This is a genomic window from Streptomyces sp. RB17 (genome assembly GCF_009604455.1).
Classification (GTDB): Bacteria; Actinomycetota; Actinomycetes; order Streptomycetales; family Streptomycetaceae; genus Streptomyces.
In genome coordinates this window covers 1,185,538-1,242,206 of the sequence record NZ_WEGL01000002.1, presented here as the reverse complement: position 1 = coordinate 1,242,206, position 56,669 = coordinate 1,185,538, and the positions used below count along the sequence as shown (strand labels likewise).

Annotated in this window: 49 protein-coding genes and 2 pseudogenes (2 of these 51 only partly in view); 24 read left to right on the top strand and 27 right to left on the bottom strand. The window is 70.9% G+C overall.

The window, feature by feature from the left end:
* Positions 1–380: the final stretch of an aromatic ring-hydroxylating oxygenase subunit alpha gene (locus tag SRB17_RS12635; protein WP_153537675.1), read on the top strand. Its footprint begins 655 nt before the window's first position; the window shows 380 of its 1,035 coding nt (coding positions 656–1,035); its start codon lies off the left edge, out of view; its stop codon occupies positions 378–380.
* Between the two features lie 83 nt (positions 381–463).
* Here the strand turns inward: SRB17_RS12635 and SRB17_RS12630 are convergent.
* The 8 genes and pseudogenes from SRB17_RS12630 to SRB17_RS12595 form a co-directional block, all read right to left on the bottom strand.
* Positions 464–1,019 (bottom strand): annotated as a pseudogene (locus SRB17_RS12630) (polyprenyl synthetase family protein); the annotation flags it as partial.
* A gap of 184 nt (positions 1,020–1,203) precedes the next feature.
* Positions 1,204–1,752: a MarR family winged helix-turn-helix transcriptional regulator gene (locus tag SRB17_RS12625; RefSeq protein WP_194293974.1), complete on the bottom strand. Its 549-nt coding sequence runs from the start codon at positions 1,750–1,752 to the stop codon at positions 1,204–1,206.
* Positions 1,753–2,334: 582 nt separating this feature from the next.
* Positions 2,335–3,582, bottom strand: a complete 1,248-nt coding sequence (locus SRB17_RS12620; protein ID WP_153537671.1) for an ATP-grasp domain-containing protein — start codon at positions 3,580–3,582, stop codon at positions 2,335–2,337.
* A 627-nt stretch (positions 3,583–4,209) separates the two neighbouring features.
* Positions 4,210–4,959 (bottom strand): SDR family oxidoreductase, encoded by a 750-nt coding sequence (locus SRB17_RS12615; RefSeq protein WP_153537669.1) that lies wholly within the window; start codon positions 4,957–4,959, stop codon positions 4,210–4,212.
* 2 nt (positions 4,960–4,961) lie between these two features.
* On the bottom strand, positions 4,962–5,606 hold the full coding sequence (locus SRB17_RS12610) for an isochorismatase family cysteine hydrolase (RefSeq protein ID WP_153537667.1): 645 nt from the start codon (positions 5,604–5,606) through the stop codon (positions 4,962–4,964).
* Between the two features lie 576 nt (positions 5,607–6,182).
* Positions 6,183–6,584, bottom strand: coding sequence for a cupin domain-containing protein (locus SRB17_RS12605; RefSeq protein ID WP_153537665.1), 402 nt, complete (start codon positions 6,582–6,584; stop codon positions 6,183–6,185).
* 32 nt (positions 6,585–6,616) lie between these two features.
* Entirely contained in the window at positions 6,617–6,946 is a 330-nt protein-coding gene (locus SRB17_RS12600; RefSeq protein ID WP_153537663.1) for a carboxymuconolactone decarboxylase family protein, read from the bottom strand.
* A 28-nt stretch (positions 6,947–6,974) separates the two neighbouring features.
* Positions 6,975–8,363 carry an MFS transporter gene (locus tag SRB17_RS12595; RefSeq protein ID WP_323375356.1) on the bottom strand — a complete coding sequence of 463 codons (1,389 nt, stop codon included), beginning with the start codon at positions 8,361–8,363 and terminating at the stop codon, positions 6,975–6,977.
* Positions 8,364–8,589: 226 nt separating this feature from the next.
* Between SRB17_RS12595 and SRB17_RS12590 the strand changes: the two genes are divergently transcribed.
* The 3 genes from SRB17_RS12590 (at position 8,590) to SRB17_RS12580 (ending at position 13,814) form a co-directional block, all read left to right on the top strand.
* Positions 8,590–9,489 (top strand): helix-turn-helix transcriptional regulator, encoded by a 900-nt coding sequence (locus SRB17_RS12590; RefSeq protein WP_323375354.1) that lies wholly within the window; start codon positions 8,590–8,592, stop codon positions 9,487–9,489.
* A gap of 354 nt (positions 9,490–9,843) precedes the next feature.
* Positions 9,844–11,199 (top strand): alpha/beta hydrolase family protein, encoded by a 1,356-nt coding sequence (locus tag SRB17_RS12585; protein ID WP_228395958.1) that lies wholly within the window; start codon positions 9,844–9,846, stop codon positions 11,197–11,199.
* Positions 11,200–11,912: 713 nt separating this feature from the next.
* Positions 11,913–13,814 (top strand): ArnT family glycosyltransferase, encoded by a 1,902-nt coding sequence (locus SRB17_RS12580; RefSeq protein ID WP_228395957.1) that lies wholly within the window; start codon positions 11,913–11,915, stop codon positions 13,812–13,814.
* 16 nt (positions 13,815–13,830) lie between these two features.
* Here the strand turns inward: SRB17_RS12580 and SRB17_RS46135 are convergent.
* Positions 13,831–13,959, bottom strand: a pseudogene (locus SRB17_RS46135) (SAM-dependent methyltransferase); the annotation flags it as partial.
* A 194-nt stretch (positions 13,960–14,153) separates the two neighbouring features.
* Here SRB17_RS46135 and SRB17_RS12570 point away from each other — a divergent pair.
* A complete protein-coding gene (locus SRB17_RS12570) occupies positions 14,154–14,576 on the top strand; it encodes a hypothetical protein (protein ID WP_153537659.1) in 423 nt (140 codons plus the stop codon).
* Between the two features lie 51 nt (positions 14,577–14,627).
* Here SRB17_RS12570 and SRB17_RS12565 read toward each other — a convergent pair whose 3' ends face one another.
* A complete protein-coding gene (locus SRB17_RS12565; RefSeq protein WP_228395956.1) occupies positions 14,628–15,713 on the bottom strand; it encodes an ATP-binding protein in 1,086 nt (361 codons plus the stop codon).
* A gap of 199 nt (positions 15,714–15,912) precedes the next feature.
* Here SRB17_RS12565 and SRB17_RS12560 point away from each other — a divergent pair, with 199 nt between their 5' ends.
* On the top strand, positions 15,913–17,103 hold the full coding sequence (locus tag SRB17_RS12560) for a permease (protein ID WP_153537657.1): 1,191 nt from the start codon (positions 15,913–15,915) through the stop codon (positions 17,101–17,103).
* A gap of 989 nt (positions 17,104–18,092) precedes the next feature.
* Here SRB17_RS12560 and SRB17_RS12550 read toward each other — a convergent pair.
* Positions 18,093–19,010 (bottom strand): aminoglycoside phosphotransferase family protein, encoded by a 918-nt coding sequence (locus SRB17_RS12550; protein WP_153537655.1) that lies wholly within the window; start codon positions 19,008–19,010, stop codon positions 18,093–18,095.
* A 270-nt stretch (positions 19,011–19,280) separates the two neighbouring features.
* Positions 19,281–19,823 (bottom strand): GNAT family N-acetyltransferase, encoded by a 543-nt coding sequence (locus SRB17_RS12545; RefSeq protein ID WP_153537653.1) that lies wholly within the window; start codon positions 19,821–19,823, stop codon positions 19,281–19,283.
* A 97-nt stretch (positions 19,824–19,920) separates the two neighbouring features.
* Between SRB17_RS12545 and SRB17_RS48460 the strand changes: the two genes are divergently transcribed.
* Positions 19,921–20,070 carry a hypothetical protein gene (locus SRB17_RS48460; protein ID WP_416237042.1) on the top strand — a complete coding sequence of 50 codons (150 nt, stop codon included), beginning with the start codon at positions 19,921–19,923 and terminating at the stop codon, positions 20,068–20,070.
* Between the two features lie 164 nt (positions 20,071–20,234).
* Here the strand turns inward: SRB17_RS48460 and SRB17_RS12535 are convergent, their stop codons facing one another.
* The 3 genes from SRB17_RS12535 to SRB17_RS12525 form a co-directional block, all read right to left on the bottom strand.
* Positions 20,235–20,435 carry a hypothetical protein gene (locus tag SRB17_RS12535; RefSeq protein WP_228395955.1) on the bottom strand — a complete coding sequence of 67 codons (201 nt, stop codon included), beginning with the start codon at positions 20,433–20,435 and terminating at the stop codon, positions 20,235–20,237.
* Between the two features lie 364 nt (positions 20,436–20,799).
* The gene (locus tag SRB17_RS12530) at positions 20,800–21,948 is read right to left on the bottom strand and encodes a carboxylate-amine ligase (RefSeq protein WP_194293973.1); all 1,149 of its coding nucleotides are present in this window, start codon (positions 21,946–21,948) and stop codon (positions 20,800–20,802) included.
* Positions 21,949–22,844: 896 nt separating this feature from the next.
* Positions 22,845–23,726, bottom strand: a complete 882-nt coding sequence (locus tag SRB17_RS12525) for an SDR family NAD(P)-dependent oxidoreductase (RefSeq protein WP_153537647.1) — start codon at positions 23,724–23,726, stop codon at positions 22,845–22,847.
* A 69-nt stretch (positions 23,727–23,795) separates the two neighbouring features.
* Here SRB17_RS12525 and SRB17_RS12520 point away from each other — a divergent pair, with 69 nt between their 5' ends.
* Both SRB17_RS12520 and SRB17_RS12515 read left to right on the top strand, forming a co-directional pair.
* The gene (locus SRB17_RS12520) at positions 23,796–24,494 is read left to right on the top strand and encodes a TetR/AcrR family transcriptional regulator (RefSeq protein WP_153537645.1); all 699 of its coding nucleotides are present in this window, start codon (positions 23,796–23,798) and stop codon (positions 24,492–24,494) included.
* Between the two features lie 447 nt (positions 24,495–24,941).
* Entirely contained in the window at positions 24,942–25,397 is a 456-nt protein-coding gene (locus SRB17_RS12515; RefSeq protein WP_153537643.1) for a DUF6884 domain-containing protein, read from the top strand.
* A 622-nt stretch (positions 25,398–26,019) separates the two neighbouring features.
* Here SRB17_RS12515 and SRB17_RS12510 read toward each other — a convergent pair.
* The gene (locus tag SRB17_RS12510; protein WP_153537641.1) at positions 26,020–26,457 is read right to left on the bottom strand and encodes a TIGR03618 family F420-dependent PPOX class oxidoreductase; all 438 of its coding nucleotides are present in this window, start codon (positions 26,455–26,457) and stop codon (positions 26,020–26,022) included.
* A 122-nt stretch (positions 26,458–26,579) separates the two neighbouring features.
* Here SRB17_RS12510 and SRB17_RS12505 point away from each other — a divergent pair, with 122 nt between their 5' ends.
* The 5 genes from SRB17_RS12505 (at position 26,580) to SRB17_RS12485 (ending at position 33,084) form a co-directional block, all read left to right on the top strand.
* A complete protein-coding gene (locus SRB17_RS12505; RefSeq protein ID WP_323375352.1) occupies positions 26,580–27,392 on the top strand; it encodes an amidohydrolase family protein in 813 nt (270 codons plus the stop codon).
* Positions 27,393–27,535: 143 nt separating this feature from the next.
* Positions 27,536–28,873, top strand: a complete 1,338-nt coding sequence (locus SRB17_RS12500; protein ID WP_323375351.1) for a gluconate:H+ symporter — start codon at positions 27,536–27,538, stop codon at positions 28,871–28,873.
* Between the two features lie 493 nt (positions 28,874–29,366).
* The gene (gene dnaK / locus SRB17_RS12495) at positions 29,367–31,223 is read left to right on the top strand and encodes a molecular chaperone DnaK (RefSeq protein WP_153537639.1); all 1,857 of its coding nucleotides are present in this window, start codon (positions 29,367–29,369) and stop codon (positions 31,221–31,223) included.
* 2 nt (positions 31,224–31,225) lie between these two features.
* A complete protein-coding gene (gene grpE, locus SRB17_RS12490) occupies positions 31,226–31,777 on the top strand; it encodes a nucleotide exchange factor GrpE (protein ID WP_153537637.1) in 552 nt (183 codons plus the stop codon).
* A 62-nt stretch (positions 31,778–31,839) separates the two neighbouring features.
* The gene (locus tag SRB17_RS12485) at positions 31,840–33,084 is read left to right on the top strand and encodes a DUF2993 domain-containing protein (RefSeq protein ID WP_228395954.1); all 1,245 of its coding nucleotides are present in this window, start codon (positions 31,840–31,842) and stop codon (positions 33,082–33,084) included.
* Between the two features lie 20 nt (positions 33,085–33,104).
* On the opposite strand, the gene SRB17_RS12480 is transcribed toward SRB17_RS12485, so the two are convergent.
* Positions 33,105–35,369: an ATP-binding SpoIIE family protein phosphatase gene (locus tag SRB17_RS12480; protein ID WP_323375350.1), complete on the bottom strand. Its 2,265-nt coding sequence runs from the start codon at positions 35,367–35,369 to the stop codon at positions 33,105–33,107.
* Between the two features lie 169 nt (positions 35,370–35,538).
* Here SRB17_RS12480 and SRB17_RS12475 point away from each other — a divergent pair, with 169 nt between their 5' ends.
* Complete coding sequence (locus SRB17_RS12475) at positions 35,539–36,825, top strand: ATP-binding protein (RefSeq protein ID WP_323375349.1); 1,287 nt, start codon at positions 35,539–35,541, stop codon at positions 36,823–36,825.
* Between the two features lie 4 nt (positions 36,826–36,829).
* On the opposite strand, the gene SRB17_RS12470 is transcribed toward SRB17_RS12475, so the two are convergent.
* The gene (locus tag SRB17_RS12470; protein WP_153537635.1) at positions 36,830–38,053 is read right to left on the bottom strand and encodes a saccharopine dehydrogenase family protein; all 1,224 of its coding nucleotides are present in this window, start codon (positions 38,051–38,053) and stop codon (positions 36,830–36,832) included.
* A gap of 137 nt (positions 38,054–38,190) precedes the next feature.
* Between SRB17_RS12470 and SRB17_RS12465 the strand changes: the two genes are divergently transcribed.
* Complete coding sequence (locus tag SRB17_RS12465; RefSeq protein ID WP_153537633.1) at positions 38,191–38,898, top strand: TetR/AcrR family transcriptional regulator; 708 nt, start codon at positions 38,191–38,193, stop codon at positions 38,896–38,898.
* Between the two features lie 54 nt (positions 38,899–38,952).
* On the opposite strand, the gene SRB17_RS12460 is transcribed toward SRB17_RS12465, so the two are convergent.
* Positions 38,953–39,636, bottom strand: a complete 684-nt coding sequence (locus tag SRB17_RS12460) for a response regulator (protein ID WP_153537631.1) — start codon at positions 39,634–39,636, stop codon at positions 38,953–38,955.
* 255 nt (positions 39,637–39,891) lie between these two features.
* Here SRB17_RS12460 and SRB17_RS12455 point away from each other — a divergent pair, with 255 nt between their 5' ends.
* Genes SRB17_RS12455 through SRB17_RS12435 form a run of 5 tightly spaced genes read left to right on the top strand, consistent with a single transcriptional unit; the run spans position 39,892 to position 46,209 of the window.
* Positions 39,892–41,820, top strand: coding sequence for a maleylacetate reductase and hydroxyquinol 1,2-dioxygenase domain-containing protein (locus tag SRB17_RS12455; protein ID WP_153537628.1), 1,929 nt, complete (start codon positions 39,892–39,894; stop codon positions 41,818–41,820).
* A gap of 17 nt (positions 41,821–41,837) precedes the next feature.
* Positions 41,838–43,610, top strand: coding sequence for an FAD-dependent oxidoreductase (locus tag SRB17_RS12450; RefSeq protein WP_153537626.1), 1,773 nt, complete (start codon positions 41,838–41,840; stop codon positions 43,608–43,610).
* Positions 43,611–43,622: 12 nt separating this feature from the next.
* The gene (locus SRB17_RS12445; protein ID WP_153537624.1) at positions 43,623–44,381 is read left to right on the top strand and encodes a CoA transferase subunit A; all 759 of its coding nucleotides are present in this window, start codon (positions 43,623–43,625) and stop codon (positions 44,379–44,381) included.
* On the top strand, positions 44,378–45,022 hold the full coding sequence (locus SRB17_RS12440) for a CoA transferase subunit B (protein WP_153537622.1): 645 nt from the start codon (positions 44,378–44,380) through the stop codon (positions 45,020–45,022). The genes SRB17_RS12445 and SRB17_RS12440 overlap by 4 nt, the downstream gene beginning before the upstream one ends.
* Positions 45,019–46,209, top strand: a complete 1,191-nt coding sequence (locus SRB17_RS12435) for a thiolase family protein (protein ID WP_153537621.1) — start codon at positions 45,019–45,021, stop codon at positions 46,207–46,209. Before SRB17_RS12440 ends, SRB17_RS12435 begins: the two co-directional genes overlap by 4 nt.
* A 234-nt stretch (positions 46,210–46,443) precedes the next feature.
* On the opposite strand, the gene SRB17_RS12430 is transcribed toward SRB17_RS12435, so the two are convergent.
* Entirely contained in the window at positions 46,444–47,313 is an 870-nt protein-coding gene (locus SRB17_RS12430; protein WP_153537619.1) for a helix-turn-helix domain-containing protein, read from the bottom strand.
* Between the two features lie 184 nt (positions 47,314–47,497).
* On the opposite strand from SRB17_RS12430, the gene lpdA reads away from it, so the two are divergent.
* Entirely contained in the window at positions 47,498–48,910 is a 1,413-nt protein-coding gene (gene lpdA, locus SRB17_RS12425) for a dihydrolipoyl dehydrogenase (protein ID WP_323375428.1), read from the top strand.
* Between the two features lie 21 nt (positions 48,911–48,931).
* Here the strand turns inward: lpdA and SRB17_RS12420 are convergent, their stop codons facing one another.
* The 3 genes from SRB17_RS12420 to SRB17_RS12410 form a co-directional block, all read right to left on the bottom strand.
* Positions 48,932–49,639, bottom strand: a complete 708-nt coding sequence (locus tag SRB17_RS12420; protein ID WP_153537614.1) for a B3/4 domain-containing protein — start codon at positions 49,637–49,639, stop codon at positions 48,932–48,934.
* Positions 49,640–49,698: 59 nt separating this feature from the next.
* Complete coding sequence (locus SRB17_RS12415) at positions 49,699–50,346, bottom strand: FMN-binding negative transcriptional regulator (protein WP_153537612.1); 648 nt, start codon at positions 50,344–50,346, stop codon at positions 49,699–49,701.
* A gap of 61 nt (positions 50,347–50,407) precedes the next feature.
* Entirely contained in the window at positions 50,408–51,244 is an 837-nt protein-coding gene (locus tag SRB17_RS12410) for an EamA family transporter (RefSeq protein ID WP_323375346.1), read from the bottom strand.
* Positions 51,245–51,367: 123 nt separating this feature from the next.
* Here SRB17_RS12410 and SRB17_RS12405 point away from each other — a divergent pair, with 123 nt between their 5' ends.
* On the top strand, positions 51,368–51,952 hold the full coding sequence (locus SRB17_RS12405; protein ID WP_323375345.1) for an XRE family transcriptional regulator: 585 nt from the start codon (positions 51,368–51,370) through the stop codon (positions 51,950–51,952).
* Positions 51,953–52,200: 248 nt separating this feature from the next.
* On the opposite strand, the gene SRB17_RS12400 is transcribed toward SRB17_RS12405, so the two are convergent.
* Both SRB17_RS12400 and SRB17_RS12395 read right to left on the bottom strand, forming a co-directional pair.
* Entirely contained in the window at positions 52,201–53,397 is a 1,197-nt protein-coding gene (locus tag SRB17_RS12400; protein WP_323375344.1) for an MFS transporter, read from the bottom strand.
* Positions 53,394–53,984, bottom strand: coding sequence for a helix-turn-helix domain-containing protein (locus tag SRB17_RS12395; protein ID WP_153537610.1), 591 nt, complete (start codon positions 53,982–53,984; stop codon positions 53,394–53,396). The genes SRB17_RS12400 and SRB17_RS12395 overlap by 4 nt, the downstream gene beginning before the upstream one ends.
* Here SRB17_RS12395 and SRB17_RS12390 point away from each other — a divergent pair.
* Positions 53,983–54,504: a GNAT family N-acetyltransferase gene (locus tag SRB17_RS12390; RefSeq protein WP_153537608.1), complete on the top strand. Its 522-nt coding sequence runs from the start codon at positions 53,983–53,985 to the stop codon at positions 54,502–54,504. The genes SRB17_RS12395 and SRB17_RS12390 overlap by 2 nt on opposite strands.
* Positions 54,505–54,739: 235 nt before the next feature.
* Here the strand turns inward: SRB17_RS12390 and SRB17_RS12385 are convergent, their stop codons facing one another.
* Together SRB17_RS12385 and SRB17_RS12380 are read right to left on the bottom strand one after the other, a co-directional pair.
* Positions 54,740–56,140 (bottom strand): GH1 family beta-glucosidase, encoded by a 1,401-nt coding sequence (locus SRB17_RS12385; protein WP_153537606.1) that lies wholly within the window; start codon positions 56,138–56,140, stop codon positions 54,740–54,742.
* Positions 56,141–56,171: 31 nt separating this feature from the next.
* Positions 56,172–56,669: the 3' portion of a carbohydrate ABC transporter permease gene (locus SRB17_RS12380; protein WP_323375342.1), read on the bottom strand. 330 nt of this gene lie beyond the right edge of the window; 498 of the gene's 828 nt are visible here — the last part of the coding sequence; the start codon falls outside the window, past its right edge; the stop codon is at positions 56,172–56,174.

Sequence of the window (56,669 nt, the reverse complement as noted above, 5' to 3'; positions counted from 1 at the left end):
AGCTGTGTCACACCGGCGTCGACTGGGTGGACCTGTCCATCCCCTATCCGCCGTCGGCGGGACCGGGCGGCCCCTTCGGCATCGTCGGCATGGCCTGCCCGGTGGACGCCGAGCGCACCGGCGTCTTCTTCTGGCGCTACCGCAGGGTGCGGGACTGGCAGCGCGCCACCTGGCGCTTCCTCTACAAGACCCTCATCGAGGCCCGCCACTGGCAGGTCCTGGAGCAGGACCGCGTCATCCTCGAGAGCCTCCCCTCGGACGCCGACCAGTACGAGAACCTCTACCAGCACGACCTCGGCGTGGTCCGTCTGCGCCGCCTGTACCAGGCGCAGGCCGGGCAGCAGTCGAAGGCGCAGCCGGTGGCCGGCGCCACCGGGTGAAGGCCTGCGTGCCGGTTCACTGATGATGTGGTGTGCCGTTCGGCTGCGCGCCGGGGTCCTTTCATGTCCTCGATAGGGTCGTGTGCCGTGGTGTCCGCGCCGGCGCCGGTACGCAGGATCTCCAGACACTCGCCGTTGACAGCCCGCGGGCCATCACTGACCACAGGGGCCGGGCCGGGCGAGGTGGGCGGCGGGCAGACCGCTGGTGGCGAACGGCTGCCCGGCCAGCGCCGTGGGCAGGTCTCCCGCCGGCATCGCCGGCGACCTCGCGGCGGCGGCAGCCGGACGGCACAGTACGGCACCGCGCAGGACGATGTGCGCGGTGGGACGCCCATGGCGGAGCACGCTGTCGTCGATGAGCTCGTCGTGCACCACCGCGGCAGCGTGCACCAGCTCCATGGAGGCCGCCGCCAGCAGCGCGTCGCTGTCCGGCTGTCCCACCGCGCGCCGGCCCCAGTAGCAGAGTTTGCGGTCCGCGACCGTCGCCTCCAGTTGTTCTGCCACCGGCGCGAGGAGCGGATCGACCGCCGCGAGCTGGCCGGCCTCCGCGGCGACGAGCCAGGGCGGCCTGAGCGAGGATCTCCAGGTGAGCCGGGGTACGGCCGCGTACCGGTCCAGCGCCGGGCGGCCACGCGCCATCAGCTCGTGCTCGGCCTCGGCCTCGGCCGTCGGCTCGGCGGTGTCCGAGCGGCGCAGCATTCCCCGCGCGGTGCCACGGTCGCCCCCGGCATACTCACTGCCAGGTCGGCCAGCCCGGCCAGCAGCAGCGCCTTGTCATCCACGCCCGCGTGCCGCCCCGCTCCTCACTTCAGCCGCGGCCAGGTCAGCTCGCCTCCGCACCCTCGTCCGCGGCGTCTTCGGACCCGACGATCGAATGCTCCAACTTGGAGAGCAGGCGGGCCAGTTGGCGGCGCTCGGCGGGTGAGAGCTCGCCGAGCATGCGGCGTTCGTTCTCCAGGTGTTCGGCGAACACCTCGTCCACCTTCTTCAGGCCGGCCTCGGTGAGGCGTGAGTACACCACCCGCCGGTCCTCGGCGTCCCGCTCGCGTACGAGCAGGCCGTCCTTCTCGAGCCGGTCGAGGCGCAGGGTCACCCCCGCGGAGGAGATCAGCCCGGAGGCGGCGAGCTGCCCGGCGGTCAGCCGGTACGGGGCGCCGGACCGACGCAGCGCGGTGAGCACGTCGAACCCGGCGACGGACAGCCCGTGCTCCTCGAGCCGCGCGGTCATCCGCGACTGGTACCGCAGATACGACCGGTGCAGCCGGGCGAGCACCTCCAGCGGTGAGGTGTCCAGCTCCGGCCGCTCACGCGCCCAATCCTCGACGATCCCCGCCACGGCATCCGGCCGCTTCGCCGCCCTGCGCTGCGCCATGTCTTCCCCTCGCGGCATGTATCTGGTGCGGAAATCTTAGCCCTAAGGGAAACCACTCCCTTGTTCTCCGTCCGGCCACGGACCTTTCCGGTCCCGGGCGCCCCGCACCACCATGTTGCGCGACCCCGGCTTCGCCCTCGGCCCCGTCGTCGTCGGCGCGGTCGCCCTCAGCGACGCGGGGTCGGCGTTCGCGGCTCCTGATGCCCTGGACAACGGCTTCACCACCGCGTTCCTGGTGTGCGGAGTGGCGGCAGGGCACCGGTCGCAACGGCCGGTGCCCTGCGTGCTCCGGCCCTATGGGTGCACTCGGTGGCACAAGCCTGTTCAGCGCCTCGCACCGCCGGTCGGGGGTGGGGCAGGGTGGAGGAGGGGTGCGTTGAGGTAGGCGCCGGGCTCCCGGTGGAGGCCGCGACGAAACGCCGATGTCGAGGTTCAGCAGGGACGATTCGCACCCGAACCAGAGACGCTCCTCGCCCGGCACGCAGGCCAGGGGAACCAGATCGCGGGCGGCGAGGCTGTCGATGGCGTGCGCGGCGACGAAGCGGCCTGCCCCGGTCAGGACGGACAGCCCGGCCCGGAGCCTCAGCCCGCGCCGGTCAGCACGCGGCGGATCTTTTCGAGCATGGGGGTGGGGACGAAGCCGGTCTGCGCGCACAGCGCGGCGAGTTCCTTCACCGTCCGCTGTTCGTCGCCCGGGTTCACGGTGAACGTGAGGATGCCTCCGCGGTTGTGGCCGTCGATGATCAGGTCGTGGCAGGTGACGAGGTCGACACGGGCGCGGAGTTCGGCGAGCAGCACCGGGGTGGGGTTCGCGGTGAGGCATTCGATCGCGAAGCGTTCGGCCGGAGCGTCGGGCCGGGTCGGCCAGGCACCGCCCAGGATGTCGAGCAGGGCGACAAAGGTGTTGAGTCCGCTCGCGGCGATGGACAGGGTGGTCGCGCCGCCGATCCGGGGGTTGATCTCCAGGACGTGATAGACACCGTCGGCGTAGATCATGTCGACGTTGACGGACCCTTCGACCCCGAGGTTCGTGCACAGGTCCACAAGGCGCTGCGCGGTGGGCCGGAAGTCGTCGTCCCGGGCGGGGTCGACGTAGCGCAGGTCTTCGAACGTGAAGGCGGGCGGGCCTCCCGCGGTGCCGGTCCAGATCAGAGGCATGACGCTGTAGTGGCCGGCGGCGCCGACGATGTCGACCGAGCAGAGCCGTCCGCTGACGCACTTCTCCAGGACCGCGTGCGCTGCGGGGCGTGCGGTCAGGTGACGATCGAGGGCGGCCGGGTCAGGGATGAACTCGATGCCCATGCTGGTGGAGTCCCACAACGGCTTTGCCATGAGGGGGTATCCGAGGTCCTGGGCAGCGAGGTGGACGGCGTCCGGGTATGCCGGGACGGGCAGCGCCCGGTCGTTGAGGAGGTCGCTGTCGACCAGGACGGCGGGCGGGGTGGTGATGCCGTGGGCCTGGAGGACCCGCTTGGTCTCCCACTTGTCGCACAGGATGCGCGTGGCGGCCAGGGGGGTCATGACCGTGCGGATGCCGAGGGCTTCGAGCTTGGTCTTGACGACGGCGTCGCGCAGGGCGTTCTCGTCCGGCAGGGAGATCGCCACGGCGGCGTCGGCTCCCCAGGCGCGCACGCGCGCGACGAACTCGTCCGGTGTCGCGGCGGGATCGAGTCGCTCGCTCGTCCCCGGGAACAGATCCGGGCCGCAGTCGCCGTGGGTGTGGAAGAGGCGGGCCTCGGCACCGAGCCGGGCCAGGGCGGGGGCGATGCCGTGGATGTACGGATCGGCGCGCTGGATGTCTACGGACCGGAGGAAGGCGATGCGCTGCATGTCAGCTCACTTCTACGCGGGTGTGGGCGAGTGCGCGGGCGGCGTCGGCGTTGACCTGTGCGGTCGCGGGGGCGGTGAAGACCAGGTGGCCGATGCGGGGCCGAGTGGCCGTGGGCAATGCCGGCGGCGGCGCCGGGCGGTGTGGTGACGCCTGTCGTGGGCGACCGGGCCGTCGTGGCGGCCGAGCACGGTCAACCCGTGGAAGGTGCCGGCGCGCGGCGGGGTGAGGAAACGGATCGCGCACGTCCCCTCCTCGGCGCCCCGAGGGCCCGTTCGACGGCCGCCGTACGGCACGGACGTCGTCGGGCGGCACGACGGCGGGCATGTGTCACCGGTCTCGGCCCGGTGGGCGCCGCCCGTGGCGTGCTTCGCGACTGGGGCAGGACAGGAGCCCGAGTTCGCGAGCGCTTCGATCAGCGGGATCTTCTCCACGCCGCGCAGTAGACCGCACCCGACGGGCCAGGGCCACGAACGTAACAACCAGAGCAGAAAGGCGATTTCACGCCCACGGTTGTAGCAAGCTCCAGCCGCCGGACGAGGCACGGGTCCCCGGAGTATGACTTTGCGGAAGCGATCTTTGTGCAGAACGCCCACCGCGGCTCGTGCATCAGATGGCCGATCGGGAAGTCAGTGGGCCACAAGCTGTTGGCCGCCGTCGATGTCGTAGGTGGCGCCGGTGAGGGCTTCGTTGGCCATGATGTGCAGCGCCAGAGCGGCGACGTCCGCCGGGCCGACCACCCGGCCGATGGGCAGCGTCTTCCTCAACTGCTCGCGTCGCTCCTCGAGTTGGTCCCCGAGGAGGCTGGCCGACAACGGCGTGTCCACGAACCCGGCCGCGATGAGGTTGACCCGGATCGGGGCGATTTCCAGTGCCAGGTTGGCGGTCAGCGCCGGCAGGGCCGCGGTGAGGGCGCCCATCACGGCCATCCCGACCGCGGGCCGCCGGCCGCCGGTCCCGCCGATGAACAGCAGCGTTCCTCCGGCCCTGACCTTCTGCCGGCTCGCCCGCGCCGTCGCCAGCACCATCGCGATGCGCCCGCCGAATTCACGTCCGGCGTGGGCCAGGTCGAGTTCGGCGAGGGGGGTGTACGACGGGCTGCCGGCCGTGACCAGCACATGGTCGACCTGCCCCGGCAGCGCCCGGAGGAAGCGCTCGAGGCGGTCGGTGTCCTGGGCGTCGAACGCGGCCGTGCTCAGCGGGTCCAGCTCGTCCGCCGCCCGCTGCAGACGTTCGGCGTTCCGTGCCGCGAGCACCACCTCGCCGCCGGCCGCACGCACCTGCCGCGCGGTTTCGAGCCCGATTCCCGCGCTGCCTCCCACCACCACGACCGTCTGCCCGGCCAGGCCTCCGGGCGCCGCACCGTCTTCGCCCCGCATGATCACCTCCGCGTCTCCTGCGCGCCACTCACCGTGTCGACGAACTCATCGGTCGTGAGGATGGCGTGGGCGTACAGAGGCGCGTTCAGCTCGAACGTCGCCGTCATCTCCTCCCAGCTGAAGGAGCCGATGGCATCGCGGATGAGGGTGACGTGGTAACCCAGTTCCTGGCCGAAGCGAGCGGTGGTGTCCACACAGGTGTTGGCCCGCATACCGATGAACAGGATCTTCCGGACGTGATGCTGCTTGAGCATGAAGTCGAGGTCGGTGTTCGCGAAGCCGCTCGAGGCCCAGTGCTGGCGCATGACGAGCTCGCCCTCGCGGGGCTCGAAGTCAGGGTGCCACTCGGCCCCCCAACTGCCCTTGGCGAAGGTCTGCTGGCTCACGATGTGCTGCTGAGTCGGTGACAGGTGGTCCCACGTGACGTAGTCGCTCGGCGTCGTCTGGTGATGGGGCACGATGAACACCCGAAAACCATGGCTGCGGGCGGTGGCGAGCATGGTGCGCATGTGATCGAGCAGACCGATGCCTTCCGCCACTTCCTTTCCCCTGGGCCACAGCTTGCCCCCTTCGGACAGGAAGTCGTTGTACGGGTCGACAATCAGAAGAGCGGTTTCGTCCGGTGGGTACCGTGCTTCAGAAGTCATGGACGGATCCCAACTGGTCAGCGAACGGATCGATCGCGTTTGGGATGCAGCAGAGGGGTCGGTAGGGGCAGTCCCGGTCCTCCGCCACAGACCGCCGACTCCGTGGATTCAGTCTGTCACCCGTCCGGCCGACCTGCATCCGGGCCCTGGCACCCGACCGGGCGGGCTGAACCAGGCCGATGGCTGCTCCTCGCCTCCCGACCGGCCTGGGTGGAAGACGGCCGGCCAAGCTGTCCGCCAAACTGCACTCCGACAAGCGGTCCGACGACGACCGTTCGAGTCACCTCTGCCTCCGCCCAGCGGACACAGGTAGGTTGCGGCACGCCGGCCGTGCAGTCGCTTCAACCAGTCGACCGTGTCCAACAGCGGTGCCTCGCTCATCCACACCGCCGGACGCGGGGGCCGACCCGGCTGGAGCACGGGGCGGGCTTGCTGCAGCGGTCGGGCAATGCCGACACGTTCGAGGACGGCGCCGGCCCAGGCCACGACGCTCTGAGCGGCTGGGCCTGCCGTGACCGCCATGCCGCCGCCCGGCAGGTGCCGACCCCGTGCTCGGGAATGGCCGGGCCGGGCCGGTCAGACGCGGGTGCTGTGGCGGGGGCCTCCGTACTCGGACTCGGTGACGTGTTCCAGCCAGTCGACGTCGTCGGTCTCCCACAGCGCGAGGTGGGTCATGAAGTGGTCCGGGGCGGCGCCGTGCCAGTGCTGCTCCCCCGGCGGGGTCCAGATCACGTCCCCGGGGTGGGCTTCGAGGATCTCCCCGCCACGGGACTGGACCAGGGCGATGCCCTCGACGATGCAGAGGGTCTGGCCCAGGCCGTGGGAGTGCCAGGCGGTGCGGGCGCCGGGGGCGAAACGGACGGCGTTCGCGCGGGTGCGGGAGGGGTCCTCGCCGCGGTAGCTGACATCGGCCCACGCGTCGCCTGTGAACCACTCCGCCGGCAGCTTCATCGTCGGCTGCTTCTTCAACAGTTCCATCGTGAAATAGGTCCTTCTTGAGGCTGGTCAGGTCAGGAATTGGGGCCTTCGGGCTCCTCGGCGATGCTCTTCAGCTGGGCGACGGCGGTCATGGCGGACGGCCAGCCGGCGTAGAAGGCCAGGTGGGTCAGGGCCTCGCCGAGCTCCTCCTTGGTCAGGCCGTTGGCCAGGGCGAGCTCGAGGTGAAAACCGAGCTGCTCGGTGCGGTAGAGCGCCGCCAGCGCGGTGACGGTGACCAGACTGCGGTCACGGGGCGACAGCTCGGTGCGCTCCCACACATCCCCGAAGAGGACGTCGTCGGTCAGCTCCACCAGCTTGGGGGCCACGGAAGTCAGCGCTCGCGGCGCGGTTTGCCTGGGCATGGTGCCAACAGCTCCTTGTATCAGTGTGTCAAGTGGTGTCGTGCCGCTGCCCGAGCAGAGGTGTCACCACGATCGTGGACAGCAGGACGGCGACGGTGATGAACAGGCTCATGCGCAGTCCGTGCAGGAAGCCGGCGCGGCCTGCCAGCAGGGCGCCGAAGACGGCGACGGCCAGGGCACCGCCGATCTGGCGGGCGGTGTTGAGGATGCCGCCGGCGACGCCCGCGCGGTGGGCGGGCACGGTGTCGAGGAGGTGGGCGGTCAGCGGGGGCATGACCAGCGGGCCGCCGAGGCCTACGGGAATCATCAGCGCGGCGACGGCCCAGGGCGGTGCGGTCGCCGGCAGGACCGCCAGGATGATCATTGCGGCGGCCATCAGCAGCAGTCCGCCCGTGATCGAGGCCCGCCTGCCGATCCTGTGCACCAGCCGGCTGGAGGCCGGTGTGAACAGTGCGGCGAAGGCCATCATCGGCAGGAACGCCACCCCGGTGGCCATCGACGACAGGCCGCGCACCTGCTGGAAGTACAGGCTGAGCAGGAACGGCATCCCGTAGAAGCCGATCATGAAGGCGAAGCCGATGGTGACCGCCGTCGCCATGGCGCGGTTGCGGAACATCTCGAGCGGCACCATCGGGTGCGCGGTCCGAGCCTCGATCATGAAGAAGCCGGCCGTGCCGAGGACCGCGACCGCCAGAGCCGCGATCACGTGGGAGGCGGTGAAACCGTCGGCGCCGGCTTCGATGACCCCGTACGTCAGTCCGCCCATCCCCGCTACCGCGGCGACCTGCCCGGGCAGGTCGAACGGAACCCTGCGGCGCGGCGACGGCGTGATCCGCGCCAGCAGGAGCAGGGCGACGACGCCCACGGGGACGTTGATGAAGAAGATCAGCCGCCAGCTCAGCTCGGTCAGCACGCCGCCCACAAGAGGACCGGCCGCAGCGGCCGCCGCCCCGCCCGTCGCCCATACGGCCACCGCATGGGCTCGGCCGGCCCGGTCGTCGTACGCCTCTCTGATCAGCGCCAGCGTCGTGGGCATCACCACCGCCGCCCCGGCGCCCTGCAGGAACCGAGCGGCGACGAGGATGCCCAGGCCGGGCGCCAGGCCGCAGGCCGCGGAGGCGGCGGCGAACACCACCACGCCGGAACCGAAGGCCCGCCGGGCTCCGATCCGGTCCGCGAGAGCGCCCGCCGACAGCAGCAGCGCGGCGAACATCAGGGTGTAGCCGTCCACCAGCCACTGCAGTCCGGTCATCCCGCCGCCCAGCTCGTCACGGATCGTGGGCAGCGCGACGTTGACGATCGTGGCGTCCAGCGTGATCACGAAGAAACCGACCACGGCGGCGGCGAGGGCCGCGACCGCGTGACGGCTGCGCTCCGGGGCTGCCGCGTCAGCGGCCGACCGCACGGTGGTGGGCACGAAAGACTCCAGACGACGAGATGGACGTAGACGTGATGGCGGTGCGGCAGCGCGCAGCAGCCGCCTCTGCTGCCGCCGCGATAGCTGCCGCTGCCGAGGGCGGATCGCTCCGCTCTTTCTCTCCGCCACCCATGAAATCGCTGGCCACGGGGGTGCGGAAGGTAATGGTGTTCCAGGTAATGACAGAACCCCCCACGCCCTGGCCGCCCGCCCTAGCCTGGAAGGCGTGGACAGCAGGAGCGAGATCAAGGAGTTCCTGGCCTCGCGCCGGGCCAGGATCACCCCCCAGCAGGCCGGCCTTCCCGCGTACGGCGGCAACCGTCGCGTGCCCGGCCTGCGCCGTGAGGAAGTCGCCATGCTCGCGGGCATGAGCGTCGACTACTACGTCCGTCTGGAGCGCGGCAACCTCACCGGTGTCTCCGAGGCGGTCCTGGACTCGCTCGCCCGTGCCCTTCAGCTGGACGAGGCCGAACGCGCCCACCTCGACGACCTGGCCCGCGCCGCCAACACCGCAGCCCACAAGCGCCGGCGCACAGCCCAGCAGCCCACGCGTGTCCCGCCGAGCGTGCAGCGGATCCTGGACTCCATGACCGACGCGCCCGCGTTCGTCCGCAACGGTCGCCTCGACTTCCTCGCCGCCAACCGACTCGGCTATGCCCTGTACGCGCCCCTGTTCAGCGACGGGCAGGAACCCCCGGCGAGCATCGCCCGGTTCAAGTTCCTCGACCCCCGAGGCCGCGAGTTCTTCGGTCGCCACTGGGAGGAGTCGATGAGCAACACCGTCGCCCTGCTGCGCACGGAGGCCGGCCGTAACCCGCATGACAAGGGTCTGACCGATCTCATCGGCGAACTCGTGACCCGGAGCGAGGAGTTCCGCACCGCCTGGGCCCGGCACCATGTGCGCCTGCACCACACCGGTCTGAAGCACTTCCATCACCCGGTCGTCGGTGACCTCACCCTCGTCTTCGACGCCATGTACCTGCCCGCACACCCGTCCCTGAGCCTGACCGCGATGACCGCCGAGCCCGGCTCCCCCGACGAGGACGCCCTGAAGCTGCTGGCGAGTTGGGCTGCCACGACTGACGAGTCACTGCCGCGCGGAGCCCTCGAACAACCCGCCCCGTGACCCAGGGTTCAGATCATCGGCGTTGCACGGTTGCAGAACCAAAGCGCAGCCAACTGAACGACAGCCATGTCCGTTTGCCCGCTCCACCGCAGATTGCGGCCCATCGGCTCCCGAAGCTCTGTCCGCCCGCGGACGCGCCCCGTTGCGCGATCCCACGGCCGGACCTCAGCCGCTCGCCGCACGGGGTCCCAGCACGCCGACCCCGGTCTGCCGGACAGTGCGCGGGCGAGGGGAGCTCCGTACGCGCAATTCCACGGTGAAGGCGTGGTCCCGCGTACCGTCGCCCCGGACAGCGGTACGGTGTGCCCCTGACAATCGCCGGGCCCCATGGCCCGTCAGCAACAGGGGAGTTTCATGCAACACCGCAGACCGCGCGACCACCGCAGACTGATAGCCCGAGCGGTCGGTACCGCAGGTGTGCTCGCCGTCGCTCTGGGTGCCGGGGTGACGCCCTCGATGGCCGCCGGGAAGGCGTCCCAGAAGCCGACGGCCACCGGGTCGTCGCCCGACGAGGACTCCACGAACTGGGCGCCCGAGAACGACAGCGCAGCCCTGCCCAAGGCCGCAGCCCTGCCCAAGGCCACCCAGTCGGCCCCCGCGCTCACCCGTGACCGCGCCTCCGGCGTCCAGCTCAAGCTTCCCGCGCCGAGCGGGCCCTACAAGGTCGGCACCTTCAGCCAGCACCTCGTCGACAAGTCCCGTACGGACCCGTACGTACCCGGCAACCGGGCGCGCGAGCTGATGGTGACGTACTGGTATCCGGCCGCCTCCACCTCCGGGCATCCCCTGGCACCGTGGATGCCCTCGGTCTCGGGTGCTCACTTCCTCTACTCGCGCGGTCTGTCGCCGCAGCAGGTCACGCTGCCGCAGACGGCCAGCCACGTCCTGGCCCCGGTCACCACCAAGCTCGGCAAGCTGCCCGTGCTGCTGTACTCGACCGGGCTGCACTCGGACCGCGCGATGGGCACCGCCCTGGCCGAGGATCTCGCGAGCCGCGGCTACATCGTCATCGCCGTGGATCACACGCACGACGCCAATGAGGTGCAGTTCCCGGGCAACCGGCTCGAGGTCAACACCATGCCGGCCGGCTCGCACTCCTCCGACACGCTCAACGTGCGCGCTGCCGACATCCGCTTCGTCATCAACCAGCTCGGCACCATCGCCAAGGGCGGCAACCCGGACGTGGACCACGCCAAGCTCCCCTCCGGTCTGTCGAACACCGTGGACACGTCCCGCATCGGGATGTTCGGCTGGTCGCTGGGCGGCGCCGCGGTCGACACCGCCATGCAGCTCGACCATCGCATCGACGCCGGCGCCAACCTGGACGGCCAGTTCTTCGGCACCGCGCCGAGCAAGGACCTGAGCCGCCCGTTCATGCTCTTCAGTTCCGGCACGCACAACCGCAACAACGACTCGTCGTGGCGCAAGCTGTGGCCCCACCTGAAGGGGTACCGGGTCGACATCCAGCTCCACGGTTCACGGCACCTGTCGTTCAGCGACAACGAGTGGCTGGTGCCCCAGGTGGCACCGCTACTCGGGCTCTCCCCCGAGCAGGTGCAGGAGCAGTACGGCACGATCGACCCCAACCGGGCGATCAAGATCCAGCGTGACTACCTCGCCGCCTTCTTCGACCAGCAACTGCGCAAGAAGCACAGCACCCTCCTGGACGGACCTTCCAGGAGCTACCCGGAGATCGCCTTCGTCCGCTGACCGGACTTCGTGAAACGGGCCCCCGCGTGGGGGCCCACCCCGGGGAGTTCCGTCGCAGGAACGAGACAGGGACCTACGTGTGATCGTCGTGTGACCGCATGCGGCTAAAGTGTGCGTTCGTCGAACGTTCGAGCGCTCGCCGCCCGGTTGAGAGAGGACCCGCTGCCCTGCCCACCGCGTCCCGGGGCCCTCGCCACAGCGTCCCCTCCGCCCGCCGCAATGCCGCTGCCCGGCCGGGTTCGCCCGCCGGGCGCCCCGCTCGTCGTGCCGCACCCAGTGGTGGCCGTCCTCGCCGTAGCCGTCCGCACCTTGGCTGTCCGCACCGTGGCCGCCGGGCCGAGCGGCATCCGATCCGAGGGAGTGCCAGAAGCCGTGTCGACCGGCGCGGAGCCCATCGTCGTGGACTTCCCGCTGCCGACGCGCAGGGCAGCCGGCGCCGGGATGACTCCACAGGCCCACGCCGGCACCGCTGGAGGCGGCGGCCCGGCGCCGTCGGACGCCGCCCTTGACCCCCGCGGCATGTGCACGGGCCTCGGCACCCAGGTCCGCCACGGCCGCCCCGGCGGATCTGCCGCCGAAGGCACGACCACCGACGGTCTGCCGGACGGCCTGTCGCCGGACGGCACGCACCACCGTCTTCGCCCGCGGCTTCCAGGCGGCCCGCCGCCTGTGACCCGCCGCCCCGCCAGACCACCGATCCGAGGACCACCACCATGGCCACCATCCCCACCGACCAGACCACCGGCTCCCCCGGCCACAGGGCAGCGCGCAAGCGCGGCAGCCGTCCGGACGTTCCGGCGAGCTGGGAACGCCCGGCGCTGGCCGCGGTGCTGGTCGTCGCCGCGCTGCTGTACGCCTGGGGCATCGGGCACGCCGCGATTCACCCTTACTACAGCGCGGCGATACGGTCGATGGCCAGCAGTTGGCGGGCCTTCCTCTTCGGCGGTCTGGACCCCAGCGGCTCGATCACCCTGGACAAGCTGCCCGGTGCCTTCTGGCCCGAGGCCGTCTCGGTCTGGCTCTTCGGCCCGAGCACATGGGCGGCCGCGCTGCCGCAGGTCATCGAGGGCGTGCTCACCGTCTGGCTGCTCCACCGGATCGTGCGGGCCTGGGCCGGACCGTTCGCCGCACTCGTCGCCGCGCTGACGCTCACCTTCACCCCGGTCACCGTGGTCCTCAACCGGGCCACCATCCCGGACACCGCGCTCACTCTGCTGCTGGTGGCAGCCGCCGGGGCCCTGCAGAAGGCCGTACGGTCCGGGCGGCTGCTGCCGCTGATCACCTGCGGCATCTGGGTCGGGCTGGCCTTCCAGACGAAGATGCTGCAGGCGTGGCTGGTGCTGCCGGTCTTCGCCGTCGTCTACCTGCTCGCCGCCGGCGGTTCGCCGTTGCAACGGGCCGCGCGCCTCCTGCTGAGCGGTGCCGTCACGCTGGCCGTCTCCTGCTCGTGGGCACTGCTCGCCTGGGCGACGCCCGCCGCGGACCGCCCGTACATCGATGGCACCTCGAACAACAATCCCTTCAGCCTGGTCTTCGGCTACAACGGCCTGAGTCGCTTCAGCGACGACGACACCGCGTTCGGTGCCGTCTCGGGGACCGCCGCCAGCCGGACCTCCGGAAACACCGGCTGGGGAATGCTGGTCAACCACACTGTCGGCCCACAGGTCGCCTGGTTCCTGCCGCTCGCGGTGCTCGCCGCCGTACTGGGACTGGTATGGCGCGCCCGCGCACCGCGGACCGACCTGCTGCGTGCCGGTTTCCTCCTGTGGGGTGGTTGGCTGGCCGTCCACGCCGTGGTGTTCAGCGTCTCGAACGGCAACCACCCTTACTACACGGCCGTATTGGCACCGTCGATCGCGGCGCTGTCCGGGGGCGGGCTCGCCCTCTTCCGGTCCGAGTACGAGGCAGGCGGTCGGCGGCGCGTGTGGCTGCCGTCGGCCATCGTGCTGACGGTGGCCTGGGCGCTGGTCCTCGATCTGCCGACCCTGTTCGCCTCCTGGCTGCTGTTGCTCGCCGTGGGCCTTGCGGCGTGCGGCGCTCTCGGACTGTGGACCAGCGATTCAAGCGCCTCCCGAAGCATGGTCCAGGGCTCTCTGGCCACCGGAATCGCGGCCACGCTGCTCCTCCCCGCCGGCTGGGCCGCCGCCTCCCTCAACCCGCTCTACGCGGGCGCCTCGACCTCGCCCACAGCCGGCCCGGTCGGCAAGGCGTACCATAACGCCGTACACCATCGATCGGCACTGCGCCGGGTCGGGCTCGACCAGCCCAGCGACCGCGACACCACCCTGCTCGACTACCTCACCGCGCATCGCCACGGCGAGAAGTACCTGCTCGCCACCCAGGCCGCCTACCCCGCGGAACGTCTGCTGCGCGCGGAGTCCCAGCCCATGCTGGTCATGGGTGGCTTCACCGGCAAGACCCCCTTCCCCAGCGCCGGTCAACTCGGCACCCTGGTCACCACGCACCAACTCCGCTATGTGCTGCTCACTCCTGTGCGGCCCACCACCCCGGCCACCACGTGGGTGAAGTCCCACTGCACGCGCCTCCGCTCCGGGGAGTACGGCTGGCGCACCAAGGGCAGCTTCCGTCTGTACGACTGCAGCCGGCAGGGCTGAGGCAGAAGACGCGGCCGCCGAGGAAGACGTTGTCCAGCACCACCAGCCGGCCGGGACGCAGCCGGGGCACGATCTCCTCGTAGCCGGGCGGGTAGTTGCCCTTGTCGGCGTCGATGAACGCGATGTCGATGACCGGATCGGGCATTGCGCCGGCACAGGCAGGTGTGGAGCGCACGAGTGTGCATCGTGTGGTCGCGGGGTCTGGGAGTTGGCCATGGCGGATCGGCGGAGAGGACCGAGGTGCGCCTCGATCGGGTTGGCCAGGAGGCGTAGGTCGGGGTGAGACACAGCTCGCACCCATTGGCGCATGCTTGCTCTCAGTGACCTATGATCATGAGCATGTCCGCCCTTCGTGAACGTTCCGCCCACAGTCAACTGGCGGCCAGTGAACAGCTGTTGGCCTACGCCTCCGTCGTGTCGGCCAAGAGCGCCAAGGGCGTCGGCATCGGGGCGTCCATCGCGAACCATATGGTCAACTCCGTGGGCGCGCAGTCCGGCGGAACGGACAGCATCGCCGCGGGCATGCCGCGCACCTCGGGAGCGCTGCTGCTGCGGGTGACCGACCAACGCGTCGGACTGGTCCAGCCCCTGGACGGCACCCCGGTGTGGGAGGTGCCGCGGGCGTGGGTGACCCGGGTCGAACGCCGGCCCCGTACGCAGCTGATGGCCCGCTTCCGGCTGCACTACGCCGACGGCTCCTGGCTGGCCTTCCTCACCATGCGGCGCCGTACGATCGAGCAGTTCCGCTCGCTCATCGGCTGAGGTCGCCCCGCACGTCCCGTTCCCCGGAGCCCGTGGGGCAGTTCGTTCCGCTCAGTCCGCGCCTGCGCCCCGGACGACGTGGCCGATGACGGCCCCGGCGTGCTCGGGGTGGCGCGCCGGCCACGTACCGAGGTGCTCCCGTACGGCCTCCCCCACGCAGGAGCGCACGGCGGCGCCGCCCAGCACGCCACATGTGGCGCCGTGGAACTCGGGACGGTCCAGCTTCACCGATACGACCGCCGTCAGGCCCGCGCAGATCCGGTCGGCGCCGAGGCCGGGGTCCGCCGTCGTCAGCAACCACCGTTGCCGGGCGCGGCTGTTGATCGCGGCTGCCACCCCGTCGCGGAAGCCCGCCAGGTGCGTGCCCCCTTCGGGAGTGGGCCGGCTGTTGGCAAAGCTGCGGATCCGGCCCTCGCGGGAACTGCTCCACCGCAGGGCCACCTCGATCGTCCCCGCCATCAGCGGGTCGTCCTGCTCGATGCCGATGATGTCCGGGTGTACGGCCGTCTCCGCCCGCGCGTCGAGGAAGGCGACGAACTCCCGCACCGCACCCGGATACCGCGCATGCACCGACCGGGCGCCGTTCGGCCCGCGTTCGTCGCTCAGCGAGATACCCAGACCCCGGTTCAGGAACGCCAGTTCCCTGAATCGCTCCGCGAGCACGCTGAACGAACACCGGGCCGTCCCGAAGACGTCGGCGTCGGCCGGAAGGCGATGGCGGTGCCGCTTCCGGTCGCCGCCTCGACGGCAGCGGGCGGCCCGACCGCGACGCCACGCGCGTACTCCTGGACCCGGCGGACCCCCCTGGCGCCGCACCTCGGCCGTCAGTCGGCTCGACAGGGCGTTGGTGACGCAGGGCCCCATTCCGAAGGGACCCACGTCCACGGCGTGGCGACCGCCCGGCCGAGCCCCGGCGCACATGCGGGTCAACAGGTCTTCGAGGCACGGACCGTCGGTGTCGCCGGCGGCCGCCACGGGCAGGCCCGGTCCGTCGTCGGCGACGCGCACGCCGCCGTCGCGCGTGAGGGTGACGTCGACGGTGCGGGCACGGCCGGCCAGGACCTCGTTCACCGCCCGGTCGACGGCCTCGAACACCAGTTGACGAAGCCCGCGTTCGCCGGTCGAGCCGACGTACATCCCGGCCGTCTCCGGATGGCTTCCCAGCCCTCCAGCACCTCGATGTGGCTGGCGTCGTACGCGACGCGAAGGTGCCGGGAGATGGGCACTCACATGCGCGTGGCGGCGGCCCGGAAGTCCATCGAGCCCCCCATCTATACCCCCATGGGGTATAGAATCGAGACCTGCTGACCGAGGACGACGGCGAAAGGTGTGCACCATGCATGCGATCGGGCACGCGTTGTCCATTGCCGGCTCGATGACCTGGGAGATCACCTGGGCATTGATCCTCGGCTTCACCTTGTCCGCCGTCGTGCAGGCGGTGGTTCGCCGCGAGACGGTCGTACGACTGCTGGGGGACGACCGGCCCCGCACGCTCGCCCTGTCCGCAGGGCTCGGTGCGGCCTCATCGTCCTGCTCGTACGCCGCCGTCGCGCTCGCGCGCTCGCTGTTCCGCAAGGGAGCGGATTTCACGGCGGCGATGAGCTTCGAGATCGCCTCGACCAACCTGGTGGTCGAACTGGGCGTGATCCTGGCCCTGTTGATGGGATGGCAGTTCACCGCCGCGGAGTTCGTCGGCGGCCCGATCATGATCGTCGTACTCGCGGTGCTGTTCCGGCTCCTGCTGCGTGAGCGGTTGCTGCGCCACGCACGGGAGCAGGCCGAACGCGGGCTGGCCGGGTCGATGGAGGGGCACGCGGCCATGGACATGTCCGTGGGCGGCGCGGGCGGCTTTCTCCGCCGGCTCCTCTCCCGCGACGGCCTCACCTCCGTCTCGCACATCTTCGTCATGGAGTGGGCGGCGATCCTCCGCGACCTGGTGGCGGGGCTGCTGATCGCCGGGGCGATCGCAGCGTGGGTGCCGGACGACTTCTGGCGCGGCTTCTTCCTGGCCGACCACCCGCTCGCCGCCAAGCTGGTCGGGCCGCTGATCGGCCCGGTGGTGGCCATCGCCACGTTCGTCTGCTCCATCGGGAACGTGCCGCTGGCCGTGGTGCTGTGGAAGGGCGGCATCAGTTTCGGCGGTGTCATCGCCTTCATCTACGCCGACCTGCTGATCCTGCCGATCCTGAACATCTACCGGAAGTACTACGGCGCCCGGATGGCCGCCTTCCTGCTCAGCACGTTCTTCGCCGCGATGGCGGTGGCCGGCTACGTCGTGGAGTTCGCCTTCGGGGGGCTGGGCCTCATCCCCGACCAGGCCGATGCGAAGATCCCCGAGGAGGGCGTCAGCTGGAACTACACGACCTGGCTCAACATCGCCTTCCTGCTGCTGGCCGCCGCCCTCCTGGTCCGTTTCCTGCGCACCGGCGGCCCGGCGATGCTGCGCATGATGGGCGGCTCACCGAACCAGGGCGAACACGAACACGACCACGCACATGGGCAGGGCGAGCACCACCACCATCACTGAGCCGGCAGGGCTCCGCAACCATGGCCGGTCACCGTACGCTCACTCATCGAGCCCGGCCGCCCGCAGGCGGGCCCGCACGGCCGACCACTCCGGCACAACGGGCTCGCTGCGGTTCCGGCCGACGGCCCGATCCTTGAACCCGCTGGAGGCGGACACGCACACCTCCGGCCCGTGAAGTCCTCGTCGACGCAGGTCCGCAGCCCCGCCAGGCCGGCCGCCGCCGAGAGCTCGGCCCACACACCGGCGCGGCCCAGCTCGGCTTGGGCGGCGTGCAGTTGCTCGTCCGTGACCAGGACCGCGCGGCCCCGCTGCCGCGCACCGCGAGGACGCCACGGTAGCCGTTCACCGGGCAGCTGATGCCGTACGCGTCGTTGGCGCCGACCTCCACATGCGCTGCCGGCAGGCCCTGTCGCAGCGCCGCGGCCAGCGGTTCACCGGCGGCCGGTTCGCAGGCGATCAGCCGGGGGACCCGGTCGGTCACCTCGAGGCGGCGCAGTTCGGCGAAGCCCATTCCGATGCCGAAGAGCAGTTCGCCGTAGCCGGTCGGGACGAAGACGGCCGCGGGGACACCGAGATCGGCGCTCGGCGATCCGCCGGGCCAGCGGCCAGCGCACCTCCGCCGGCACGGGCAGCACCACAGCGCCGTGCGCGCAGGAACGGGTCCATCGCCGACGGCAGGTATCGGTAGAGGTGAGGACGACGCAGCGCAGCCCGGCACGCGCCGCGAACGCCGCGGCGGAGGCGCCGCGGTTGTCCGCTGCCGCGACGACGACGCTGGGTGCGCCGGAGGCAGGGCGGCGAGCGGCGGCAGGAGCGGGCCAGGCGATCTGCTCGAAGAGCTCGTCAGGGACGAGCCGGAACTGCTGCCCCGGGTTGCTGGTGCCGCTGAAGATGTCGCCGCACCGGCATTTGAAGCCACCCATGTCGTTCTCCCTCCGCAGCCTTCCATCAGGCGCCCACATGGCGGCCGATGGGGCGGCCCTGCTTGATCACTGGTGGATTGTTGCGGTGAGGCGTTGCAGTGCGGCGTGGGCGGGTGGGCCCCAGGTGGGCTTGCCTCCCGGGCGGCCGCGGAGGCCGGCGTCTCCGATGTGGAGGCAGGCGAGGGCGCGCAGCACCGCCCAGCCGCGGGCGCGGCGTAGGGTCGCGACGTCCGGGCTCGGCCGGTAGGCCTCGTGGAAGCGGTCGACGGCGCCGTCCGGCAGGAGGATCCAAGCGGCGGCGAGGTCGCAGGCCGGGTCGCCGGCGAAGAGGTCGCCGAAGTCGATCACGCCGGAGAAGGTGCCGTTCGTAGTCAGGATGTTGGCCGGATGCAGGTCGCCGTGGAGCCAAAGTGGTGGGCCTGCCCAGTCGGGCGCGGCGGCGGCGTCCTCCCAGACCGCGCGGACGGCGTCCGGGTCGCGAATCAGCCCCAGCTCGGTGGCCGAGGCGAGCCCTTGGGCGAAGCCTTCCGCGGTGTCGGCCAGCGGGCCACCACGGTCACGGCCTGCTGGTGCCCCGTCGGGGGCGGGGCGGTGGAGGGCGGTCAGGAACGCGGCCAGGGCGATGGCCGCCTCCTCGGGGCGCGTCGCGGGGGCGCGGTCGGCGGGCTCGCCCGGTACCCAGGTGGTGACAAGCCAGGGCCGCGGAAACCGTTCGGAAGGCTCACCAAGACGCTGCGGGACGGGGATCTGGAGAGGAAGGTGCGGGGCGAGGAGGGGCAGCCAGGCGTGTTCCTTGCGCAGCAGCGCGTCCGCGGACCGCGTCGCCCAGGGCATCCGGACGGCGAGGTCGTCACCGAGCCGCCACACTTGATTGTCCCAGCCGAGCGCTCCCAGCTTCAGGGGGCGATCCGCAAGGTCGGGGTGCTGCTCGCGCAGCAGATCCCGGATCAAGTCCTCGGTGATGTCCCTCTCGGTGGCCGTCATGCGCAGCAACAGTAGTCGGGGGGCGACCTGACCGGGTTCCGGGCGGATCTGCGTCGAGTGCGGTCCGGATCTGTGTCGAGTCAAGCCGTCGAACGCACTTCGAACTTGATCAGCGGCTTCGCGGTTCAGCGGACGTGCAGACGGCCTCGCTCCGGTCCTGTGCTCCGTCATGGAGCGGATCGTCGCTTCGAGTTGTGCGACGCTCCGCTGTGCAGGGACGGCCGGCGGGGACGCTGGTTGATCTCGCCCCCGCGCCTGAACGTGCCGCCGTCAACGAGTGGTTGTGACGTACTGGTCCGACGACAACTCGAACACCCGTACTCGCCGACCGCAGGTGGGATTGACGGTCTCACGGACCGGATGCATCCCCAGTTTGGTCATGATCCGTTCGGAGGCGCCGTTGCCCACTTGAGCGATGCTGACGATCCGCTCCAGCCCGCGCTCTTCGAACCCGAACCGTACAGCGGCCTCAGCGGCCTCGGTGGCCAAGCCCTGTCCCCAGTGGGAACGTCCCAGCCGCCAGCCGACCTCGACCGCCGGCAGTACCTCCGGCAAGAAGTCGGGCACCGAAAGGCCGGTGAACCCGGCCAGCTCGCCGGTGGACCGGATCTCCACGGCGAACAGGCCGAAGCCCTGTGACTCCCACTCGCTCTCCCATGCCTGGATCCCGCCGCGAGTCTGCTGTTCGTCACGGACGCTGCCGTCACGGATCCACCGCATGACCTCGGGGTCCGCATTGACGGCAGCCATGGGCGCAACGTCTTCCTCGCGCCAGCGACGCAGGATCAAACGGGGAGTCTCAAGCGTGACCATCCAATCATTCTGGATCACAGATGGGCTCTCCGCCATCCTCACCAGGCACTTTCGATACCCGCCCGGCAGACGACTCGGAGGCGGCCCACCGGTGGACGTGGCTGGCGTTCAGGCGCATCGCAACGGCTTCGGCGAACGCTGCTGCGGCTGGGCCGGTCCACAGCCCCCGGTCGGCGACGACGCCCACGACTACGTCTTCCGCCTCTACGCCCTCCCCGCCCCCATCATCGGGCCCTACCAGCGCTGACCACGGCGGCCCCAGCCCTGCGTTCAACGTCTGGCGCCAGGCGCCCGGCGCAGCCTGGCTCGCGGGGTCCGGGCACGGGCATCGATTGCCCCGTCGAGCCCGTCCGCCCAGGCGCGTGGCGCCGCAGGCGCGGCATCGTCACAGACAGCCATCGCGACCCGGCGTCACCGGGCACAGCCGACGTCGAGCACCTCGACGACGTCGCCGCGGATCGTGTACACCAGCCAGCACCACTCCCCGAACGCGGCAGCGAGGTCCGGCGCCCGTGTCTCGGCGTCGCCGGTGACTGCGCTGATGAGCATGACGATCTCTTCGTGCATCTCGTCCGGCACGTCGAAGAGAACGTTGGCGGCCCTTTGGATCATTTCGACTTTCATGGCACCCCCCGGTCGAGCAGGAGCGGCACGGTTCGGCGAAGCCGAGTGGCCCGGGCCGCGCTCACGGTCCGAACGGAGCCCTGAGGACCACCGTAAACCCGCCGGCGCCCATCGATGTCGAGGATGGAGGGCGAGTTGGATCCAGCCCATCCGGGAACCGCGCCCATGCACACGGGCTGCTGCAACAGGACGCACATCAGTCACATCGCCCCCACGAGAGTCGATCCCCGATCGCCTGCCCAGCCGTCGGTCCGCCCATGACGTCCTCCTCGGATCACGGAATGCGAACGGCCCATGACGTCTGCCCCGGATACAAGGAACCCGGACGGCTTCACGGAACCGGGACGGCGCTTCACGGTGCCTCGACGGCGAGGTCGTCCACCACAGCCTGCAGGCCACCCTCGTGTCGTTCCGCCGCGCGTCGCTGCCGCGTGGAGCCGGACCCGTTGAGCTGGACATCGCTCAGCCAGTCGCCGACACGCCGGTCGTCGCCGTACCGGCTGAGGTGGGGCTCGACCCGTTTCCACAGCTCTTCGATCAGCCGGCCGACGGCCATGGGAGCGCAGTCGAAGGTGTGGGTGGCGGGCAGAACGCCGACCGATCCGTGCCGGGCGGCCTGCCAGCACGCCGCCCTCAGGAGCAGATCGGGAACGTCGGGCGCGGGTTCGCCGGAGCGCACCAGCTCCACGGCGTGCCCGACGAGGGCACGGACGAGCAGCGCGTACGCGGTGGTGGTTGTGGCGTCGGGCATCACGTCCGCGACGCGCACCTCGATGGTGGGAAGATGCGCCGAGGGCCGGACGTGCCAGTAGACCATCGCCGGGTCCAGCGCTGCCCCGGAGGCCACGAGTTGGTCGACGACCCGTTCGTAGTGCGCCCCGTCGTGCAGGCGGGGAGGAGGTCCCGCCGAGGGCCAACGGCTCCAGACCACCGATCGCCAGCTCGCGTATCCGGTGTCCGCGCCGTCGCTGTACGGCGAGTTGGCGGTCAGGGCCAGCAACAACGGCATCCAGCCCCGCAGGTGGTTGACCGCCCGAACGGCTGCCTCCCGGTCGGCCACGCCGACGTGCACGTGGCAGGCGTTCACGCCCTGCCCGTGAACCACGGCTCCGAAGCGGTGCACAAGGGCCCGGTACCGCGGCTGATCGAGGACGGGCGGCGGTCCGGAACGGCCGAGTACCGCCACGCCGCTGGGCACCAGCAGGCAGTCGTGCTCGGCCGCCGCGGCGGCCGCACCCGCGCGTAATCGACGGACTTCCGCTTCCACATCAACGCCGGTACGGCACACGCCGCTGACCGTCTCCAGCTGAGACTGCGACAGCTCTGGTGTGACATGCGGCCCGCCGAGGCGAGCACGAGCGGACCGCACCACGGAAAGAGACCTGCAGACAGCAGACCTGCTGCGCCGGTCGGCCAGGACGAACTCCTCCTCCACACCGACCGTCGGCGGTGCTGTCGTCTCCGGCGAGCACCCCGCCCCGCCTACGGCGGCAGGGGTCACGGCATCGAACGGCTCTGGCACATCCAGCCCTTTCCGAAAGACACGGAACACCGGGAACCACCCGTCGCCGACTCCGCACGGGTCTCGTTCACTCCTCACGCACCCGAGCGCACAAGCCCACTTACCGCCGGACCAGGAGTGGGAACCGTCATGCTGAGCCTTCGACCGAAGCGCTGCAAGCGGTTACCAAGCCACCCTCACAGCGCACCGACCACCCACGATGATTCGGCGGTCGAAGACCGGCACACCGCGGGTCCGCCCAACGCCCGGACCGGCAACCACCAGCGAAGTCGCTCACCGGGCAGGCGCAACGCGCGGCGGATCCACGGCACTTCCAGCCGATGCCGGCCGTTTGCGGACGAGCAGCACGGGGAGGGAGGGGCATCCGCAGCCGCGGGGCGCCCAGCTCGATGTGTCCGACACTGAACGCACCGCCGCTCCCGGGCGGCCCGAGGCCTGTACGCACCGGACGCCTTCTCTCCGACCAGCCCCCGCTCCACGGCGGCGCGGCGGGCCGTCACGGGCAGGGTCGGGTACTTCGGGCTGAGCGAGGCCGGCCCCCGGACGATCCACATGCCGTCCAGCCGGTCTCCGTCCTGCGGACCGAGTACTCCCTGTTCGAGCGGGACGTCGAGCACGGACATGCGCAACATCGACCCCCGTCGGCAGCCCGGCAACTTCGCGAGGAACGAGCGCATCGTGCCCACCCCCGGCACCCCCAGCCCACCTGACCACCCGGATCTGAGACCCGACCACCACCATGGCGCCGTCCAGGGGTGATGCAGCCGACGCGATCGCCACTCGTCGGTGGACCTGGGGACGCCGTTCTCATGGCTGGTGCCGACGAGTCATCGACTCCTTCTGCGCACACGTCGGCGTGACAGGCCGATCGGACGTCACGGGCGCCCTTCGGGCGGGAGCTGCGCGGGATAGGGCTCGCTGAAGTCGGCCGAGCGGCTCACCTTCTCCCAGGCGATCGCCTCCGACAGCTGACGGCGGGAATAGTCCTGCGCCATGGTCACCGCGTTCACGCCCAGGAGCAGGTGGCTGGGGACCTGGTCCCGCCGTACGGTCCGCACGATGATCTCGGCCGCTCGGCGCGGGTCCCCGGCCGCTCCGGCCGTGCTCTGCCGTACGCGCCGGTTCATCGCGCCCACGGTCTCGTCGTAGGCGTCGGGGATCGCATGGACGGTCATGGACGAGCCGGCCCAGTCCGTGGCGAAGCCGCTCGGCTCCACGACCATGACCCGCACGCCGAACGGTGCGGTCTCCGCGGCGAGGACGCGACTGAAGCCGTCGACGGCGAACTTGGCCGCCTGGTAGGAGGCGATGCCCGGCGATCCGCCGACCCGGCCCCCGACAGAGGAGACCTGCACGACGGTACCCGACCCCTGGCGGCGCAGTGAGGGGAGCGCGGCCTTCGTGACGTTGTAGACGCCCCAGAAGTTCGTCTCGAACTGGGCGCGGAAGTCGTCGTCCTCCACTGTCTCGATGGGCGACACGTTCGCGTATCCCGCGTTGTTCACGAGTACGTCGATGCGCCCGAAGTGCGTGACCGCCTGCTCGACGGCCTTCTGGGCAGCGTCCGGGCTGGTGACGTCCAGGGCCAGAGGAAGGACGCGGTCGCCGTGCTCGCCGAACGCCTCCGCGAGGACCTCGGGGCGGCGGGCCGTGGCCACGACGCGGTCTCCGGCCTGGAGGGCCGCAGCGACCAGAGCGTGGCCGAGGCCGCGCGACGAACCGGTGATGAACCAGACCTGGGAATCCTGTGGAGTCATGCGTTTAGTACAACACCGTTCTCTTAATAACGCAACGCCGTTCTGTTATGCGTTTCTATGATGTCCTGCATGAATGAGCCTGCCTTTCAGCGTGCGCGCAGTGCCGAGGCCAAACAGGCACGAGAACAGGCGATCCTGGACGCGGCCCGCACGCTGGGTCGTCAGCGCGGTGTACGGGACATCACCCTCACCGACATCGCCACGGCCGTGGGCATGCACAAGTCCGCACTGCTGCGCTACTTCGAGACACGGGAGCAGATCTTCCTCGAGCTCACCGCGGAGGGCTGGCGGCAGTGGTCCGCCGATCTGAGCCGTGACCTTGCGGGCAGGACCCAGGCCACGCCCGCGGAGATCGCCGCCACCTTCGCCGGCACGCTCGCGGAACGCCCCCTGTTCTGTGACCTGCTCGCCCAGGCGCCTTTGAACCTTGAGCGGAACGTGTCCATCGAATCGGTGCGCTCCTTCAAGCTCGCCACCCTCCACGAGGTCGAGCTGATCGGCGGAGAACTGCGTCGGCTGCTCGGCCTGACCGAGTCGCAGTCGGTCGACACGATCGCCACGGCGACCAGCATGGCCGGGGCACTGTGGCAGATGGCGACGCCCGGGACGCGCCTGCGCGAGCTCTATACGAGCGATCCCCGGCTCGGCCACGCGGTCGTCGAGGTGGAACCGCGGCTGACCCGCGTCCTCACCGCTCTCCTCACCGGGTTCGGCGTGCAGTCCACCAGAACCACTGAGGCGGCACGGACGGCAGCAGGACCGCCGTAGACAGTGAGCTGCGTCGACTGCGGCCCATCGTCGGCCGTTGAAGGCCCCTTCGCACCCACCGGCCGCACACGGACGGTCCCGCCCTCACCGAACCCGAGCGGCAGGGTCGCCGACCTGGTCGCCGAGGACATGACCAATCAGGAGATACGTGACCAGGCTGCTTGCCAAACTCGGGGCTCCTCGCAGGCCGGCGCCGGGAGAGCTGAGCCAGTCAGCCGGACGGGCCACGTCTACCTCATAACGTCGTGTCCTGATCCGAGGGCTTCAAGTCCACTCGGCCTGGGATCGCTACTGAGCGAGGCCCGGTTGTGAGAAGCGCAAGCCACGCCACACCCCCCTCACGGGCCGCCCGAGACCGGCCGTGCTCCGACACCTTGTACCCGGCTTGGTCACCGCTGTCGCGGCGGCCACCGGCAACACCACCCACAAACAGGCGGGAGAGCAGCCATGACCACAAACGACTATGTCGACGGTTTCCGACCGGAACTCCTTGTCGTCCCCTGCGGCAGCCGCAAACTGGGATGGCCCGCGCGAGCGGCGGACATGTACGTCGGCTCTTACCACCGTGCGTGCCGCCAGGCAGCCGAAGCGCTGCAGCCCGAACGTCTGCTCATCCTCTCCGCTCGCTACGGCCTCCTGGACCTCGACGACGTCATCGAGCCGTACGACACAGCCCATGGTGCGGCCGGCGCGACAACGGCCCGGCTTCTGCTGGAACAGGCAACCGAGCGCGGCATCGTGCACCTCGACACCGTCGTCGCCCTCGGCGGCGCGCGGCACACGGCCCTGGTCCGCTCGGTCTGGCCACACGCCCGCACGCCGCTTGCGGGGACGCGCGGCATGGGCGAGCAAATGGCCCGTCTTGCAGCGATGCGCGACGGACGAGCTCCGCACCGAGGGTGATGCCGATGTGCATCCGGAGGAGACTCGCCCCTCAGCGGCCCTCTGGGGATCGGTCAATGGGAGATCACCTTGCGCTGACACCTATAGTGACCTGGACCACACTACTGAAGGGTTCCGGCGCGGCAGGTGGAGGCGTAGGTTCCGTTTACCCCGCGAGAGCGCCCTTGCAAGGCGCCGGTCCGCCAAGTCCCGGGGCGGCGGACCAGCGGGGGCCAAACCTTCACACAGCTGCGGCTTGGTCCCGAGCGGATCCTGAGCAGGTCGGGAGACCCGGGCCGTAGAACGTGACGTGGCACGGGCCCATGTACTGGGCCTTGCCGCCGACTGCCGGGCGGGTGGACCGGAAGTCCGCCGGGCGGGTGGACCGGAAGTCCGCCGGCGCGCGCCACCGCCCTCCAGCTCCTCGCGTGCCAGCCGCTGGGGCCCAGCCGGACCCGATGCGCAGAAGGGGTCCAGGCCGCCGTACGCACCCATGATCGACGCCTCCCCGTGCCGGCCGGCTTCAGCACCGACACCGCGTGCTCCACGTACGCCTCGCCGTCCACGTACGCCTCCTCCGACCGCCCCACCGGGCGGAGGGAGCCCTCCCGGCCGACAGTCCTGTCGTGGACGGACGTCCGGCTCAGGAAGGGATGACTCCGGGGCGGAAGGGTTCGACGCCGACGATGTGGCGCACCCGCTCCGGCTCGACCAGAACATGCACCCGCCGCTCGCCCTCGATCAGCCAGGGATATCCGTCCAGGCCCAGGTACTTCCGGGCCAGCCGGTCCATGCCACGCTCGGCCTGCTCCCCCTCCACGAAGCGCACCGCGCGACCGGAGATCTGCACCCGGTCGTAGGGGTTCCCGTCGGCGGCGTGCGAGAGGTGGACCCGGGTGTCGTTGCGGAGGTTCTCCTCCTTGATCCGACCGACCGAGGTGTTGAACACGATCAGCCCGTCCTCCAACCCCACCCACATCGGCGTCACATGCGGCGCCCCGTCCGGCGTCACCGTGGCCACGTACCAGAAGTTCGGCTCCTCCAGCCGCTTCCGCACCTGCTCGTTCAGCTCCGCTGCCATGGCCACTCCTTGTCCCGATCACCTCGTACGGACCGGAACCACTGTGTCACAACGGATCATTGACGGTACGTCAGCATGAGGCTTGCAGGTAAGCGAACGCTTAGCGGCTTTGGGAGGATTCCGTGTCGGTCATCGATGTGTGGATGCAGCACCCCACCCTCCGTCACTCCAACCACGAGATGTTCGAGTCGTTGCGCCGGTGGACGGGGCAGGGGCTGCTGGAGGAGCCCCTACCGGTCGAGGCCACCGTGGCGGCCATGGCCGCGGCAGATGTGGAGATCGGTCTTTCGGCGGCCTGGTACGGGCCTCAGGGCCCGCTGATCGACAACGACGAGGTGGCCGAGTTCGTCGCCCAGTCCACCGGACGGCTGCGCGGGGTCGCCGGCGCGGACCTCACCCGGCCCGTCCCGGCCGTGCGCGAGCTGCGCCGGGCCGTGGCGGAACTCGGCTTCGTCGCCCTGCGGATCGTGCCCTGGCTGTGGCAACTGCCGCCCAGCGACCGGCTGTACTACCCACTGTACGCCACCTGTGTCGACCTCGGCATCCCCTTCTGTACCCAGGTCGGCCACACCGGTCCACTGCGCCCGTCCGAGACCGGCCGCCCCATCCCCTACATCGACCAGGTGGCGCTCGACTTTCCCGAACTGACCATCGTCTGCGGGCACATCGGCTACCCGTGGACCACGGAGATGATCGCGGTGGCCGACAAACACGCCAACGTCTACATCGACACCAGCGCCTACACCGCCCGCCGCTACCCGCGAGAACTCGTCGAGTATCTGCGCGGCCGGGGCCGCAGGAAGGTGCTGTTCGGCACGAACTACCCCATGATCACCCCGGTCCAGGCGCTGGAACACCTCGCCGATCTCGGCCTGGACGAAGAGGCCACGGAGCTGTTCCTGTCCGGGAACGCCCGCCGGGTCTTCCGCCTCTGACGGACCGTGCACATCCATTCACCGCACACCCATTGACCTTTGATCGTCTACGTCCATAGCCTTCGTCTTCATATGTAAACACCTTGCCCTCATATGAGGACAGCATTCATGTAGGCGACCGAAGTTCGAAGGGGAACCGGGCCGTGCCACTTGTCGTCGTAGCCGTCGGCGTCCTGATCCTGTTCTTCCTGATGACGAAGCTGAGACTGAACGGCTTCGCCGCCCTGCTGTTCGTGGCCGTGGGCGTCGGCCTGGTTCGGGGCATCCCCCTGGAGAAGATCCCCGACGTCCTCTCCGAGGGCATCGGCGGGCAGATCGGCGACACCATGATCACCATCGGGCTCGGCGCGATGGTCGGCCGGGTGATGGGCGACTCGGGGGCGGCCCAGCGGATCGCCGGCAGGCTGCTCGACCTCTGCGGCCCGCGCTGGGTCCAGGTCGCCATGGTGCTGTCGGCGATGCTGATCGGCGTCACCATGTTCTACGAGGTCGCGTTCGTCATCATCGTGCCGGTCGCCTTCACCCTCGTACGCGTCACCCGGACGAATCTGCTGTGGGTCGGGCTGCCGATGTCGATCGCCCTGTCCACCATGCACAGCTTCCTGCCGCCACACCCCGGCCCGACCTCGGTCGCCGCGACCTTCCACGCCTCGGTCGGACTGACCCTGTTCTACGGCCTGTTCATCGCCGTCCCGGCCGGTGCGCTGATCGCGCTGACGTGGCCGCGCCTTCCGTTCGTCCGCCGGATGAACCCCTCCATACCCACCGGCCTGGTCAGTGACCGCGTCTTCACCGACGAGGAGATGCCGGGCATGGGGTGGTCGCTGTCGGTGGCCCTGCTGCCCGTGGTCCTCATCGCCGGCGCCGCGGTGACGGACCTGGCCACCTCCGGATCGGGGCCCGTCCTGCACTTCATCGCCTTCATCGGTTCCGCACCCATCGCCCTGCTGCTCACCCTGGCCGTCGCGATCTGGGCGTTCGGCCCGCGGATCGGCCGCAGTCTGGACGAGGTCAGCGCCTCCTGCCGGTCGGCCGCCCAGGCAATGGCGATGATCCTGCTCGTGATCGGCGCGGGCGGCGCATTCAAGCAGGTTCTCGTGGACGGCGGAATCTCGGACTACATCAAGAACACCACCGACGGCTGGTCCCTGTCGCCGATCATCCTCGCCTGGCTCATCCCCGCCATCCTCCGCGTGGCCCTCGGCTCGGCCACGGTCGCGGTCGTCACCGCCTCGGGCGTGGCCCTGCCGCTGCTCGCCGGCAGCGGAGTCCACCCGGAAATCATGGTGCTCGCCATCTCCTGCGGATCGATCGCCTTCTCCCACGTCAACGACCCAGGGTTCTGGATGTTCAAGGAGTACTTCAACCTGTCGGTCATCGACGCGATCAAGGCGCGCACCACCTACACGACCGTGCTCTCCGTCCTCGGCCTGGGCGGCGTCCTCGCCATGGAGTCGGTTCTGGACGCGCTGAACGTGTGACGACCGGCCGGACCTCCGCACGTACTTCCGTCGGCCGACGCTGTCGCGGCCCCCGCCGTGCAGCACGCGCCGGCGGTGGGCCTGCTGGACGCCACCTCCACCGACGACCTGGAGCAGGGAGCGCCCGGCCGCCCCGGGCCGAGGCAGGCGCTCGCCGAGGCCGGGCTCGTCACGCTGACCGCCGGCGGAGCCCCATCACTGCGGACGGTGTCGTACCACCCGATCGTCTGCGCGTCGGCCGCGCACCGCACTCGATGTCCCGCGCGCCTGTCCGCAGCGGCTCTTCACCGACGCGCGGAACAGCAGTTTGCGCTCGCGACGGTGCGGGCACTGGGTCATGAGCCCGCCGGCCGCGAGGTGGACGGTCGGTTCCACAGCCCACACTATGAGTCACAACTCGGGCACTGAGTGACATCCACCCGTGCAGGACGAGTAGCTCGCAGTGGTCGGCCACCGGGCCGAGAATGGAGGCGGAGCAGGAGGGAGAGTCCAGATGGCGCGTCCAGTCGGAATTGACCTGGGAACGACGAACTCCGTGGTCTCGGTCCTCGAAGGCGGCGAGCCCACCGTGGTCACCAACGCCGAGGGAGCCCGGACGACGCCTTCGGTCGTGGCTTTCGCGAAGAACGGCGAGGTGCTGGTCGGGGAGGTCGCCAAGCGGCAGGCCGTCACCAACGTCGATCGCACCGCACGCTCCGTGAAGCGGCACATGGGCGATCACGGCTGGCGGTTCCCCGATCACGGCGACGTCGACGGCAAGCGCTACACGGCACAGGAGATCTCCGCACGCGTGCTGCAGAAGCTGAAGCGGGACGCGGAGGCGCACCTGGGCGAGGACGTCACGGACGCCGTGGTCACCGTCCCCGCCTACTTCGACGACGCCCAACGGCAGGCGACCAAGGAGGCCGGGGAGATCGCCGGCCTGAACGTGCTGCGGATCATCAACGAGCCGACGGCGGCGGCGCTGGCGTACGGCCTGGACAAGGAGAACGACCAGACGGTCCTGGTCTTCGACCTCGGCGGCGGCACCTTCGACGTGTCCCTGCTGGAGATCGGCGAGGGCGTCATCGAGGTCAAGGCCACCAACGGCGACACGCACCTCGGCGGCGACGACTGGGACCAGCGGGTCGTCGACCACCTGGTCACGACGTTCAAGAACAACTACGGCATCGATCTCGCCAAGGACAAGATGGCCGTGCAGCGTCTGCGGGAGGCCGCGGAGCGGGCCAAGGTCGAGCTGTCGAGCTCGACGGAGACGAACATCAACCTCCCCTACATCACGGCCTCGCCGGAGGGCCCGCTGCACCTGGACGAGAAGGTCACCCGCGCCCAGTTCCAGCAGCTGACGTCGGATCTGCTGGAGCGCTGCAAGGGCCCGTTCCACAACGCGGTCAAGGACGCCGGGATCAAGGTGTCCGACATCAACCACGTCATCCTGGTGGGCGGTTCGACCCGTATGCCGGCGGTGACGGACCTGGTGCGGGAACTGACCGGCAAGGACCCGCACAAGGGTGTGAACCCGGACGAGGTGGTGGCCGTCGGCGCCTCGCTCCAGGCCGGTGTCCTCAAGGGCGAGGTCAAGGACGTCCTGCTGCTCGACGTCACCCCGCTGTCCCTCGGCATCGAGACCAAGGGCGGCATCATGACCAAGCTCATCGAGCGCAACACCACGATCCCCACCCGCCGTTCGGAGATCTTCACCACCGCCGAGGACAACCAGCCCTCCGTGACCGTGCAGGTCTACCAGGGCGAACGGGAGATCGCCGCGTACAACAAGAAGCTCGGCATGTTCGAGCTCTCGGGCATCGCGCCCGCGCCGCGCGGAGTGCCGCAGGTCGAGGTCGCCTTCGACATCGACGCCAACGGGATCATGCATGTCTCCGCCAAGGACCTCGGTACCGGCAAGGAACAGAAGATGACCGTGACCGGCGGCTCGGCGCTGCCGAAGGACGACATCGACCGCATGGTCCGCGAGGCGGAGCAGCACGCCGAGGAGGACCGCACGCGCCGGGAGGCGGCGGAGACCCGGAACCAGGCCGAACAGCTCGTCTACTCCACCGAGAAGCTGATCAGGGACAACCCCGACAAGGTCCCGCCGGACGCGAAGAGCGAGACGGAGAGCGCGCTCACGGAGCTGAAGGAGAAGCTGAAGGGAGAGGACACGACCGCGATCCGGCAGGCCATGGAACGTGCGGCCGAGGCGGCCCAGAAGATCGGTACGGCGATGTACGAGAGCTCGCGCACCGAGAGCCAGACGGCCTCCGCGGCGGACACGTCCTCCGCCGACTCCGCGGACGAAGGTGTGGTGGACGCCGAGATCGTCGACGACGACAAGCCGGAGGCGGGCTGACGATGGGCAAGGGCCGGCTGCAGAACCCGGACCCCGCCCTGCTGCAGCGTCTGCTGGAGGAACGCACCGCCGACCTGCAGCGGGTGAAGGCCGAGTACGACAACTACCGCAAGCGGGTGCGCCGGGACCGCATGGCCGTGGGCGAGATCGCCGTGGCCAACGTCCTGCGTGCCCTGCTGCCCGTCCTGGACTCCGTGGACCGCGCGTGCGCGCACGAGCCCCTGACGGTCGGCCTGAAGGACATCGCCGACACCCTCGGTACCCAGTTGGGGTCCCTGGGAGTGGAGGTGTTCGGGGAGAGGGGCGACCCCTTCGACCCGGCGTGCCATGACGCCGTCACCCACCATGTCGCCCCCGACACCGACCAGCTGATCTGCACGAAGATCCTGCGCCCCGGCTACCGGCTCGGCCCCCAACTGCTCCGCCCGGCCCACGTGGAGGTCACCGGGCCGCCGCCACCCGCGAGAAACCCCCTCGTGCGCGACCGAGGGGAGCCCCGGTTCACGGCCGGCCCCCGTGCGCCCACTCCCGGCAAGCCGGCCATCCGTGGCTGATTTCACGCCTTACTTCGGGTAGGACTTGCGACCAGGGTGTGACTATATGATCAAATCTACCGATGCGTACCCCCCACCAACAGACGCATCATGCTGCCCAGTCGGACGGACCTCCCACCGAGATGGTTCCGTCCCGCCGTAACCCGTACGACGAACTGGCCGCACTGGCAGACCATCCGCTGGACGACTTCCTCACCGAAGACGGCACGGCGGCCCGGCAGGAGGAGGACGCCGAGGAGCCCTGGACCCCGCCCAACCACCGGCGTGGCAGCCGCCGTCGCAACCGCGCCACGGGACTGCCCACGGTGGCCCGGGTCCTCGTCTGGGTGCTCACCCTCGGCTGCCTCGTCACCCTGGCCGACCGCTGGGCGCTGCTCTACGCCGAACACAAGGCCTCTCAACAGCTCAAGGACAAGCTGCATCTCGTCGCCGCCCCCGAGGTCCGCATCGGCGGCTTCCCCTTCCTCACCCAACTGGCCGCCCGGCGCCTGGACTCGGTCTCCGTCACCGTCCCCGACATCCCTGCCCACCGGGTGACCCTCACCCGGGTCACCGCCACCGCCCACGACATACGCCTCGACGGCGACGGGCCCACCGCGGTGCGCGGTGCGCTGGTTCGGCAGGTGCACAGCCAGGTCCTGCTGTCCTTCGCCGACATGAACCGCGAACTGGGCGCCTCCCAGGTGACGTTCACGGCACAGGGGCCCGACCGTGTCCGGGCCCACGGCGCCCTGCGAGTCGCGGGCCGCGCGCTGAGCGTACGGGCCGACGCCCGCATCCGGCGCGACGGAGACCGCGGCATCGCCACTTCTGTGGACGGCATACGGCTCGACATCGACGACCTCGCCACGTACCGGCCCGGCACCGGGCCCTCCGAGGGCCTCCAGCTGACCCCCGCCTCAGCGCGCCGTCTCACCCGGGAGGAAGAGAAGATCAAGGCCTTGCTGACGATCCCGGAGATCGTGCACCGCCTGGGCATCCCCGACGGCGCGGTGCGTGCCGCGCTCCACGACGAGGACAAGCTGCATCAACTCACCGGTGCGCCGCGCTTCCTGCACGATCTGACCCGCGTCAACCTCCTGGACGTGGCGCTCGCCCACCCGAGGCTCCTCGAGCGGCTGGGCCTGGACCTGTCCTTGCTCACCGCACTGACCAAACTCACCCGTCCCCAGGTCGCCGACCGCTTCACCTTCGCCTTCCAGCTTCCGGCACCGCCTGGCGGCGCCGTACGCCTGCAGCGGGTGACGGTGGGCAGGGACGGCATCCGCGCGGACGTGTCGGGCACAGGACTGCTCCTGGGCCACTGAACTCATGCAGCCCCTGAGTGCTACGGGGAGGCCGGTGCCGGCAACCCGGTGGCGTCGTCCAGCTCGGCCCAGACCGTCTTGCCGCGGCGGGCGTGGCGCGTTCCCCAGCGCCGGGCGAGTTGGGCCACCAGGAGCAGGCCGCGTCCACCTTCGTCGAAGACACGGGCCCGGCGCAGGTGCGGAGTGGTACTGCTGTCGTCGGAGACCTCGCACATGAGGGTGCGGTCGTTGATCAGACGCAGCCGGATCGGCGGCCGGCCGTAGCGGATCGCGTTGGTGACCAGCTCGCTGACCACCAGTTCGGCGGTGAAGCCGAGCCGCTCCAGGCCCCAGGCGGACAGTTGCTCCGACACGCTCGACCGGGCCCGGGCCACGGCGGTGGGATCCGCATCGAGCTCCCAGGTGACGACCTGGCGGTCCCCGAGGCCGTTGGTGCGCGCCAGGAGCAGCGCGGCGTCGTCGTCCGGCCGGGCCGGGAGCAGGGCGTCGAGCACGGTGTCACAGGTGGCCTCCAGGGAGACCGAGGGCTGGGCAAGGGCATGGCGCAGCCTGGCGAGGCCCGCCTCGACGTCCTGGTGGTACGCGGCGAGCAGGCCGTCCGTGTACAGGGCGAGGAGGCTGCCGTCGGGCAGGTCGAGCTCCGCCGCCTCGAAGGGCAGGCCGCCCAGTCCCAGCGGTGGTCCGGGAGGCAGGTCGAGGATGTCGACGGTGCCGTCCCGGGTCACCAGGGCGGGCAGCACGTGTCCGGCGCGGGCGACGGTGCAGCGGCGGCCGACGGGGTCGTAGACGGCGTACAGACACGTGGCGCCGGCGCCCCCGTCGCCGTCCCCGTCCGGCCGTTCGCCTCCTGCGTCCGGCCCCTTCCCTCCTCCGTCCGGGGCGCCGGTCCCGCCGTCCGGCCCGGCGCCGTTTCCGTCCGAGTCGGCGCCCTGTGCCTCCGGCTCGGCGGACAGCCGGATGACGACGTCGTCCAGGTGCGTGAGCAGTTCGTCGGGCGGCAGGTCGATGTCGGCCAGGGTGCGTACCGCGGTCCGCAGCCGGCCCATGGTGGCGGCGGCCTGGATGCCGCGGCCGACCACGTCGCCCACCACGAGGGCGACCCGGGCACCGGACAGCGGGATGACGTCGTACCAGTCGCCCCCCACACCGAGCTCCACGTCGGCCGGCAGATAGCGGCGGGCGACGTCCAAGGCCGAATGCCCTGGCGTACGCCGAGGGAGCAGGCTGCGCTGCAGGGCGACTGCGGTGGCGCGCATCTGCGTGTAGCGGAGGGCGTGGTCGACGGCCACCGTCGCCCTGGTGACGATGTCCTGCACGAAGAGCAGGTCCGCGTCGTCGAAGGGTTCGCGGCTGCGGTCACGGAAGAACTGGGCGACGCCCAGGGTGATGCCCCGGGTACGCAGTGGTATCACCAGGGTCGAGTGCATTCGGTGGGCGACGCCGACGAGACCGGGGTCGGCGACCGTGGGCGATTCACCCGTGAGGTCAGAGGCGGCGGTGTCGTACCGGGCGGACTGCCCGGTGGTCAGGGCGAGGTCCGGTGGAGATCCGGCGGGGTAGATGTAAACCTGCTGAGGAACGGGAGTCAGCTCCCGCGACTCGTCGGCCGCCGACCTCCGGGCGATCCGACGCAGGGCTCGCGGGCCGCTCCTCGCCAGGGTGCCGGGTCCGTGGAGTGCGGAGTCGAGCAGGTCGACGGTCACGAGGTCGGCGAACTGCTCGGTGGCGAGGTCCGCCAGCTCGTGGACGGTGTGCGCGATGTCCAGGGTGGTCCCGATGCGGGCGCTCGCCTCGTTCACGACCGACATCCGCCACCGCAGCCTGCGGTCGCGCTCCTCCTGGAACGCCAGGACGTCCCGCTCGGACGTGCGGTCCACGTACTCGGTCGCGATCTCGAGCAGCTTGCGCGCGGCCGCGCTGATCAGTTCGGGATCGCTCGTGAGCCGGGGCATCTCCTCGATCAGCCTGTCGACGATGACACCCTGCCCCAGGCGGAACGCCCGCAGCGCGGCGGTGACGGGCTTCCCGTGCCGCGCCAGCCGGCGCGCACGCTCCGCGCCGGCGAGCGGCGGTTCGGGCACGCCACCGTCGAGTCCGTGTTCCAGGGCGAAGAGCACCGTGTCGATGTGCTCGGCGAGGTTCTGCGACGCCATGACGTCCGGGTCTTCCCACAGCTCGGGGAGGTCCCGCCGCAGGGCGCGCTCCACCTCCTGCGTCAGCGCGCCGGCCTTCAGGCCGAGCTCGTGCGCCGCACGGCTCAGAAGACTGTCCGCGGTGAGGTCCACGTTTACGACGTTACGCCGCGCACGCGCCGCTGCATGCGGGAGCACCGCCCGAAGGCGCCACTGACCAGGCCGTCGAGCCACGCCTGATGGCCGTTCAGCAAAGATCGGACCGGCTCGGTTCGTGCCCGGGTGCCGCAGCGAAGACAATGGGACTCTCACACCGAGTGAGGTGGTGGCGGTGCCCGCTTGGCATCTGCGCGACTATCACGACGACGATCTCGACCAGGCCATACAGATCTGGGACCAGAGCCGCCGGGCCGACGAGGACCGGGTGTTTCCCGTCTCGGAGGTGATGGCCGCGGCCAAGGCCGGTCAGACGGCCGTCGTCGCCGTGGTCGGCGACGAACTGGTGGGCATGGCCGTGGCGCAGGCCCACGGCAAGCGGGGATGGATCCTGCTGGTGGCGCTCGCCTCCCGATGGCGCGAGCGCGGGATCGGCAGTGCTCTTCTCGCCGAGGTGGAACGGCGCCTGCGCGCACTGGACGTGCGCCACATCAGCGCGCTGCTGCCCGCCGGTGCCGCCGGGACGAAGGCCCTGGAGAACTCCGGCTACCAGGTCCGCGACGACCTGACCTACTACGAGAAACTCGAACCTGCGGGAACCGCCAACGCCGACGTCCTCGCCACGCTGGGCGGCCGCATGCTTCCCGAGGGGCTCTGGAACACCATGGCCGGCATGGAGCGCGAGAAAGAGGTCATCGAGCGCCGTGTCGTGCTCCCGCTGACCGAGCCGGCACTGGCAGACCATTACGGCGTCACCCCGCCCAAGGCGATCATCCTGTTCGGCCCGCCCGGCACCGGCAAGACCAGTTTCGCCAAGGCGGTGGCCTCACGGCTCGGCTGGCCGTTCGTGGAACTCTTCCCCTCCCGGCTCGCGGCCGACACGAGCGAGGGCTTGGCCGCAGCGCTGCGGGAAACCTTCGCGGACCTGGCGGAACTGGACTCGGTACTGCTCTTCATCGACGAAGTCGAGGAGATCGCGGGGGTGCGTTCCGGAAAGGCGGTCGATCCCGGCCATGGAGTGACCAACGAGCTGCTCAAACTGATCCCTGTCTTTCGCGAGCACGACTCGCGGTTGCTGGCCTGTGCCACCAATTCGGTCCGCTCTCTCGACGCGGCCTTCCTGCGGCCGGGCCGGTTCGACTACGTCATCCCCGTCGGCCCTCCGGACCCGACCGCCCGCGCGGCGATCTGGGAGCGCTATATCAGGGCGTCCGCAGCCTCGGTCGACCTCAGCCAACTGGTCGAGGCCAGCGAGCTGTTCACCCCGGCCGACATCGAATTCGCCGCCCGCAAGGGCGCGCAGGCGGCGTTCGAACGCGAAGTCACACGACGCCAGGGCCGACCCGCCACGACCGAGGACTACATGACCGCGATCGCCGACACGCGGCCGACTCTCACCGCACGGGCCATCGAGGAGTTCACCGAGGACATCGACACGTACAGCCGGCTCTGAGGCCTCAGCTGTCGTCGCGCAGGCCCCACGGAGAGCCGTACTCCGTGAGCAGGTCCAGGAAGGGGCGCGGGGGCAGGGCTTCCGGGCCGAGGACGCCCTTGCCGGACCAGGCGCCGGTGGACAGCAGTTCCAGGGCGACGACCGGATTGAGCGCGGTCTGCCAGACGACGGCCTGGGAGCCGTACTCGCGCATCGACCACTGGTTGTCGACCACGTGGTACAGGTACACCTCGCGCGGCACACCGTCCTTGGTGCCCTTGACCCAGGTGCCGGCGCAGGTCTTGCCCGTCATCCGCTCCCCCAGGCCGGCCGGGTCGGGCAGGCACGCGGCGACGACGTCGCGCGGCGAGACCTGTACGGGTCCGTCGTTCCCGGGCACGCTGACCCTGGCCGTCGCGTCAAGGCCCAGTTCGTGGAGGGTCTTCAGCTTGGCGATGAAGTCGTCGCCGAGCCCGTACTTGAACGTGACACGACGTGCGTCCACCCAGCGCGGGATCAGCAGTACCTCTTCGTGCTCGACGTTGACACACTCCACCGGGCCGATGCCCTCGGGGAAGTCGAAGACCTCGGGCTCACTGAACGGAGCAGTGGTGAACCAGCCGCGGTCCTTCTCGTACACGACGGGCGGGTTGAGGCACTCCTCGATGGTCGTCCAGATACTGAAGGACGGTGCGAAGTCATGGCCCTCGACGGCCAGATCGGCGCCGTCCCGGACTCCGATCTCCTCGATGTCGTCGAAGAGTTCGTCGGCCGCGTACCGGGCGAAGACGTCGGACAGGCCCGGCTCGACGCCCATTCCCACCAGGGCCAGCCGTCCGGCCTCTTCCCAGCGCCGGGCCAGCGCGAACTGTTCGTCCCCGAGCTTGACACCGCACTCCTCGTACGGGCGCGAGCCGTGCGGCGCGGACAGCGACATCGCCATGTCCAGGTAGTGCGCGCCTGACTCCAGGGCCGCCTGGAACAGCGGCATCACGAAGCGGGGATCAGTGGCGTTGAGCAGCACGTCGCACCGCTCCTCGACGAGCATCCGGCTGACCGCGTCCTGGTCCGAGGCGTCCAGCCGCCGCGCCCTGAACCGTGCGCCCCGCTCCCCCAGCGCCGCGACCGCGGCCTCGGCACGGGCGAGGTCGTAGTCGGCGACGACCATGTGGGCGAGGAAGTCGCGACGGGCGGCGATCCGGGTGACGGCCGTTCCCACGCCGCCCGCTCCCACCAGAAGTACGCGCATGTCACACACCTTTCTCCCGGGAGGCTAGCGCCTCCTCCGGACAGGCTCGATGCAACGCGACGCCGGGATATAAGGTCAACCCTGTTGGCATAAGGGTGGGCGGTCGGCTCGCGACCGGCGACGGAAGGACGACCGACATGGCGAAGCACGTGGTGCCGGAAGCGGCACGTCAGCGGCGGCGGCCCACGCGCGGCGGCACCGTGCTGTCGGAGGAGATCATCGTGCACACCGCCCTGCGGGTGCTGCGGGAGCACGGCAGCACCGGGCTGACGGCACGCCGTCTGGGCGCGGCGCTGGGCGCCGATCCGAGCACGCTGTACCGCTACTTCGCGGGGATGGACGATCTGGCCCGGGCCATCGGGGACGAGCTGATGGGCAGGGCTCTCGACGGCTGGACGGCCACCGGGGACTGGCGCACGGACCTGCGGGCGCTGGGCCTGGCCATCCACGCCTCCTACCTCGCCCACCCGCAGGCCGCCGTCCTCACCGCCAGCCGGGTCACCGGAAGGCCGCGCGAGATCGCGGTGGACGAGACGATCCTGGGCATCCTGCGCGGCACCGGGCTGCCCGACTCCGTGGCGGTCCGCGTGTACCACGCGTTCATCGACCAGAGTCTCGCCTTCGCCGCGCTCGACGCCGGATCCCTCGCGCTGGCCGACGAGGCGCGTGCGGGCGACGAGGAGATGTGGCACTCCACCTATGCCCGTCTGCCCGCCGAGTCACATCCGAACATCGCCGCCACGGCACACCTGCTCGCCCGGTACATGCCGCACAGCGCCTATCCGGCGGCCCTGGAGATACTGCTGGAACACACCGCCGCGCAGCTGTCCCGCTCAGGGGCGTGACACGTGCGGCCGCGCCGGTGCGTGCCGCCGTCCGTGCGTGTCCGGCCCCGGGATTCAGTGCCCTTCCTGCTTCCGCCGGTCCTCGAAGTGGGTGGCGATGACCGCGGCCTGGATACGGCGCTCCACGCCGAGCTTGGCGAGGAGCCGGGAGATGTGGTTCTTCACCGTCTTCTCGGCCAAGTAGAGACGTTGGCCGATCTGCCGGTTGGTGAGCCCTTCGCCGATCAGGGTCAGGATCTCCCGCTCCCGGTCGGTCAGGCCCGGCAGACCGTCCGGCTCCTCCTCCTGCTGCTGACCGCCGCGCAGCCGGGCCATCAGCCTGGTGGTGGCGCTCGCGTCGAGCAGGGACTGGCCGGCAGCCACGGTACGGACGGCCGACACCAGGTCGGAGCCCTGGATCTGCTTGAGGACGTACCCGGAGGCACCCGCCATGATCGAGTCCAGCAGGGCCTCCTCGTCGTCGAAGGAGGTCAGCATCAGACAGGCCAGCTCGGGCATGCGGGAGCGCAGTTCCCGGCACACCGTCACGCCGTCACCGTCGGGCAGACGCACGTCGAGCACCGCCACCTGCGGGCGCAGCGCGGGGACCCGCACCAGTGCCTGCTGCACCGTGCCGGCCTCGCCGATCACACTGATGTCCGGCTCGTCGTCCAGCAGGTCGCGCACACCGCGCCGTACCACCTCGTGGTCGTCCAGCAGGAAGACCCGGATCGGGCTGCCCTGCTCGCCGTCCGCCATCGATCGCTCCTCGTGCCGCGTTCCGCGCCGATGCCCGCTCGTGGACGGCACCGGCCTCCCGCCGAGATCCTCCCCCGGCGCGCAACGAACAGCCAGGGCCGTTCGGTCCTCTTTGGCCCCGGGCCACCGCTGCCGATCCGGCGCGCGCGTGTTTCGTGCAGTGGCGCGCGCGGATCGTGCAGGAGTTCACGCGGTCGTCATTCGCATACTCGGTGGCCCAAGGGACGACCGGATGACACGCGGAGGCAGAGTTCCATGCGGAGGTTCGTCTACACATCCCACCCCGCGCGGGTGGTCTTCGGTGCCGGCACGGCCGGCCATCTCGGTGCGGAGGTCGAGCGGCTCGGCTGCTCCCGGGTGCTGCTGTTGACCGGCGGGACCCTCGCGGCGGCCTCCGCGCGGGTTCGCGAGGCGCTCGGCGGCCTGCTGGCGGCGGAGTTCGACGGCGCGGCCATGCACACCCCGGTGGAGGTGACCCAGCGCGCGCTCGACGTGCTCAGGGAGGCCTCCGTGGACGGCATCGTCGCTGTCGGAGGCGGTTCCACGACCGGCCTGTCCAAGGCGCTGGCTCTGCGCACGGGACTGCCACAGGTCGTCCTGCCGACCACCTACGCCGGCTCCGAGGTGACCCCCGTGCTCGGCGAGACCCAGGACGGACGCAAGGTCACCCGGTCGTCTCCGGACATCCTGCCCGAGACCGTCATCTACGACGTCGACTTCACCCTCACCCTGCCGCTGCCCCTGACGGTCACGAGCGGCGTGAACGCGCTCGCCCACGCCGTCGAGGCCCTCTACTCCGCCGACGCGAACCCGGTCACCGACCGGCAGGCCCTCGACGCGATCTCCCGCATCGCCCGGGCGCTGCCCCGCCTCGCCGCGGACCCCGCCGACCCGGAAGCGCGCGCCGATCTGCTGCACGCGGCCTGGCTCGCCGGAACCTGCCTCGCCACCGTGGGGATGGGCCTGCACCACAAGCTGTGCCACACCCTCGGCGGCAGCTTCGATCTCCCGCACGCCGCGACGCACACCGTCCTCCTGCCCCACGCCATGGCCCACAACGCGCCCGCGGTACCCGATGTGATGCGCCGTATCGCCGACGCCCTGGGCGTGCCCGACGCCCCCAGCGGCGTGTACGACCTGATCGCCTCCCTGGGCGGCCCCACCTCGCTGCGCGACCTCGGCATGCCGGAGTCCGGCCTCGCCCGCGCGGCCGAGCTGGCCGTCTCCACGCCGTACCCGAACCCGCGCGAGCTGACCACCGAGGGCATCGCGGAGCTGCTGGCCGGCGCCTGGCACGGACGCCGCCCCGAGGGACCGCCCGCCACGGAGGCCAAGCTGGCCCGTCTCACCGAACAGGTCGTGGCCAGCTTCGCGCAGACCCCCGACCCGCGCGTGCGCACCCTGCTGAGCGACCTGGTGCGGCATCTGCACACCTTCGTCACCGCACACGACGTCACCGATGCAGAATGGCAGCACGCCATCGACTTCCTCACCCGCACCGGCGAGACCTGCAGCCCGACGCGTCAGGAGTTCGTGCTGCTGTCGGACACGCTCGGCGTCTCCAGTGCCGTGGATCTGCTCACCAACTCCCGTACGCCCCACACCACTCCGTCCGCGGTGCTCGGCCCCTTCTATGTGGCGGGTCCGCCCGACACCCCGCACGGCGGCGACATCTCCGGAGGCCTGCCCGGCACCCCGCTCTGGGTGGACGCGCGATTCACGGACACCGCCGGCGCGCCGGTCGGGGACGCGGTCGTGGACGTGTGGCAGGCCAACGAGGACGGCTTCTACGACGTCCAACTCCCGGACCTGGAAGGGCCGGTACTGCGTGGCCGGCTGCGCACCGACGCCGAGGGGCGGATCACCTTCTGGTCCATCCTGCCCTCGGAGTACCCCATCCCCGAGGACGGACCGGTCGGGCAGATGCTCAAGGCGACCGGGCGCCACCCCTTCCGGGCGCCGCACCTCCACTTCATGGTCGACGCGCCCGGCCACCACCGGCTCGTGACGCAGCTGTTCGTGTCGGGCGGCGCCTACCTGGACAGCGACACCGTCTTCGGCGTCAAGGACGAGCTCGTCGTCGACTTCGCGCCACAGACCGGCCCCACCCCCGACGGCCGCCCGGTCGACGGCGAGTGGCGCCGGCTCGCCTACACCTTCCGTCTCGCCCCCCTGGCCGGATGACCGAGGAGCGCCCCGCCATGACCATCACCGACACGCAACGCGCGTACGACACCGACGTCCTCGTCGTCGGCAGCGGCCCGGCCGGGGGTTCCGCCGCGCTGCTGCTGGCCACCTACGGCATACGCACCCTGCTGGTGACGAAGTACGGCTGGCTGGCCAACACGCCGCGGGCACACATCACCAACCAGCGCACCATGGAGGTCCTGCGCGACCTCGGTCTGGAGTCCGAGGCGCTGGCCGTCGGCAGCCCGTCCCACCTCATGGGTGACACAGTGCTGTGCACCGCGCTCACCGGCCAGGAGATCGGCCGCATCCGCAGCTGGGGTACGGGACCCGCGTCGGCCACCGAATACGCCTCGACCAGCCCCTGCGAGATGATCGACCTGCCGCAGACCTATCTGGAGCCGATCCTGGTGAACAACGCGGCGGCCCGCGGCGCCAAGGTGCGTTTCGACACCGAGTTCCTCAGGTTCACGCAGGACGAGACCGGTGTCACCGCGTTGCTGCGCGACCGGGTTCGCGGCGACGAGTTCACCGTACGGGCCCGTTACCTGATCGGCGCGGACGGCGGGCGCAGCGCGGTCGCCGAGCAGCTCGGCCTCCCCTTCGACGGCCGTATGGCCAAGGCCGGCAGCATGAACATCGTCTTCAAGGCCGACCTCACCCGGTACTGCGCCCATCGGCCGAGTGTCCTGTACTGGGTGCTGCAGCCCGGGGCGGAGACCGGGGGCATCGGCATGGGCCTGGTCCGCATGGTCCGTCCGTGGAACGAATGGCTGCTGGTGTGGGGATACGACATCGAGCAGCCGCCACCGGAGGTGGACGAGGAGTCGGCGCGGCGGATCGTCCGCGACCTCGTCGGTGATCCCGGCCTGCCGGTGGAGATCACCTCCACCTCGCTGTGGACCGTCAACCACGCCTACGCCACGCAGTACTCGTCCGGGAGGGTCTTCTGCGCGGGCGACGCGGTGCACCGTCATCCGCCGTCCAACGGACTCGGCTCCAACACCTCCGTACAGGACTCGTACAACCTCGCGTGGAAGCTCGCGATGGTGATCCGCGGCGAGGCCGGCCCCGAGCTGCTCGACACCTACTCCGCCGAACGGGCTCCCGTCGGGCGGCAGATCGTCGAGCGGGCCAACCTCAGCCGTGACCAGTTCGGCCCGATCTTCGACGTCCTCGGCATCGGTGGTGGCGGCGACCACGAGGCCATCGCCGAGGGGCTCGCGGCGATCGGCGCACCGACGCCCGAGGGCGCCGGGAAGCGACGCCTGCTCGAAGAGGCGATCCGGCTCAAGAACTATGAATTCAACGCGCACGGCGTGGAGATGAACCAGCGCTACGTCTCCTCCGCGGTCGTGCCCGACGAGGGCCCCGCCGAAGTCTGGGAGCACGACCGGGAGCTGGCGGCCCGGCCGACCACCCGGCCCGGCGCGAAACTGCCGCACGCGTGGCTCGTCGACGCCCAGGGCGAGCGTGTGTCCACGCTGGACTTCGTCGGCGGCGGCACCTTCACCGTGCTGACCGGCCTGACCGGCGGCGTGTGGGACGCGGCAGCGGCCAAGTGCGCGGCGGACCTCGACGTTCCGCTGCGGGTGGTGCGCATCGGCGAGGACCACTGTCGTGACGCGTACGGCGAATGGACCCGGGTCGGCGAGATCGCCGAGGACGGCGTACTGCTGATACGTCCCGACGGCCATGTCGCCTGGCGCCGCGCCGGCGCGCCCGGGAGCGCGCAGTCGGCCCAGGACGAACTGCTCGGCGCACTGCGCCGGGTGCTGGCCCGGTAGGAGAGAAACAGGATGGACAAGGTGATGGCCACGGCCGCGGAGGCCCTGGCGGACGTGACGGACGGACGGTCGTTCGCCGTCGGCGGCTTCGGACTGAGCGGCATCCCCGAGGTACTCATCGGCGCCCTCTACGACAGCGGGGCGAGCGGCCTGACGGTCGTGTCGAACAACTGCGGCGTGGACGGCCGTGGCCTCGGCATCCTGCTGGCAGCGGGCCGCATCGCCCGGGTCACGGGCTCGTACATCGGCGAGAACAAGGAGTTCGCCCGCCGGTACCTCGCGGGCGAGCTGGAGGTGGAACTGACACCGCAGGGCACGCTCGCCGAGCGACTGCGGGCGGGCGGCGCGGGAATCCCGGCCTTCTACACCCCGACCGGCGTCGGCACCCAGGTCGCCGAGGGCGGACTGCCGTGGCGCTACGCCCCGGACGGCTCGGTCGCCGTGGCCTCGCCGCCCAAGGAGATGCGGGCCTTCGACGGCGTCGACCACATTCTGGAACACGCCATCACCACGGACTACGCGCTGGTCAGGGCGGCGCGCGGGGACCGCCACGGCAACCTCGTCTTCCGCCGCGCGGCACGCAACTTCAATCCGCCGGCCGCCATGGCCGGGCGCATCACCGTCGCCGAGGTGGAGGAGCTGGTCGAGCCGGGCGAACTCGACCCCGACGAGATCCATCTGCCGGGCGTGTTCGTGCAGCGCGTCGTGGCGCTGACCCCCGAGCAGGCGGCCGACAAGGGAATCGAGAAGAGGACGGTGCGCGAGCGATGAGCTGGAGCAGGGACGAGATGGCGGCGCGCGCCGCGAGCGAACTGGGAGACGGCGACTACGTCAACCTGGGCATCGGGCTGCCCACACGCGTGGCCGACTTCCTGCCGCCGGGCGTCGACGTCGTCCTGCACTCGGAGAACGGGCTGCTCGGCGTCGGGCCGTACCCGTCGCCCGACGAGGTCGACGCCGACCTCATCAACGCGGGCAAGGAGACCGTGACCGTGCGGCCGGGAGCGTCCTTCTTCGACTCCTCGCTCTCCTTCGGCATGATCCGCGGCGGCCACATCGACACCGCCGTGCTGGGCGCGCTGCAGGTCTCGGTGCGCGGCGACCTCGCCAACTGGGCGGTCCCCGGAAAGATGATCAAGGGGATGGGCGGTGCGATGGACCTCGTGCACGGCGCCGGCCGGGTCGTGGTGCTCATGGAGCATCTGACGAAGGACGGCACCTCCAAGATCGTCCAGGAGTGCACGCTACCGCTGACGGGCCGCGCTTGCGTGGACCGGATCATCACCGACCTGTGCGTCCTCGACGTCACACGCGACGGACTCGAACTCGTCGAGGTCGCACCCGATGTGACGGTCGATCAGGTAGCCGCCGCCACGCCGTTGTCCATCATTCCTGTGGGGAGCAACCGATGATCGAGCGACCGCGAGACGTGTACGTCGTCGACGCCGTCCGTACCCCCTTCGGCCGCTACGGCGGTGCCCTGGCGGGAGTACGCCCGGACGACCTCGCCGCCGGAGTGCTGCGCGCCCTGGTCGACCGCAGCCCCGGCCTGGACCCCGCGCGCATCGACGACGTGCTGCTCGGCAACGCCAACGGCGCGGGCGAGGAGAACCGCGATGTGGCCCGCATGGCCGTCCTGCTCGCCGGGCTGCCGGTCGGCGTGCCCGGCGCCACGGTCAACCGGCTGTGCGGTTCCGGCATGGAGGCCGTCGTCCAGGCGGCCCGCGCCATCGCGCTCGGGGACGCCTCCATCGCGGTGGCGGGCGGCGTCGAGTCCATGAGCCGCGCCCCCTGGGTGCTGCCGAAGCCGGAGCGGGCCTTCCCGGTGAAGGACCAGCAGCTGTACTCGACGACGCTCGGCTGGCGGATGGTGAACCCGAGGATGCCGGCGGAGTGGACGATCCCGCTCGGCGAGAGCGCGGAACTCGTCGGCGCGAAACACGCGGTCACCCGGGAGGCACAGGACGCGTTCGCGCTGGCGAGCCACCGCAACGCCGCCCGCGCCTGGCGCGAGGGCGCGTACGCGGGAGAGGTCGTTCCCGTCGACGGGGTGGATCTGGCCCGCGACGAGGGCATCCGGGACAACACCTCGCTGGAGGCCCTCGCCCGGCTCAGGCCGGCGTTCGTCGCCGACGGCACCATCACGGCGGGCAACGCCTCGCCGCTCAACGACGGGGCGGCCGCGCTGCTGCTCGCCGACGAGGCGGGGCTCGCGGCGATCGGGCGCGAGCCGCTGGCCCGGGTCCGGGCTGCGGCGGTGACGGGCATCGAGCCGCAGTACTTCGGGCTCGGACCGGTCGACGCGATCCGCAAGGTGCTCGCCAAGGCGGCGGTCACCGCCGGAGATCTGCACACCATCGAGCTGAACGAGGCCTACGCGGCGCAGGCGCTGGCCTGTCTGGCCGCGCTGCCGGAACTCGACCGGGAGGTGGTCAACCCGCGCGGCGGCGCCATCGCCATCGGCCATCCGCTGGGCGCCTCGGGCGCCCGCATCACCGGAGCGGTAGCGCACCAGCTGGCCGCGGCGGGCACCGGCACGGGCCTGGCCGCGCTGTGCATCGGGGTGGGCCAGGCGCTGGCGCTGGTATTGGAACGCTGAGGGGTCGCAGTGGGTCCTCAGCGGGACCGGTGCAGAAGGCCGTGGGTTCCTCCTCAGCCGGAGCGACACAGGAGGCCGTCGGGTCCTCCTGAGACAGACCGGCTCAGAAGGCTGTGGGGCGCCTCCTCAGCCACAGCGGCGCAACGCGGCCGTGGGGAGCCTCTTCAGCCGGACCGGCAAGGCCGTGGCGAGTCTCCTGGGCCAGACCGGCACACAAGGCCGTGGGAAGCCTCCTCAGCCGGAGCGCCGCAGCGCGGCCGGGGTGGTGCCAAGGCGGGCGCGCATCACCCGGGTGAGGTGCTCCTGGTGGGAGAACCCGCAGGTGACGGCCACCTCCGCGATCGGGGTGGAGCCGGTGCGCAGCAGCCGGCACGCGGCCTCAAGGCGCAGCTTGAGCAGGAACTGGTGGGGCGACTGGCCGGTGCTCGCCCGGAACCTCCGGGTGAACTGGCTCGCGCTCAGCGAGGCCGAGGCGGCGAGGTCCGCGATCGGCAGCGGTTCGGCGAAGCGCCGGTGCATGAGGTCGCGGACGGCGGCGAGCTGCCGGTCGGACAGCCCGGACCGATCGGGCACAGGCACCTCCGCGCGGACACCGTGGCGCCGTACGAGCTGCGCGGCGAGCATCCCGGTCAGCTGGTCGGTGTACGTGCGGGCCGCCGGCTCCCAGGAGCGGACCGTGCTCTCCAGCGCGAGCATGAGCTGTTCGGCGAGTGGATCCCTGGCCCCGAGCTGCTCGGTCAGCTCCACGGGCCGCCCGCCGTTCGCGTCGCGCAGGGCGTCGTCCGTGAGGTAGACGTGGATGGTGTCCAGCCGCCCACCCAGCTCGACGGCGAGACTCCGGCCGGCCGGCTGCAGGAAGAGCCCACCGGCCGGGACCGTCCGTGACCGCCTGTCCGCACCCTGTCCGCGCCGTACGGTGACGGGGCCGCTGAGGTGGAGGATCAGCAGATGGGTGGGGGCCGGAGCGAATGCCGCGCGGTAGGGCTGCTCCACCTGTGCGGAGAGATACAGCCGGTCCCATCCGAGCCCCGAGCTGCTGTGCCGGGTCCGTAGGCCCGGCTGCCGCAGGATGCCGACCGTGTCGGCCGGACCGAGTTCCGCCATGGTGCGACCTCCTCAGGGCACCCACATGGTTGAAGGGTAAACCAGGTGCCGGCCGTCGAGAAGCGACCCGGTCGCGCGAGTGAAGGTCCACGACCGCCGGGGAAGACCCTCCTGTTTGCCGCCCGCGTCGAACGGGGAACTCTGGCCGGAGCCCGCACGCGTCCCACTGCAGGAGGCATCGATGGTGGACGAGCAGGACGATCGCTTCGACGTGGTGGTACTCGGTGCCGGCCCAGGCGGCTATGTGGCCGCGATCCGCGCCGCCCAGCTGGGCAAACGCGTCGCCGTCGTCGAGCGGAAGTACTGGGGCGGCATCTGCCTGAACGTGGGCTGCATCCCGACCAAGGCCCTGTTGCGCAACGCCGAACTGGCGCACATCGTCACCCGCGAGGCGAAGACCTTCGGCATCCGCGTCGACGGACAGGTGTCCTTCGACTACGGCGAGGCGTTCCGCCGTAGCCGCAAGGTCGCCGACGGCCGGGTCAAGGGCGTGCACTACCTGATGAAGAAGAACAAGATCACGGAGATCGACGGTCACGGCACGTTCCTCGATCCGCACACCCTCCAGGTGTCCGGCTTCGACGGCGACACGCGCACCATCGGATTCGACCACTGCATCATCGCCACCGGCGCCACACCCAAGCTGCTGCCCGGCACCCGGCGCACCTCGCGCGTGGTCACCTTCGAGGAACAGATCCTCGCCGAGGAGCTGCCGGAGTCGATCATCATCGCGGGCGCCGGCGCGATCGGCGTCGAGTTCGCCTACATCCTGCACAGCTACGGCGTGAAGGTCACGATCGTCGAGTTCCTGGACCGTCTCGCCCCGCTGGAGGACGCCGAGGTCTCCGCCGAACTCGCCAAGCAGTACCGCAGGCTGGGCATCGACGCGCTCACCTCCACCCGCGTGGACTCCATCGACGAATCGGGCCCCCGGGTCCGCGTCACGGTCACCGGCAAGGACGGCTCCCCGCAGATCCTGGAGGCCGACAAGGTCCTCCAGGCGCTCGGCTTCGCCCCCAACGTGACCGGCTACGGTCTGGAGAACACCGGCGTACAGGTCTCCGAGCGGGGCGCGATCGACGTCGACGGACGCTGCCGTACGAACGTTCCGCACGTCTACGCCATCGGGGACGTCACCGCCAAGCTGATGCTCGCGCACGCCGCCGAGGCGATGGGCGTGATCGCCGCCGAGACGCTCGCGAACGCGGAGACGATGGAGCTGGACTACGCGATGATCCCGCGGGCCACCTTCTGCCAGCCGCAGATCGCCAGCTTCGGCTACACCGAGGCGCAGGCACGTGACATGGGCTACGACGTGAAGGTGGCGAAGTTCCCCTTCACCGCGAACGCCAAGGCCCACGGCCTGGGCGACGCCACCGGCTTCGTGAAGCTGATCAGCGACGCGAAGTACGGCGAGCTGGTCGGCGGACACCTCATCGGCCCGGACGTCACCGAGCTGCTGCCCGAGCTGACCCTGGCACAGCAATGGGACCTCACCGTCCACGAGATCGCCCGCAACGTGCACGCGCACCCCACGCTCGGCGAGGCGATCCAGGAGGCGGTCCACGGCCTGGCCGGACACATGATCAACCTGTGACGGACGACGCCGGTACAGGTCTCAGGCCGTGGCCCGGGGCCGGGTCGGGCCGAGGTGGTGCACGGCGGTCCGGTCGGCGTGCGGGGCGAGCAGCCCCTGCAGCTCGTCGGCCGCGACCTTGAGGAGGTCGCCGTCCCGGTCCGCGTGGAGGGTTTCGAGCAGGAAGACGACGTGCGTGGAGTCCTCGGTGACGCGGGTGCGATGGGCGTCGCGGTGGTTCCAGTGGCGGGTCAGGACGCCGGTGGTGTCGGCGTAGATGATCTCGCCGGGCCTGGGGTTCTCGACGCTGTCCGGTTCGCCGAGCGGAGTGAAGGACTCGGTGCCGTCCGCGTGGCGGATGTCCACGTCGCCGGCGACGCGGGCCAGGTCGAAGGCGCCGGCGGGCAGAGCGTGGCGTACGGAGACGGAGTTGTAGGAGTCGACGGCCGGGTTGATACGCGGCAGGCTTCCCTTCTTGGCGAGGCGGCGGCCGAGCGCGTCGACGCTGGGGCGGATGCGGCGGGGGTTGGTGCCGAAGGAGCGGTAGGCGGTGTGCCAGGCCTCGATGCGGGGGTCGGTCTCGTCCGCGGGACGCCAGGTGCCGTCGGCGAGTTGCTGCTCGAGGTCCTCCAGAGCGGTGGCGGTGTGGGGCCAGGGCTCGTGGCCGCGCAGGCCGGTCGCGGTGACCAGGGCGATGAGGGTGGTGGGGAAGGCTTCTGCCACGGCGGGGGCGATGCGGAAGGTGGTCATGGGAAGGGGTTCCGGTTCCGTTCTCGGCGTGCAGGCCTGCGTAGGTGGGGTGTTGGAGGTCACGGCGTCCAGGGGCCCCTGCGGTCCAGGCGGCGGAGCTGCTGCCGCGCGGTCGGTACGTCCAGGCCCTCGCCGCGCTCGGTGAGGCGGTCGGCGACGGCGGTGCGGTGCTCGACCGGTTTGTGGTCGTCGTACTTGAACTTGGCCCGCACGTCGGTGACTTCCAGGCGCAGGCCGCGGATGCCGGACAGCATCCGGCCGTACGGCGGCTGGTCCACGGCGACGGGGGCGTGGTCGCCGTCGGGCTGGAAATGGGCCAGCTGCCGGCGCAGCAGGTCGGCCTTCGCCTCGGGGTCGTCGACGATCTGGGCGCGGCAGGTGAACTGCACGGCCGCGTAGTAGCTGGTGGGCACGCCATCGGTGGGCGCGGTGCCGGGCTGGGCGCGCCAGGGGCCGGGGATGAAGGCGTAGTCGCCGATGACGGTGAAGGTGACGTTCGGGTCGTGCTCGATCGTCTGCCAGACCGGGTTGGGCCGGGCGAGGTGGATCAGCAGGTGTGTGCCGTCGCTGGTGAAGTGGGTGGGGACGACCATGGGCGGATGGCCGGGCAGGCCGTTGACGCTCAGCTGGCCGAAGTCGTGGCCTTCGGCGATCCAGCTCTGCCATTCGGCTTCGTCGAGGCCGGCGTCCCAGGGGTGGATCAGCATGCGGTTCTCCTTGCGTGGCCGCGCACGGCGGCGGGGGCTGCGTGGCCGCTCGGGTCGGGGCTCAGGTCAGGGCCAGGAGGCTGACGGCCACGGCGGCGGTGCCCAGGCCGACGAGCTGGCCGCGGTGGATGCGTTCGGCGAGCACGCCGCGGGCGAGCAGGACCGTGCCGGCCGGGTAGAGGGCGGTGATCACGGCGACGACGGTCAGGTCGCCGCTGCGGGCGGCGAGCAGGAACAGCAGGTTGGCCACCGAGTCCAGCACGCCGGCGGCCGCCGACATCGCGTACGCCGGGCGCTCCGGCCCCAGCCTGCGGTGCAGTAGCCCGGCCGCGGCCAGCGTGACCGCCGAGGAGACGGCCCGGCCGGTGATCAGCGGGGCCAGGCCGCTGTCCGAAGGCGCCTGGTGCAGGAAGATCAGCTGGAGGGCGATGGCCGCGCCCGCGCCGAAGGCCAGGAGGAGCGACGTACGGGAGGGGCGGGCCGAGCCCGGGCCCTGCCCGGCGCTGACCAGCACGACGGCGAGCAGCGCGAGCGGCAGCCCCACCAGCCCGGCGGCGGTCAGGTGCTCGCCCTGCAGCAGCCCGACGGCGACGGGCAGCGCGGCGGAGACCAGCGCGGTCACCGGCGACAGGACGTTCATCGGGCCGATCGCCAGGGTTCGGTAGAGCAGGGCGAACGCGGCGGCCGAGGCGACCCCGGACGCGGCGCCCCAGACGAGGGCCCCGGAGCCGAACGAGGCACCGAGCACCGGCCACAGCAGCAGCTCGACCGCGAGACTGGCCGGGGCCGCGACCAGCACGGTCCGCAGCACATGGGCCTTGCGGGCGCCGAGGCCGCCGAGGAAGTCGGCGCATCCGTACGCGAGAGAGCTGCCCAGGGCCAGCAGCAGAGCGATCACAGCACTTCCCTTGCAGTCAATGGAACGACCACACGGTACAGCGAACCGACCATTCCCTGTCAACCGAATGACCGTGCAGTACATTCCAGTGGTCAAGACATAGGTGATGAGGACGGTGATCAGGTGGCCGAGACAGCCGCCGCCCTGCGGTCGGTCGCGCACAACGTCCGGGCGGCCCGCATCCGCGCCGGGCTGTCCCTGGACGAGCTCAGCCGGCGCGCCCAGGTCAGCAAGGGTGCCCTGGTGGGGCTGGAGAAGGCCCAGGGCAACCCCAACCTGGCCACCCTGGTGCGGCTGGCCGACACCCTCGGCATCTCGGTGTCCGCGCTGATGCAGGGGCCGGCCGAGGGCCGCGTCCGCGTCGTGTCCGTCGACGCCGTCGCGCCCCTGTGGACCGGGGAACGCGGCGGCGAGGCCCGCCTCATGCTGACCACCTCCGGCCCCGCACCGGTCGAGGTCTGGCGCTGGCGGCTGGAACCGGACGAGGAGTATCCGAGCCACCCCCACCAGGCCGGCGTCGTGGAGACCGTCAGTGTCACCTCGGGCCGCTTGACCCTGGTCGTCGACGGCGCGGAACACACCGTCGCAGCCGGCCAGACCGCCACGTTCGACGGCGACACCCCGCACACCTACCGCGGCGCGGGCACCGAGACCTGTCACCTGATCATGACGGTCCACCTGCCGCCCGGCCCTGCCGGCAGCCTGTGAAGCCCCACCGCCGGCCCAGGACATGCACTGCGAGCAGGGCGATGTCGTCGGCGCGCTGCCGGTGGGCTCCGGCCGCCCCGACGACGGTGTCGATGAGTGCGTCCAGGTCGCTGCCCTGGGTCCGGGGCAGATGGCGGTGAGGGCGGCGATCGAGCATGAGCCCTGGGGCGAGCGGAACCTCGGTCGGGGACGCCGCGTCTCCGGGCCGGCGACGGTCGGTACGCCGTCGCCGACCCGCGGTCGCCACGTCACCCGGGACGTGTTCGCCGCCCCCACCCGCCGCACGCGGCCAGGCGATCCGCGAGCGTGAGGGCGGCGGCGAGGAGCAGCGCCGTGAGGGCGGTGAGGGCGGTTCCCCGCCAGCCGAAGGTGTCGAGCAGGGGCGCGGCGAGGGCGGTGCCGAGGGCACCGGCCGTGAAGTACAGCACGAGGTAGACGCTGGTGAGGCTGCCCGAGCGGTGCGGGTCGAGCGCGATGACGCCGCTCAGGTTGGCGGCCTGGGCGGCGAAACAGCCGGCGTCGAAGAGGGCGAGGCCGAGCGCGGTGACCGGCGGGTTGTTCAGGCCGGTGGCCAGCAGCGCGGTTCCGGCGGCAGCGGCCGGCATGCTGGTGACGATCACCGTGGCCGGGGTCCAGCGGTCGGCCAGTCGTCCGGTCAGCGGAAGCACACCGAAGCCCAGGAGCCCGGCCAGGCTGTACAGGCCGATGGCGGTCGGCTCCAGGGAGTACGGCGGCCCGGCCAGGGCGAGGGCGAGGGCGACCCAGACGACGTTGAAGGCGAAGTACCACAGTCCGCCCACGGCCACCGCGCGCCGCAGTTTCGGGAACTGGCGCGGCAACGGATGCAGTGACATCAGAGCGGCGCGGTAACCACGGTCGGCGGCAGGCCGTTCCCGGGGCAGGAGCGCGGCCGCGGCGATCGCGCCGAGCAGGGCGAGGGCCCCGAAGGCGAGAAGCATCCGCCGCCATCCCAGGATGTCGGTGAGCGCTCCTCCCGCAAGTCGGCTGAGCAGGATACCGGCCGACATACCGGCGGACACCGTGGCGACACCGGTTCCGCGGCGCCCGGGCGGCGCATGGCGTCCTGCGATGTTGCTCGCTTGGGCCGCGACGCCGGCGGCCGCGCCGATGAGCAGGTACGCGGCCAGGAGAACGGCCGCACCGGGTGCCGTCGCGGCGAGGGTGAGGGCGGCGGCCAGGGCGGTGAGCTGGACAGCCACCAGCCGGTTGGGGGCGAGGTGATCGGCGAGGGGAAGCAGGAGGGCGAAGCCGGTCATGCAGCCGGCGAGCGCGGCGGTCGGCACCAGGCCGATCACCGAGAGAGGGACGCCCAGTTCGGCGGCGACGGCCACGAGCGCGGGCTGGACGGCGTAGTTGTTCGCGATCGCCGTCCCGGCTATGGAGGCGAGGAGCAGAATTCCGCCTCGGGGAAGAGGGCGGGTCACGGCCGCGTGCCGCGGGTGAGGATCACCGCGTAGCGGCACTCCGTGTCGGTGGTGTTCACGAAGACGCGCTCGGCGGGCTCCCCGAGTTCGATGGTGTCCCCTGCGTCGAGTTCGTGGACCGTGTCGCCGTCGTGAAAGGTCAGACGGCCCTCCAGGACCCAGACGACCTGCCGCACGAAGGCGAAGGCGGCCGCCGGGTACGGCACCTGGGCGCCGGCGGGCAGGCGGATCTCGGCGACCTCGGCGGGAAACCGCGGTCCGGTGATCTGGCGGCGCCGGTAACCGGTGCCGGGGTCCCGCCACTCGGCCGTGTCCGTCCGGCGGCGCACGCCTGTCGCGCTCAGCGAGTCGTCCGGCGTCCCTTCGGCCAGGGCCAGCAGGGAGGCGATGCTGAGCTGGAACGCGGCCGACAGCTTGCCCAGGACGACGGCGGTGGGGCTGCTCTCCCCGCGCTCGATGCGGCTGATCATGGCCTGCGACACACCGGAGACGTCCGCGAGCTGGGCCAGGGTCCACCGGCGGCGTTCACGCTCGGTGCGGACCCGGGCCGCGATCCGCCCCACCAGGGGATCTACTATGTTGGACATGAATCCAATATACGAGAGAGGCGCTACCGCCGTCAGCGTCCGCCGGGCCCTGCCCGGCGACGCGGAGGCCATCCGGGCCATCCGCAACCGCGCGATCGAGCGCTCCACGGCCCTGTGGACACAGACCCCGCAGTCCTCCCCGGAGACCGTCAGGTGGCTCGCGACCCACCTGGAACGGGGCTCGGCATTCGTGGCCGAAACAGCGGGCGACGTGGCGGGGTTCGCCGTCTACGGCCCCTGGCGGGATCTGGACGGGTACCGCCACACGGTCGAGGACTCGGTGTACGTCCGCGAGGACCGGCACGGACTCGGCATCGGCTCCGCGCTGCTTTCGGCCCTCATCGACTCGGCACGGGACGCGGGCCTCCACGTCATGATCGCCGGCATCGAAGCCGAGAACGCCGCGTCGATCCGACTGCACGAACGGTTCGGGTTCCAGCACGTCGGCACCGTGCCGGAGGTCGGCACCAAGTTCGGCCGATGGCTCGACCTGACCCTCATGCGCCTGCCCCTCACCTGAACGCTCTCCGGTTCGACGGGATCGGCCGGCCCCCTGCCCGGCCGCCGCATTCGACGCGGTCCTGCTGTTCGCCGTGCTGATCTGCGTCCCCGGCGCCGAGGCCCGGCACGGGCCGATCGCCGACCTGGACCGCGTCCTCAGGCCCCGCGCGATCCTCTGCGTCAGCAACCGCTCCTGCCGGACGACACCGGGCCGGTGGCATCGTCGAGTGCCATGCCCGCGCCCGGCGCACTCGTCACCTTCGCTGTGCCGCGATCATCGCCCTGTACCAGTGGTAGCTGTCCTTCGGAGTGCGCCGCTGGGTTTCGTAGTCGACGCGGACGATCCCGAAGCGCTTGCCGTAGCCGAAGGCCCACTCGAAGTTGTCCAGGAGGGACCACACGTAGTAGCCGCGGACGTCCACGCCGGCGTCCATGGCGGCGCGCAGGGCGTGGAGGTGGTCGCGCAGGTAGGCCACGCGCTCGGTGTCGTGGACCGATCCGTCGGGGCTCACCTCCTCGTTCTCCGCGGAGCCGTTCTCCGTGATGTGCACGGGTGGCAGGGCGTCGCCGTAGCGGTTCTTCAGTCGCACCAGCAGATCGGTGAGACCGGCGGGGACGACCGGCCAGTCCATCGCGGTGTGCCGTACGCCCGGGAGCCGTAGCTCCTCGTAGCGGTTGTCGGTGGCCACGCGCCGCGTCGGGTCGTCCTCGCGGTAGCGGGCGTCGGCGACGACGATCGGCCGGTAGTAGTTGATGCCGAGGAAGTCCAGCGGCTGCGAGATGAGTTCCAGGTCGCCGTCCCGCCGAAAGTCCTGCTCCTTGATCAGTTCGCCCCAGGTCTCCTCCTCCGTGGCCGGGTAGCGGCCCGCGAGGAGCGGTTCGGTCCACACCAGGTTGTGCTGGGTGTCCGCGCGGACGACAGCCGCCAGGTCGGCGGGCGAGCCGGTGGCCGGCAGGTTGTGGTCGAGGTTGAGGGTGATGCCCACCTCGCGTGCTCCCGCCTCCCGTAGCGCCCGTACGGCCAGACCGTGGCCGACCAGGAGATGGTGGGCGGCGGCCAGGGCGCCCCGGCCCTCGCGGGCGCCCGGGGCGTGCCGGCCGACGGAATAGCCCAGGAAGGCACTGCACCAGGGCTCGTTGAGGGTGATCCAGCGCGGCACGCGGTCGGCAAGGTGCTCGGCGACCACGGCCGTGTACTCGGCGAACCGCTCCGCCGTCCCCCGTACCCGCCAGCCGCGCCCCGCGGAACCACTCTCGGACGGAGTCTCCAGGGCCTGCGGCAGGTCCCAGTGGTAGAGGGTGGCGGCGGGCTCGATGCCGGCCGCGAGCAGCTCGTCGACGAGCCGTGAGTAGAAGTCCAGGCCCTTGGGGTTCACCGGGCCGGTGCCGTCCGGAACGATGCGCGGCCAGGCGATGGAGAACCGGTACGATCCCACGCCCAGCTCCCGCAGCAGGGCCACGTCCTGCGGATAGCGGTGGTAGTGGTCGCAGGCGACGTCACCGGTGTCGCCGCCGGCCACGAGGCCGGGGGTGTGGCTGTAGGTGTCCCAGATCGACGGACCGCGGTCGTCCTCTCGGGCCGCGCCCTCGATCTGGTAGGAGGCGGTGGCGGCGCCGAACATGAAGCCGGGCGGGAAGCGGGGGAAGTCACTCATGGCGTTGAGGCCCATTCGACACGTGGGTGGGTCACTTGACGGAACCGCCGGTGATGCCGGCGGCGATGTACTTCTGGGCGAGGACGAGCAGGATCGCGGCCGGCACCGCGGACAGCACGGACGCGGCCATCACCGAGCCCCAGTCGCCGACGTGCGCGCCGATGTACTGGTAGATGCCCAGCGTGACCGGCTTGACGTGGTCCGTGGTGTTGAGGGTGAGCGCGAACATGAAGTCGCTCCACGCGAACAGGAAGGCGAACAGCCCTGCGGTGATCAGCGAGTTGCGGCTCATCGGCAGCACCACCCGCACGAACGTCCGCACCGGCCCGGCACCGTCCATCTGCGCCGCCTCGATCACCTCGCCCGGGATCGAGACCATGAAGGAGCGCATGAGCACGATGGAGAACGGGATGCCGAGCGACGCGTCCGCCAGCATCAGGCCGAAGTAGGAGTTGACCAGGCCCAGGTCGACGTACGAGTTGTACAGGGCGTTGGCGATGACGATGCCCGGCACCATCTGCGTGATCAG

What these genes read in the sequence shown, in the direction of transcription:
- SRB17_RS12625 (WP_194293974.1), bottom strand. Translation starts at nt 1,752, where the DNA reads ATGGCGCAGCGCAGGGCGGCGAAGCGGCCGGATGCCGTGGCGGGGATC.
- SRB17_RS12620 (WP_153537671.1), bottom strand. Translation starts at nt 3,582, where the DNA reads ATGCAGCGCATCGCCTTCCTCCGGTCCGTAGACATCCAGCGCGCCGAT.
- SRB17_RS12615 (WP_153537669.1), bottom strand. Translation starts at nt 4,959, where the DNA reads ATGCGGGGCGAAGACGGTGCGGCGCCCGGAGGCCTGGCCGGGCAGACG.
- SRB17_RS12610 (WP_153537667.1), bottom strand. Translation starts at nt 5,606, where the DNA reads ATGACTTCTGAAGCACGGTACCCACCGGACGAAACCGCTCTTCTGATT.
- SRB17_RS12605 (WP_153537665.1), bottom strand. Translation starts at nt 6,584, where the DNA reads ATGGAACTGTTGAAGAAGCAGCCGACGATGAAGCTGCCGGCGGAGTGG.
- SRB17_RS12600 (WP_153537663.1), bottom strand. Translation starts at nt 6,946, where the DNA reads ATGCCCAGGCAAACCGCGCCGCGAGCGCTGACTTCCGTGGCCCCCAAG.
- SRB17_RS12585 (WP_228395958.1), top strand. Translation starts at nt 9,844, where the DNA reads ATGCAACACCGCAGACCGCGCGACCACCGCAGACTGATAGCCCGAGCG.
- SRB17_RS12580 (WP_228395957.1), top strand. Translation starts at nt 11,913, where the DNA reads ATGGCCACCATCCCCACCGACCAGACCACCGGCTCCCCCGGCCACAGG.
- SRB17_RS12570 (WP_153537659.1), top strand. Translation starts at nt 14,154, where the DNA reads ATGTCCGCCCTTCGTGAACGTTCCGCCCACAGTCAACTGGCGGCCAGT.
- SRB17_RS12565 (WP_228395956.1), bottom strand. Translation starts at nt 15,713, where the DNA reads ATGTACGTCGGCTCGACCGGCGAACGCGGGCTTCGTCAACTGGTGTTC.
- SRB17_RS12560 (WP_153537657.1), top strand. Translation starts at nt 15,913, where the DNA reads ATGCATGCGATCGGGCACGCGTTGTCCATTGCCGGCTCGATGACCTGG.
- SRB17_RS12550 (WP_153537655.1), bottom strand. Translation starts at nt 19,010, where the DNA reads ATGACGGCCACCGAGAGGGACATCACCGAGGACTTGATCCGGGATCTG.
- SRB17_RS12545 (WP_153537653.1), bottom strand. Translation starts at nt 19,823, where the DNA reads ATGGTCACGCTTGAGACTCCCCGTTTGATCCTGCGTCGCTGGCGCGAG.
- SRB17_RS12535 (WP_228395955.1), bottom strand. Translation starts at nt 20,435, where the DNA reads ATGATCCAAAGGGCCGCCAACGTTCTCTTCGACGTGCCGGACGAGATG.
- SRB17_RS12525 (WP_153537647.1), bottom strand. Translation starts at nt 23,726, where the DNA reads ATGACTCCACAGGATTCCCAGGTCTGGTTCATCACCGGTTCGTCGCGC.
- SRB17_RS12520 (WP_153537645.1), top strand. Translation starts at nt 23,796, where the DNA reads ATGAATGAGCCTGCCTTTCAGCGTGCGCGCAGTGCCGAGGCCAAACAG.
- SRB17_RS12515 (WP_153537643.1), top strand. Translation starts at nt 24,942, where the DNA reads ATGACCACAAACGACTATGTCGACGGTTTCCGACCGGAACTCCTTGTC.
- SRB17_RS12510 (WP_153537641.1), bottom strand. Translation starts at nt 26,457, where the DNA reads ATGGCAGCGGAGCTGAACGAGCAGGTGCGGAAGCGGCTGGAGGAGCCG.
- dnaK (WP_153537639.1), top strand. Translation starts at nt 29,367, where the DNA reads ATGGCGCGTCCAGTCGGAATTGACCTGGGAACGACGAACTCCGTGGTC.
- grpE (WP_153537637.1), top strand. Translation starts at nt 31,226, where the DNA reads ATGGGCAAGGGCCGGCTGCAGAACCCGGACCCCGCCCTGCTGCAGCGT.
- SRB17_RS12485 (WP_228395954.1), top strand. Translation starts at nt 31,840, where the DNA reads ATGCGTACCCCCCACCAACAGACGCATCATGCTGCCCAGTCGGACGGA.
- SRB17_RS12470 (WP_153537635.1), bottom strand. Translation starts at nt 38,053, where the DNA reads ATGCGCGTACTTCTGGTGGGAGCGGGCGGCGTGGGAACGGCCGTCACC.
- SRB17_RS12465 (WP_153537633.1), top strand. Translation starts at nt 38,191, where the DNA reads ATGGCGAAGCACGTGGTGCCGGAAGCGGCACGTCAGCGGCGGCGGCCC.
- SRB17_RS12460 (WP_153537631.1), bottom strand. Translation starts at nt 39,636, where the DNA reads ATGGCGGACGGCGAGCAGGGCAGCCCGATCCGGGTCTTCCTGCTGGAC.
- SRB17_RS12455 (WP_153537628.1), top strand. Translation starts at nt 39,892, where the DNA reads ATGCGGAGGTTCGTCTACACATCCCACCCCGCGCGGGTGGTCTTCGGT.
- SRB17_RS12450 (WP_153537626.1), top strand. Translation starts at nt 41,838, where the DNA reads ATGACCATCACCGACACGCAACGCGCGTACGACACCGACGTCCTCGTC.
- SRB17_RS12445 (WP_153537624.1), top strand. Translation starts at nt 43,623, where the DNA reads ATGGACAAGGTGATGGCCACGGCCGCGGAGGCCCTGGCGGACGTGACG.
- SRB17_RS12440 (WP_153537622.1), top strand. Translation starts at nt 44,378, where the DNA reads ATGAGCTGGAGCAGGGACGAGATGGCGGCGCGCGCCGCGAGCGAACTG.
- SRB17_RS12435 (WP_153537621.1), top strand. Translation starts at nt 45,019, where the DNA reads ATGATCGAGCGACCGCGAGACGTGTACGTCGTCGACGCCGTCCGTACC.
- SRB17_RS12430 (WP_153537619.1), bottom strand. Translation starts at nt 47,313, where the DNA reads ATGGCGGAACTCGGTCCGGCCGACACGGTCGGCATCCTGCGGCAGCCG.
- SRB17_RS12420 (WP_153537614.1), bottom strand. Translation starts at nt 49,639, where the DNA reads ATGACCACCTTCCGCATCGCCCCCGCCGTGGCAGAAGCCTTCCCCACC.
- SRB17_RS12415 (WP_153537612.1), bottom strand. Translation starts at nt 50,346, where the DNA reads ATGCTGATCCACCCCTGGGACGCCGGCCTCGACGAAGCCGAATGGCAG.
- SRB17_RS12390 (WP_153537608.1), top strand. Translation starts at nt 53,983, where the DNA reads ATGAATCCAATATACGAGAGAGGCGCTACCGCCGTCAGCGTCCGCCGG.
- SRB17_RS12395 (WP_153537610.1), bottom strand. Translation starts at nt 53,984, where the DNA reads ATGTCCAACATAGTAGATCCCCTGGTGGGGCGGATCGCGGCCCGGGTC.
- SRB17_RS12385 (WP_153537606.1), bottom strand. Translation starts at nt 56,140, where the DNA reads ATGAGTGACTTCCCCCGCTTCCCGCCCGGCTTCATGTTCGGCGCCGCC.